We start from the raw sequence: 43,983 nt of genomic DNA on the forward strand, positions 1-43,983 counted from the left end.
CGACGACGAGTACGTGTGGATGCAGCTGGAACCGTCCTCGGGCAGGCCGGGCCGCCACGGAGTGCCGGGCCCACGGCACGACACGCTGTTGCCGTCACCCAGGCGCCAGTTCGTGGCCACAGGAGTGGCTCGCACCGTGGACGACACCCGGCCGGCGTTCGCGGTGGCCTCGTACGGCTGCCACCAACTCTGGTCGAGCCACAGCCAGGTCGATACCTGTACGTACAGTCGCCCGTGCTCGGATGGGCTCGTCCGGATCTCCGGCGGCGGGATCCGCACCGACGCGAGCGCATCGAGCGCCAACTGGTAGGGGTCGACAAGGTCGCCCTCGGGCCTCAGGAAGAACCCGAACAGTCCCCCGTCGCCGTCGCACCACCGCCCAAGCCAGCGGCCGGTCGTCGAGTGCTGCGGCTCGCCCGTGATCGGGTGGTACACCGTGAAGGCGAAGTCGTCGGCGACGACCACCCGCCAAGGGCACGGGTTCTCGCCTGAGGCGCCCCCGCTCGGTCCACCGCTACCACCGCCCGCCCCACCATCCCCGGCAACGGCAGTCGGGTCTCCACCAGGGTCGACGTATGCGCCGCCGCTGCCCCCGGGTCGGTCGTCAGCCGCCGCAGGCGACGCCGTCACCAGCGCAACCGCTGCGGTGATTGCCGCGATCAGGAATCGTGCGCGCACCCTGCGACCCCCTCCCAACGCTGGACGAGCTCGGCGGAAGCAACTCGCCACTGGCCTCGGACCCTCTGCATCTCGCCCCGGACGTTGTGGGTGCTCACCTGGTCGTTGACGATCTCGCCGGAGTCGCGTCGGACGATGACGCCGTCCGAGACGACGCACTCCTGCACGATGGCTCGGCGCCCACTCACCTCGACGACGGTGACCCGCTGGATCTCGGCGGGATTCGTTGACCGGCGAAACACCAATCCCGAATCGAGGTTCGTCTGCGTCTCTGCGACCACTGCGTCGAGTTGGTCCCCCGTGGCGAACTCGCGCAGTCTCGGGTCGTCGGGGTTCGGGGTGCCGCTGTTCGCAGCGAAGCGGGCATCCCAGAACCCGACGTAGCGGGCGATGATCTCGTCCTCGAGGCTCCGCTCGGTCGTCGGGGGAGCCGACGACGTCGTTGTGGTCAGCACCGAGTTGGGGGCCGTGCTGGTCGGCGTCTCGCGTGAGGCTTCGCGATCGACCGCTGGAGCCGAGTCGTTCTCGGAGCAGCCGACCGCGCCGACAACGAGGGCGAGTGGCACCACGAGGGTCCAGACGTGGAGGGCCCTCACCGTTCGGTCGGACCCATCGGGCTTGGCCATGACTTTGACTCCTTTGCCGGCTGCTTGCTCGTAGCCCCGCCCACCAATTACCTATTACCTAGAAGGTTCTATGTCAAATGTGGTTTCAAATCAACTGAAAGATTTGAAAAATACTGACAACTGTTGGTGAGACATGTCAAGACCTCACCTCTGCTGTGATACCAGTAGCTGCAGGGTGCCGTCAGCTCGCCACTGGCAGCTCGCGCAGCCGCGCCTCGCCCCGCCACCGGCGGTGCCAGAGCACCTTGAGCGACACGTGCTGCTCGGCAGCGAGGTCAGCCATCGATTCGCCGCCAACCCGGCTGCGGAGAATCGTGGCGAGCACGTCGTTCGATACGCCGCTCGCCTGGCTCGCCATGACCAGCTCCTCGAAGAAGACCCTGCTGAGAACTCGGTCCTCAGCCGACGGCTCGAGGACGGCGCCGGCGACACCAGTGGGGCACTGCTGCTCCGTGTCGTGCTCTTGGCGGTAGCGCTTGCGGACGTCCAACAAGACGTTGCCCGACACTGAGCCGGGTCGGTGGGCGGGATAGGTCCGGATGCGTTCCCAGGCGATCCGAACGACGTCGTCGACCGCGTCAGCATCACGGCCGACCCGGTGGGCGAGGTTGACCAAGCCGCCGAGGAGCTCCTGCAGCAAGGTGCGGGCGGCGAGGTGATCGGTCGGGGCGAGCGTGGCCAGCGCACGGCGGACCTCAGGACCGACGTCCGGTCGGTAGCCGAGATCGATGACCTCGTCGAGATCGGACGCCGGCAGTAGCACGGGGTGCACCGCTGTCCAGCGCATGAGCGCGCGACGGGCGGTAGGAGAGTCGGCGAGCGTCGACCACTCCTGGTTGAGGGATTGCAGGATCTGTGCCATCGGGAACCTCCGGGTGTCGTTGGGCAACAGGAGGCTCCGCGTGCCACCTCCCGACGGACCTCCCGCTCGACCTCCCGCCGCACGGATTTCTCGAAGCCGTGTCCTGGTTTCGGGCGCTCGACCTCCCGCGCGACCTCCCGGACGGCCCATCGCTGCGCGCTATGGCAGCGCTGACGGGCCTACGAAGGCATGGAACTGGATCGAATGCTGTCCTTCACCCCGGTCGACCACCCCGACGGGCGCGTCCAGCGGATCGGATTCGGCCTGACCGACCCCTACGTCGAGCAGTGCTGGTCGGCGGTCGTCGGACCCAGCTCGACGCTGCTCCTACGCCGGCTCCCTGCACTGTGGGCGACGCAGGTTCCCGCCGAGATCGGCGCCAGCGACCTGTCTCGATCGCTCGGCCTCGGTGTGGGCGTGGGCGAGCGAAGCCGGCTCGCGAACACGCTGAACCGGATGGTCCAGTACCGGCTGGCCAGGCCCTCACCTGACGGCGCTGGGCTCGATGTGTATCAGCAGGTCGGTCCGCTCAGCCCCCGCCAGCTCGCCCGGGTTCCAGAGTGGACGCAGGACACCCACGAGCGGCTCTTCGGCACCCACCTCGAGCAGATCGACGATCTCACCCAGCACCGGGCGAGCGTCGCATCGATGGGCGCTCGACTCGACCGCCTCCAGCACGGACCCCCGACAGTTGCACCCGAACCCCACCCACTCGGGCAGGCCCTCGGATGAAGGCCCTCAGTCGCCGCGCCGGCTCCCCTGAAGCACCGTCCTCCGCGGCGACTCACATCGCTCCAGAACGGCAGGTCCGGCGCGCACACATTTGCAGGTTCCCCTACGGGGAACCTGCTGGACCTCCCGCTGGCGGTCTGCGGTGAAGTTCACGGTCACCCCGCTGGGCGGCGGACGGGCCGAAACGGCCCGCGTCGTGGACGCCATCGTCCGCTACCTCCAGCCACCAGCGAAGGGCGCGCCATCGCGTCCCGATCCGTCTCCCGGCCCGGGTGGCCCGGAGCGGTACTACGCGGACAGCGGCGAGGAGCCAGGGCGTTGGCTCGGTCGGGCCGCCGAGGGGGCCGGGCTTGCCGGTGTCGTGCAGCGCTCGGACTTCGCAGCGGTTCTGGCTGGTCGAGACCCCCATACCGACGAGCGGCTCATCTCCGCCCAGGGCTCGGCCGGGCGGCGACCCACATTGGGCTCAGGCGCTCACACCAAGGTCGGAGCCGACGGGGAACAGCTCTACGACGTCGCCGACGCCGCTGCCGCTCTCGAGGTGTCGCATCGAGAGGTCGAGCAATTTCTCGATGCCGGCACGGCCGTCGCACTCAGCGCCCTCGCGACGGTCGCTCTACCCCACGCCGCGCCCACCGGTGACGCGGGAACTCCCGCTCGATCACCCGGCGCGATTCCCGGGCGCGACCGACCACCTGATGCACCTCCCGCGCGACCTCCCGTCGACCCTGTGACCAGGCAGTTCACCCAGCCGGGAGGCTCCTACCTCCTTCCCTGGGTGGAGAGTGACGGTTCACGCTGGGTTCGGGCCAGCGAGCTGACCCGTTGTGTGCACGCACGCGAGTCCGGCGCGAGGCCGGGGGAGATCCGGGGGCTGGGTGCGCCCGACGATCAACTGAGCCTGGCCGAAGCCGCGCGACTGGTCGGGGTTACGAACCGGTACCTGCGCGGCCTCGCCCGCTACCACGACGAGCACCGCCCCGAGATCAAAGGGGCTCTCGCCGCCGGGCGCCACCCACGGCGGGCCTACCTGGTCGCCCACCGAGGCACCAAGGGGCAGTGGCTGGTCACCCGCGAGAACCTGGCCGAGTTCCTAGAGCGCCGCCGCCCACCTTCGGTGCGGGTCGGCTATGACCTCACCTTGACCACCGAGAAGTCCCTCGGCGTCCTCGCCCTCCTCGGCGACGACACGACCCGTGACGCGGTGCTGGGGTCGATCCAGGCCGGGAACGATTGGGCGCTCCGCTGGCTCGAAGACCACGCTGCGATGGGCCGCGTCGAAGGTCGCCAGGTCGAGGGTGAGGGGTGGATGGTGGCGTCGTTCCGACACCTCACCTCCCGCGCCCTGGACCCGTTCCCGCACCATCACAATGTGATCGCCAACACCGTCCGGCTTACCGACGGCACCCACCGGGCTCTCGACGCCCGGCCCCTCTACCAACACGCCCAGGCAGCCTCCGCGCTCGCGACCGCCGAGATGCGCCGCAAGCTCACCGAACAGCTCGGCGTGCGGTGGCGGCCCGGCCGCAAGTCCGGATGGGAGGTCGACGGCATCACCAACCGCGTCGTCAGTGAGTTCTCCAAACGCCGCAACGAGATCGACGACGCCCTCCAAGAGCTCGAAGCAGAGATCGGCCGCGGCGCGCACCCCAACGAGATCGAACACATCGTGCTGCGCACCCGGCCGGCGAAGAACCACACCCCCGCCGATGACCTGATCGCGTCGTGGCGCGAACGCGCCGCCCGCCATGGCCTCACCCCCGAAGTCATCGAGTCGCTCACCGGACACGATCGCAGCGGTCAAGTGACCGACACCGAGGCGCTATTCATGTCACTCGCCGGGCCCACCGGAATCTGCGCGGGAGGGTCGGTGTTCTCCCGATCCGAAGCGCTGGCCGCTATGGCCAACCTTCCCGTTCCAGACACCGAGGGCGACAAGCCCCAGCCGCTGCTCTGCGGAGCGCGCCGACTGATCGAACTGACCGACGAGTTCCTCGCCTCCCCGCACGTCGTCGCGCTCACCGACGCCGACGACCCGCTGTTCACCACCGTCGAGATGCTCGATGTCCAAGACCGCGTCGCAGCCCGATTCACCAAGGGCATGCACCGTGCGTCACACCTCGTTCCCGACGAGCAGGTCGACGCCGCGATCGCGAGCCACCCGCACCTAACCGGTGAACAGCGACGGCTGGTGACCGAGTGGTGCCAGCGCGGACACCGGTTCCAAGCCGCCGTCGGACGCGCCGGAGCGGGCAAGACCACCACCGTCGCCGCGTGCGCCGAGGCGTGGGCCGCCGCGGGCTACCGAGTCGTTGGTGCAGCCGCGAAGGGCGAGGCGACCCGGACGCTCGCTACCGCCACAGGGATCGAGTGCGAGACCGTCGCCTGGTACCTCGCCCACACCGACCCCCACAACCTCCCGCTCGACTCGCGGACGATCCTCGTTGTCGACGAAGCGTCCACGCTGTCGGACCGCGACCTCGACTCCCTGATGGGGATGGCATCCGCGACCGGTGCCAGTCTTCGGCTCATCGGCGACCCCGCCCAGCACGGCGCCATCGCCGCCGGTGGCATGTTCCGGGTGCTCTGCGAGCGCCACCCGCAGCACACGCCGGAGTTGACCACCACCCATCGACTCCAGAACCCCCACGACCGGGCCGCCGCGCAGGCACTCCGTGAGGGCCGGATCGACGAGGCGTTCGACGAGCTGGCCAATGCCGGGCACCTGCACGTCGTGGGCGACGACCTCACCATCTACCGCCAGGTCCTCGGCCGCTGGTGGGATGCCCACCGAGACGGCCTGGATCACCCGATGGTCGACCGCCGCAACAGCACCCGCCTCCAACTCAACCGCCTGGCCCACGTCCTCCGCCAAGCGAACGGCGAACTCGGCGACGAGGAGATCCGAGCCAGCGGAGGTCGAGCCTTCGCCGCCGGCGACCGCATCACCGCCCGCGCCCCGAACCGCGATCTTCACGTCGAAGGCGACCGACGCGCCTACGTCCGAAACGGCGCCCTCGGCACCGTCGTCGCCGTCCACCAAGACCGCCGAGATCGCCGAGATCGCTCACTCGACACGCTCACCGTGGAATTCGACGGAATCGGCCCCATCGAAATCCCACGCAGCTTCTTCGACCTCCATCGGACGCCGGCAGGACGGCCCGAGGTCGGAATCGACCACGCATACGCGCTGACCAGCTACGCGGTGCAGGGCTCGACCCGTGATGTGTCAACAAGTCGAGTCGACGCCACCGCAACCCGCGCCGAGACCTACGTCGACATCACCCGCGGGCGACACGAGAACCACCTCTACCTCACCGCTACAACCGACCCGCTGGACGGCGAAGCCCTCCCCCGCATCCCACCAGCCCCCGCCGACCTGGCCGTCGCCGATCGCCTCCACCGCTCCACCGGCGAACTGACCGCGTGGGAGCTCGCGCACCCTGCGGAGAAGTCTGTGGCGAGGGAGCAGGCCGTCGGCATCTGACGCCGACGCGAAGTGGTGGCGCCCTCAGGGGCCTACGTAGGCACACCACCGCCTATCGAGGAGAACCCGATGTCCGCCGCCGAGACCGACACCTCGACCGAGGTGCTCACCGTCGACGAAGCCGCCGCCATCCTGCGCATCAGCCGCAACGCGGCCTACGCCGCCGCGCGCCAGTGGCGAGTGACGGGGGGCGAGCACGGCATCCCTTGCATCGAGATTGGCCGCACCATTCGCGTCCCTCGCGCCGACCTCGATCGTTTGCTTGGACGCTCCTTATGACCAGCCGTCGCCCAAGAAGCGCTATCGCCCGGCCGCCTTTCGGCCACAACGGAGCCCAGCACCGACGCCGTATTTGGTTGAGATCCCGTCGTCATAGTTCATCTCGTGCTGTACCATCTGTCGTATGCCAGCTGTCTCCGTCGACATGGAAGCGCTCGCCCGGGTCGGTCGTGCCTTAGCGGACGACACCCGCCGGCGCTTGCTCGTGGCCATTCTCGACGGGCACCACTACCCGGCAGAGCTGGTCGCCGAGTTGGGCTTGGCCAAGGCAAACGTCTCCAACCATCTGAGCTGCCTGCGTGGCTGCGGCCTTGTGGTAGGTACGCCTGAAGGCCGACGTGTCCGCTACGAGTTGTCTGATCCCCGTCTGGCCCACGCCCTTGCCGATCTGGCGGGTCTCGTGCTGCTCGTCGACAATCCCGACTGCCACCAGGACCGCGCCCGATGAACCGGTCCATGCCAGCAGGGGTGCAAGCGATCTTCGATGCCGAGCTCGCGGCGGCACAGGCCGCATGGGACAACGATGCCGCCTGGGCCGCGCTCGAACGTGCCCACATCCTGTCCCAGCCGTGGGCCGGGCCCCATGTGCGCTGCCACCTGAAGATGCTGGTGCTGGCGTGCCGCACCCGCGACATTCGAGAGGTCGCAGGTCAGCTCTTCCGGAGTGTTCTGGCGGGTCCGGGTTCGATGACCGGCCGGATCCCGCTCGGCAACACGGGCCGGGCCCGGGTGTCCGCCTTCAAGCCCATGCCAATCCCGGTCGACCTTGCCGCCGTTCTCGACGCCGACGAGATCGACCGTCGTGGGTGACGACCACGGCCACACACCGGTAAGGCAGCCGACGGCGATCGAGTCGAGTCTCGCGGGACAGGCGACGCTTCGTCGGCGGGGGCTGTGGCTGGCCTACGCCACCATCGGGTGGAATGTCATCGAATGCGTCATCGCGGTCGCTGCGGGTACCGCGGCCGGCTCGATCGCCCTCATCGGCTTCGGTCTCGACTCTGCAGTCGAGGTTGCCAGCGCGTCGGTGATCGTCTGGCAGTTCCGGGCCGAGCGGCGCCACGGCGTCGACGAGCGGCGCGAGCAGATCGCGCTCAGGCTCATCGCCCTCAGCTTCTTCGCCCTCGCCGCCTACGTGACCGTGCAGTCGGCGTTCGACCTGTTCGGTGCGGGCGAGGCGGGTACGTCCGCGGTCGGCATCGCCCTTGCTGCGATATCCCTCTTGGTGATGCCCGCGCTGGCAGTGATGAAGCGCCGCACCGGGCAGGCCCTGGGATCGCGCACCCTCATTGCCGACGCCGCCGAGACCTTCCTGTGCACCTACCTGTCGGCTGTCCTGCTCGTCGGGCTCCTCCTCAACGCCACAGTGGGATGGTGGTGGGCCGATCCTCTCGCTGCGCTCGTGATCGCGGGATTGGCGTTGAAGGAAGGGCGCGAGGCCTGGAGGGGTGAAGACTGCTGTTGAGCGATCTCGATCGTGAAGTGAGCGGCGTCCGCCGGTTGGCTGGGGTCTGCCTCGTGCTCACCGTCGGCGCCGTGACCCTGGTTGGCCTGGTGGCGCCGTCCCGAGCGGAAGCGCATGGCAGTTCCGGGGCCATCCAACTGGTGGATTCGAGCGTCAGCGGCGACCTGCAGCTGTTCATCCAGGTGTGCGTGGCGTACGCCGACGAGCACGAGGCTGATCCTGCTGCGGTCACCGTCTCTGCGCAGGGCCCAGATCTCATGGAGGTCGCAGTGCAGACCATGGACGTCGACTCCGACGAGGGTCTGCGCTCGGCCAACCTCGAGTTTCCGGCTGCGGGCTCGTGGACCGTCGTCGTGGAGTCCTCAGATCCTCCTGCGTCGTTGGCGGTGCCGGTGACGATCGGTGTGGGCGAGGCGGTCTCACCGGCCCAATCGGTCGCCATCGGAGCATCGACGGGGCTTGCGTGCCGGGCCCCGGGCAGCGACGCGCCGACATGGTTGATCGCCGTGGGCGCCACGCTGGCGGCGGTCCTGGTGTTCGGAGCGCTGTACCTCCGTCTGGGTCGCAGCGGGTCGGGCGCCGAGGGTGCGGCCTGAGGTGGCAGTAGGTTGACGTCGGTGCGCTGGCCTCGCTTGTGGACGCTGTTGCTCATCCCGGGAGGGATGGCGGCGGGTCACGTTGTCGGTTACGCACTGGCGGCGGCGATGGGCGCGGCGCCGGTCGTCGGCTCGCACCATGGCTATGTCGGCGACCTGTTCTTCGTCGCGGTGCCGCTCACCGTGGCGGTGCTGGTCCGGGCCTTCTTGAGCGGGCTGCGCGATGAGCTGCCCCCGGTCCGGTTCCCCCTCCTCGCACTCGCGCAGATCTGCCTGTTCCTCTCGGTCGAGCTGGTCGAGCACGGGTCTGTGGGGATCGGTGCGTGGGTCACGCTCACGGAACCAGCTGTGCTGTGTGGCCTCGCCGGTCAACTCCTCGTGGCCTGGCTCATAGTCATGGTCGTACGAGCCTCCTATCAGGTAGGCGTGATCGCCCGCTCGCCGAGGGCCACCCCGACGCGCTCCCATGTGCGTCAGCGCTGGGGTCGTTCCCTAGCTGGCCGGGGATCGCTCGGGGTCTCCGTCTGGTCGCTGTCGAGGCGAGGCCCACCGCTGGCGGCCTGAACCCGCCACGTTCGCCGTTCCGGCGACCTCATTCGACAGGAGCACCCGTGTCCAAATCTGGCGCGCCCGCCTTCCCGCGGGCTGCCTGCCTCACCCTGCTCGCCTGCGCAGCGGCGCTGATCGCCTTTATCGGCCCGATGGCTGCGCCCGTATCTGCCCACGCCACCCTCGTCTCCACCACGCCGCCCGGGGACGAGTTAATCGACCGCGTCCCGGCCGACGTCCAACTCGTGTTCGACGAGGCCGTCGAGGTCGTCGACGGCGGGGTCCGCGTCTTCGGCCCTTCCGGGGAACGGGTGGACCGCGGTCTCGCCGAAACGCGCGATGGGGGCCGCACGGTTCTGGCCGCCATCGACGATCCCGGGATCCAGGGCACCTACACCGTCTCCTGGCGGGTCCTCAGCGAGGACAGCCACAATCTCTCCGGCTCGTTCGTGTTCCACGTCGGCACCGAGACCGGCGCCGCCGACATCGGTGACGACGCGGACACCGTCACCGATCTGGCGGGCGGGATCGGTCGCTGGGTTTCGTACGCCGGTGCGCTGGTGGCTCTGGGAGCAGCGGTGCTTGCGTTCGCCAACCCGGGTGAGCCGACCGTCAGGCGCCGGCTCCGGCTGATCGTGATGATCGGGGCGGGCGCGGCCGCGGTCGCGACCATGGTGGTCCTCGTTGCCCAGACCGCCGATGTGTCGGGCCGGTCCCTGCTGGATTCGGTCGGCCTGACGGTGGACATCGCCATGGACACCCGGTCGGGTCGGCTCGCGGTGTTGCGGTTGTTCTTCCTGGTAGCCGCTGGGGGAGCAGCGTCGATCGGTGCCCTGTGGTCGAAACGCCCCTGGATCGCGGGTGGCCTCGTGGCAGCAGCAATGGTCACGTGGCCGCTCTCGGGTCACGCCTGGACCACGTCCCCCCGGTGGGCGGCGGTCGTCGTCGATCTGGTCCACCTGGTGGCCGTCGGCGTGTGGGTCGGTGGCCTGTTCGCGCTGGGGTGCACACTGCGGGCGGCCGGCGACCAGGCCGCTATGGCCCGCCGGTTCTCGAAGGTGGCGCTGGTGACCGTCGTTGCGGTGGCCATCAGCGGTTCGCTCTCGGCGTTCTGGCAACTGCGGTCGTTCGATGCCCTGCTCGACACCGGTTTCGGGCAACTTCTCACGGCCAAGATCGCCGGCTTCGCCGCGCTCGTCATCCTCGGATCGCTCAACCGTTCGCTGGTGGCCTCGTGGGCGGATCGCTCCGCAGCGCTCCTCGTCCGGTTCGTCAAGGCCGAGGTCGTCGTCGCCATCGTCGTGTTGGCGTTGACCGCAGCGATGGTGAACCAGCCGCCGGGGCGGGAGTCGGTGGGCGGCCCGTTCGAGATCTCCACCCAGGCGGTTGGAGGAGGGGGGCGACTCGACCTCACTGTGACACCCGCGCGCGTCGGGCAGAACGACATCCACCTCTACTTCTTCGACGAAGCCGGACAAGGCCTCGTCCCGGTCGACGCGGTCGAGGTGACCGCCGGCACCGATCAGATCAATCCGAGGCGACTCGACATCGAGGCTGTCACCCCGAGTCACTTCTCGAGCTACGGCGCGTCGCTCACTGCGCCGGGGACCTGGACCCTCACCGTCACCGCGGTCCAGCAAGGCCAGACATCCAACTACACGATCGAGGTACCTGTTCGATGACCAGACGCTCCCGCAACTGCTGGGTGGCCGCCGCCATCGTCGTCGCGTTCGTTGCGCTGGGGGGACCCGCGTCGCCTGCCTCGGCTCACGAAGGCGGCGGCACCATCGCGGTCGACACCGCAGAACCTACGGACGACGGGGCGATCCGGTACGTCGTGCGCCTGACCTGGAACAACGACGGTCACCCCGCCGCCGCCGGGCTCACGACGATCACCGCGGTGGCGGTAGGCGCCGACGGCTCCGCGCTCACTCCCGTGACCCTCGAACCGCTCGACGACGGTCGGTTTGCGGCCACCGTCGAGTTCCCCGACCCCGGCGACTGGACCGTCCGGTTCACGGCCGTCAGCCCGGAAGCCACCCTCGAGCGGCCACAGCAGGTCGACCCATCCCCCACCACGACCTTGTCTCCTGCACCGACTACGTCCGCAAGCGAAGCGCCGGCACCGACGACGACCGCCACACCTGACGGCGAGGACGAGGACGAGGACGGCGATGCGTCGAAGGCGGGGACCGTCGTGTTCGTGGTCGTACTGGTGATCTTCGTCGCGGGAGCGGTCCTTCTCGGCATCCGCATGCGTCGGCAGGGCCAGTCCGATGCCGGGCGTTCCGGCACGGCTGAGGGGCACGAGGAGTGACGCGCCTGTGGGTGGTCGTCGCGGTGGTGCTCGCCGCGGTCGTGGCGCTCGCCTCGCCGGCAGCGGCGCACGGCGGGCCGGGCGGGGACGATCCGGGAGGCACGAACTTCCGGACCCGCATCCTCGAGGTGACCCCCGATGTGGATGGCCTCGAGATCCGCGTGATCGAAGCCGGCGCGCGGGTCGAGCTGGTCAACGACACCGGCGAAGAGATCATCGTGCGGGGCTACGAGGACGAGCCGTTCCTGCGCGTCAACGACGACGGCGTGTTCGAGAACCTGCGCTCGCCCGCCACCTATCTGAACCGCTCCCGTCAGGCATCGTCGGAGATCCCACCGGAGGCGGACGCCGACGCCGCACCGGACTGGCAGCGCCTGGACTCCGGACAGGTAGCACGTTGGCACGATCACCGCGCGCACTGGATGGGCGGCGATCCCCCTGCCGTGGTCGAGGAGCCCGGGGCCGAACACGTCGTCATCCCCTCCTGGATGATCCCCATCGACGTCGGGCGCGACAGGGTCGAGGTGTCGGGCGATCTGGTCTGGGTCCCCGGCCCGCCGCCGTGGCCCCACTACCTGCTGGCGCTGGGACTGGCCGTCGGCCTCACGCTCGCCGGCCTCACCAGCCGCTGGCGTTGGGCGGTCACCGCCGGCGTGGTCCTGCTCATCGTCGCCGCCGGCATCGACGCAGTCGGGGTGTGGACAGAGACGTCAGAGCCAACGGTCGCCAAACTCGGCGGGCTCGGCGCTCCCCTGACGACGACGGCCATCGCCATCGTGTCGATCACGCAACTGCGGCGGGCGCCCCGCGAGGCCCTGATCTTCGCCGCGGCGAGCGCCACCAGCTTCGGGCTGCTCTTCGGCATCTCGAACCTGGACTGGCTGAGCCGCTCCCAGTTGCCGACCACGCTCTCTCCGACGTTGGCCCGGCTCACCGTCACCGTCTCACTCGGCGCCGCGGCCGGGATCCTCGGACTCACCGCCGTGCGCTTTCCGAAGCTCGAACGCCTGCCCAGACCGTCCCGACCGACACCTGCCCGCGCCACACCCCCCCACACCGGCGACGCCAAACGGCATCGGAAGGTCTTCCTCCTGGTGCTCGGCTCGGTGGTCGCCGCTTCGTTCGGAATCGCTGCACTCAGCTTCGACGGGGAGGAGCCTCCATCCACCGCCACGGCGAGCGCAGTTCACGAAGCCGTCTGTGACGCCTTGCGCGAGGCGCGCGCGGGTGATGCCGGAGCGGCGAGCCGGACGTTCACCAACGGGGCGCACGAGGGTCTCCACCAATTGGCCGCGGACACCTCCGATCAGGACCGCGCTGCGGCCGCCGAACTGCTCGAAGCCAAGCAGGCCGTCGAATCTGCATTGATCGGTCCGGCAGGGCAACTGGCAACTGATCTCGAGGAACTCGCGCCGACCGTGCGCCGTGCGCTGGACGTGACCGACGCCGATCCACCAACGGCCTGTGCCGAGGAAGCAGATACGCCATGACCACGACGACTCGCGCCCGATTCGGCGCGCTGCTGTGCGCGACCATCCTCGCCGCCTCGTGCTCTTCCGACTCGGGGAGCGACAACTCCGGCGCGGTCGCCGACGAGTCGACATCGCCGATCATCGCCCAGGTCGCCAGCTACGACCTGACGACCGAGTTGCCGCAGCGGGTGATCGTGGGCCTGCTGGACAACGACAACAACGTGGTGTCCTACGGTGACGTCGAGTTCGCGTTCTCCTATCTCGGCACGGCCGACGAGCCGCTCGACACGCCGGACCAAGGTCCCCGCGCCATCGCCGACTTCCGTCCGATCCCCGGCCAGGACATAGACCTCGACACGCCCGGGCCACGCATCGGTCAGCCCTCGGACGGCGCCGGCATCTACGCCGCCGACGACGTCGAGTTCGCCGACGCCGGCATCTGGGAGGTAGCGGTCACCGCCGATCTCCCCGACGGCGAGGCCACCGCAACCGCCAACTTCGAAGTCGTGGCCGAGAGCGACATCCCCAACATCGGCGATGCCGCACCTCGCACCGAGAACCTCCTGCCCGGTGACAGCGACGCGCCGGTGGACGCGATCGACTCACGCGCCGAACCCGACGGAACGGTTCCCGACCCCGACCTGCACACCGAGACCGTGGCCCAGGCCATCGCCACGGGGCGCCCGGCCCTCGTGGTGGTGTCGACCCCGACGTTCTGCGTCAGTCGCTTCTGCGGCCCGATCACAGACAGCGTCGCCGCGCTCGCCGCGGAGACCGGCGATGAGGTGGCGTTCATCCACATCGAGGTGTGGCGTGACTACGAGAACACGGTGCTCAATCAAGGCGCCGCCGACTGGATCTGGCCGAGCGAGGAGGGCGACGACATCCACGAGCCGTGGGTGTTCCTCGTCGGCGCCGACGGCACGATCATCGAGCGCTGGGACAACGTCGCCACCGATGCCGAGATGCAGGCGGCCATCGACCAGGTGCGTTCATGAACGAGACGGTTGCGCTCGACCTTCCGGTGCTGCTGCCGGATGCGCTCGACGGGAGGGATCGCTGCGTCGACCGGCTGTTGGCGACCCTCTCTGGCGCCCCCGGTCTCGACCAGGTCCATGTCGTCGAGGCCGCAGCGGGTGCACCGGCCAGACTCTGCCTGCACTACGACCCCGCGGTCACCAGCGTGGCCCGGATCCGCGCCCAGGCCACTGGCGCCGGCGCGTCGATCACCGACCAGTTCGGGCACGTCCTGTGGACCGTGACCGGCATCGGTCACGTTCGCAAGGCCCGATCGGTGAGGGAAGCGCTCGGGCGCGTCGACGGCGTGGTCGAGGCCGACGTGGCTCCCGGGCTGGTGATGGTCGAGTTCGACCGCCGACGCATCGACGACCAGTCGCTGCGTGACGCGCTGAAGGCACGGGGCGTCACCGTCCAGGCCCACGGCGAGGAACCTGGCGCTCACGACCACCCCGACGGCGAGCACGATCACGGTGGACCCTTCGGCGAGCGCAGCGAGTTGATCTTCGCGATCACCTCGGCCCTCTTGTGGGTGACGGGCTTCGTGCTCGAGCTGTCGACCGACCTCGACGAAGGGGTCCTGACCGCCCTCTTCATCGCCGCCGGGCTCTTCGGTGGCTACTTCACCTCACGTGAGGCGATCGAGAGCGTCCGCAACCGGCGGTTCGAGATCGACTTCCTGATGCTCGTGGCCGCGGCGGGCGCCGCCGCCCTCGGCAAGTGGGAGGAAGGCGCGCTGCTGCTGGCGCTGTTCAGCCTGGGCCACGCACTCGAGGGCTACGCCATGGGTCGGGCCCGTCGTGCCATCGAAGCACTGGGTGAGTTGGCTCCGAAGACGGCCACCGTGCGGTCCGAGGCCGGCGAGATCGAGATCCCCGTGGAACAGCTGCGCCTGGGTGACGTCGTGATCGTCAAGCCCAACGAGCGCATCCCCGCGGACGGGTTCGTGGTGGCCGGAACGAGCAGCGTCAACCAGGCACCGCTCACCGGCGAGAGCATCCCCGTCGACAAGCTGCCCGTCGGTGACCCGGCCTCGGCCGCGGCATCACCTGAGAAGGTGCCGGCGTCGTCTCGGTTGTTCGCCGGCACCATCAACGGCGCCGGCCAACTGGATGTCCAGGTCACCCGGCTCAGCGCGGACTCGACGCTCTCGAAGCTGGCCACGATGGTTCGAGAGGCCGAGACCCAGGCGTCGCCCACCCAGCAGTTCACCGATCGGTTCGAGCGCATCTTCGTGCCCGCCGTGCTGGCACTGGTGATGGGGGTGCTGCTCGTCGGCGCCGCGCTGGGTTCGTCGATGTCCGAGTCCTTCTACCGGGCCATGGCCGTGCTGGTCGCCGCCAGTCCATGCGCGCTGGCGATTGCCACCCCCAGCGCCGTGCTCGCCGCGGTCGCCCGGGCCGGCCAACTGGGTGTGTTGGTGAAGGGAGGTGGACCGCTCGAGCACCTCGGGACCCTCCGCGCCGTCGCCTTCGACAAGACCGGCACGCTCACCGAGGGTCGCCCCAAGCTCACCGACGTGGTAACCGCAGAGGGCGTCGACCGACTCGAGCTGCTGGCGGTGGCGGTGGCCGTCGAAGCACGTAGCGACCACCCACTGGCGGCCGCCATCGTCCGCGACGGTGGCGCGCGACTCGACGGGCAGTCGCCCTTGAGCGCACTGGAGGTCACGGCCATCACCGGCCGGGGGGTGCGGGCGACGATCGACACCTCGGCGGTCCTCATCGGCAACGTCGCGCTCTTCGAGGAGAACGGCGGCCTCCCACAGGCGGTGGCGGACGAGGTTCGCGCGCTCAATGCCAGCGGCCGCACGATCATGATCGTCAAGCGGGACGACCGGTTCCTCGGGGTCCTCGGCATGCGCGACACCCCTCGCCCCGAAGCTCGCGATGCGGTGCTCGCGCTGCAGTCCGTCGGCGTCCGGCGGGCGATCATGTTGTCCGGGGACAGCCAGCAGGTCGCCGACGCCATCGCCCGCGACGTCGGGTTGACCGACGCGTGGGGCGATCTGATGCCGGAGGACAAGGTCACGGCCATCGGGCGCCTGCGAGACGAGGAGGGCAAGGTGGCGATGATCGGCGACGGCGTGAACGACGCCCCCGCACTCGCCCATGCGACCGTCGGCATCGCCATGGGCGCCGCCGGCTCGGATGTCGCCCTCGAGACCGCCGACATCGCGCTGATGGGCGATGACCTCTCGAAGCTCCCGGTGGTGATCGGGCTCAGCCGCAAGGCGAGCGGCATCATCCGCCAGAACCTCTTCCTCAGCCTCGGCATGGTCGCGTTCCTGGTTCCGGCCACCCTCGTCGGGTTCGTCGGCATCGGACCTGCGGTCGTCTTTCACGAGGGGTCCACCCTCGTCGTGGTCGCCAACGCGCTTCGCCTGCTCGCCTATCGATCGACAGCATCCCCCCGCACGATCCCCTCACACAAGGAGCCCGTTGCATGACCAGAAACGTCAAGATCTCGCTCGGCCTCGTTCTCGCTGCGGGCCTCGTGGCTTTGTTCGTGGCGAACACGGGCGACGACGAGACGCCGCCGCCGTCGGTCGGCTCGGGTGGCGAGACGGCGCAGGTGGTGCGAGAAGACAGTCAGCGCCTGTCGGTCGCGGAGGACGGCGGGGTCACCTTCGTCGAGTTCCTCGACTTCGAGTGCGAGGCGTGCGGCGCGGCTTACCCGGCGATCGAGGAGCTGCGCCAGATCTACGACGGGCAGGTCACGTTCGTCGTCCGCAACTTCCCCTTGCACAACAACTCCGAGGCCGCCGCCCGCGCCGCCGAGGCCGCCGGTGAACAGGGCAAGTTCGAGGAGATGTACTCGATGCTCTTCGAGACCCAGGCCGCGTGGGGCGAGCAATCCGACTCGAAAGAAGAGCTGTTCTTCCAGTACGCCGAGGATCTTGGGTTGGACATGGACCGGTTCCGCGAGGTCTACGACGACCCCGCCACACTCGAGAAGATCGAGCAGGACCAGGCGGACGGCCAGGCCCTGGGCGTCACCGGCACGCCGTCGTTCTTCCTGAACGGCGAGATGCTCGAGATCTCCAGCTTCGAGGACCTCACCGCCCAGATCGACGAAGCGCTCGCCCAGTGAGGGCCGCGTGACTTCGACGTCCGCCGACGTCGACGGCACCGATCGGCGGATGGCCTGGCTGTACGTGGTCGGCGGGGCCATCGGCCTGCTCGCCGCCGCGGTGCTGGCGATCGAGAAGGTGGCATTGCTGGAAGACCCGACGTACGTCCCGAGCTGCAGCATCAACCCGATCCTCAGCTGCGGCTCGATCATGCAGACCAGTCAGGCCGAGGCGTTCGGTTTCCCCAACCCCCTGATCGGCATCGCCGCGTTCCCGATCGTCGCAACGACCGGCGTCGCGCTGCTGGCCGGCGCGACGCTCCGGCGCTGGTACTGGCGCGGGCTGCTCGCCGGCACGCTCGCGGGCCTCGCCTTCGTCCACTGGCTGATCTTCCAGAGCCTCTATCGGATCGGCGCGCTCTGCCCCTACTGCATGGTCGTGTGGGTCGTGACCATTCCCCTCTTCTGGTACACGGCGCTGCGCATGGCACGAACCTCACTGCTAGCTGATCGGAGCCCGTTCGGGGGCATCGTACGGTTCGCCAACGAGTACCACGGGGTCATCCTCACCGTCTGGTACCTGGTGATCGCAGGACTCATCGCCCGTCGCTTCTGGGACTACTGGTCGACGCTGTTGTCATGACCTCCATCAATGCAGAGGTAGACGCAGATGACCCGGGCGCGCCGCCTGGCGGGCACACGTTCTCGTTCGTCGATCTCGCCGGGTTCACCGCCGCCACCGAGGTCCACGGCGACTCGACCGCCGTTGGGATGGCGGAGCGCCTCGTCGAGGTCGCCACAGGTTCGCTCGGGCCCGGTGACCAGCTGGTGAAGTCGATCGGCGACGCCGTGATGCTCGTGTCGGACACACCGCTCGGTGCCGTGCGCCTCGTCGGTGCCATCTGTGACGCACTCGACCACGAACCGGCGTTCCCCGTGCTCCGGGCAGGCATGCACGAGGGCCCGGCAATCGCGCGCGGCGACGACTGGTTCGGAGGGGCGGTCAACCTGGCGGCCCGGGTGGCCGCGCACGCCGCAGGGGACCAGGTTCTCTCCACGGCGTCGGTGGCCACTGCCGCCGCCCAAGCGGGATTCGACACCCGCCCGCTGGGCGAGGTGCGCCTCCGCAACGTTCGTGAGCCGGTGCACCTGCTCGAAGTGGTCGCGTGCCCCACCCTGCCCGACCGGGTGATCGACCCGGTCTGCCACATGGCCGTCGACCGCCGATCGGCCACGGGTCGCCTCCGCCACGACGACCACGAGCACCTGTTCTGCTCCCTCGAGTGCGCCGGCGCCTTCGCCGCCGACCCCGGCCGCTACACCGTCCGATGAGATCGGACGAGACGTTCGACCCGTCGGCCGACCTCGAAGGTCAACAACCCCGCCGGTGGGGCATGGGGGATGCCGCCGCCGGACTGTTGCTCGCCAACGTCTGCGCGGTCGTCGCCGGAAGCCTGATCCTGGCGGCAACGGGCGACCGGTCGACGGCCTACGAAGAGTTGCCCCTGACCATGGTCGCCATCCTTCAGGTGCCCTTGTGGCTGGGATATCTCGGAGTTCCGCTCTGGGCCGCCCGCACCAAGGGCAACGGGATCGTGGCGGACTTCGGCCTGCGCATGCGCTGGATGGATGCCCCGATCGGGCTGGCGATCGGTGTCGCCACCCAGGTCGTCCTCATCCCGGTCCTCTACGTCCCCATCTTCTGGCTGACCGGCGAACGGGATCTGTCCGCTCCGGCGCGTGACCTGACCGACCGCGCCACGGACCCCGCCGGCGTGGTGTTGCTGGTTGCCATCGTCGTCATCGGCGCGCCGATCGTCGAGGAGCTCTTCTACCGCGGCCTGGTGCTGCGCAGCGTGGAGAAGCGGTGGGGAACCAGATGGGCCGTCGCCGCGACATCGATCCTCTTCGGAGCCATCCACCTGCAGTTCATGCAGTTTCCGGCCCTCGCCACCGCCGGCCTCGTGTTCGCACTCCTGACCGTGCGGACGGGAAGACTGGGTCCCGCCATCTGGGCCCACGTCGGCTTCAACGGCATCGCCGTGATCACCCTGCTGTCAGCAGGTTCCACCTGAAAACCCGCCCGACGGGTCGAAGATCAAGTGCACCGATCGTGGCTCACCGTTCTCTACGGATCGACCGGCACCAAGCGATGATCCCGAGTCACGAGCCGGCGAGCCACGCCCCGCCCCACGAGGACACACGTGATCGCCACCGAGCCGAGGATGAGGAACATCACCGCGGTCTGGGCGAGCACCGCGTCGATCGGGTCGACGCCGGCGAGGAGGAGACCGGTCATGGTTCCCGGGAGGGCGACGATGCCGACGATCTTGGTCTGCTCGACCTGCGGTGTGATGGAGGTGCGCAGTGCCTCGGTCAGGTGGGGCCTAAGCGCCACCGTGGCCGGTTCGCCGAGCGAGAGGCGGACCTCGACCTGGTCCCGGTGCTCGCTCACCTCCGTGAACGTCCGTCGTGCCGCCAACACGGTTGCACCGATGGCGTTGCCCATGATCATCCCGGCGCCGGGCACGAGGGTCCGGGGCTCGAGCGGCAGGATCCCGAAGGCAAAGATGACGAAGAGGCTGACGAACTGCGCAACCCCGAGCGATGCCAGGGCGATCACCAACGTGCCGGGCACCTCCTTGACCCGTGACGCCACGGTCACGGCCCCGATGAGGACCATCGCCACGACCCACAGCCAGGACAGCGCTATCGGCGCGCCGTCGGCGAGGACCAGTCCGAGGCCGGCGCCGATCACGAGCATCTGCGCCAGTGCCCGCGTCGAGGCCCACAGGATGGATCGCCCAAGGCCGAGGTGCTCTCGGAGCGACAACGCGACGGCAATCAGGATGAGGATCAGTGACGCCGCCACACCCGTGAACCCGACATCGGCGCCGTTCACGTCGCCAGCCCTGTCAGGAACCGGTCGACCGCCGGCTCGGGCTGGGCCAGCACCTCGTGTACGTCCCCCTGCTGGGCGATCTGGCCATCGATCACGATCACGGCGTGATGGGCCAGTCGTAGAAGCTGTGCCATGTCGTGGGTCACCCATGCGCTGGGAATTCCGACGCCAGCCAGTTGCAGCGCAAGTTCCTCGATGACTCCTGTCGACGCGGTGTCAAGGGCACTCGTGGGCTCGTCGAAGAGGACGAACCGCGGCTGGGTGAGCAACGTACGCGCCAAGCACATGCGCTGCGCCTCCCCACCCGAGAGCGCATCGGCCTGGCGGGCACCGAATCCGGCGAGACCGACCCTTGCGAGACCGACCTCGATCTCGTCGTCGGTCGCCGCGGGACGGCCGGTGCGCAAGTTGTCGGCCACGGTCCCCGGGAGCGGCGTGGGCCGCTGGAAGACCATGCCGACCTGCCGGCGGTGCTCGAGCACATCGAGCCTGTCGAGCGGGACGCCCATGAAGCTGACCGCACCTGCGCACGGCGCGTCGAGACGGTTGCACAAGCGCAGCAGAGTCGACTTCCCGGATCCGGAAGGTCCGGCGATGACGGTGATCTGGTGATCTGGGATGAAGCCGTTCAGCCGCTCGAGAACACGGCGCCCGGACTTCTCGACGACGACATCGTCGAAGTCGAAGAGTCGTCCGTCCATGGACCGGGAAGGTAACGCAACACCCCCTCATCTGCACAATCGTGTAGATGAGGTTGCGCGAGAGCGCTGCGCTCGGCCATCCTTGGGGTGATGCCCCTTCCGGCCGACCACGATCCGGCCGGAAGGCCGATGGGAGATGACGAGGCCGTCCGAATCGCCGAGGTGATGGCGGCCTTCAGCACCGGGAGCCGGATCAAGATCCTCTTCGGTCTCTTCGACGATCGGCGAACCGTCGAGGAGCTGGCCACTTCGATCGATCTCAGTGCGCGCCTGGTTTCACAGCAGTTGCGGGTGCTCCGCCTCTACCGCCTCGTCGCCGGCCATCGCGAGGGCCGTCATGTCCATTACCGGCTGGCGGACGACCATGTCCGTGAACTCCTCGTCGCCATCCGGGCCCACGGCGACCACGTACTCGAGGGGGAGCCGGCGAGCGCCCCCTCGGTCGGTTGACCACGTCGCGTCCGTGGGGCCGGGTCGGAGTACCCTCGGGGGGATGGGTCGCCGGCCGATGGGTGCCTTGGAAGGCGAAGTCCTCGCGGTGCTGTCTGCCTCGTCCGAAGCGATGACGCCGAGCATGGTCCAGGAGTCCTTGGGTGCGGAGGTTGCCTACACGACGGTCGCCACCGTGCTCGGACGCCTCCAAGCCAAAGGATTCGTCGTTCGTCAGCCACACGCCCGCACCTTCCGTTACGAGCTCGCCGTCGACGAGTCGCGCATCGTCGCCGATCGGATGCATGGTGACCTCCGCCGCAGCGCGGACCGTCGAGGTGTGCTCCAGCGTTTCATCGGGGAGCTCGACCCAGAGGAGGCCGCCGATCTTCGCTCGGTCCTCGACGAGACCGGTGGTTCGCGGTGATGGAACCCTGGTTGATCCTGTCGGCCGTGGTGCTCTCTGCCGCGGCCCTGGCCGGCCCACGGGCGACGGCGCAGCTTCACCCTGCGGTCACTGTCCGAGCGGTCACGATCCTGACCTCGGCGGCCGCTGTCGCATGGATGTCCTGGGGACTGTTGGTCATCGGGGCACTGGCCCTCGACATCACCCCGCTCAGTGAAGCTTCCCGGGTCGGGCAACTCATCTCCTTGCACGACCCTGCGCCGCGATGGCTCGCAGCAGCGGCGGGTGCCTGGGCGATCTGGTCTGCGTGCCGGGTGGGTGCCGACGAACGGCGGCGACGCAGTCTTCATACCTCTCTTCCTGGCACTGCTGGCATCGTCATGGTCGAAGCCGACGACTTCGTGGGCATCGCCGTACCGGGTCGTTCTGCACGCATCGTGCTGTCGAAATCGGCGATGGAGTCGTGCAATCCGTCTGAGCGGGCGGTCGTGATCGCCCACGAATGGGCGCACCTTCGCCACCACCATTCGCGATACGTGCGGATCGTCGTGGCCTCGGCAACGGTCTGTCCTTGGCTCCGCCCCGTCGAGCGCGCCGTCCGCTTCTGTGTCGAACGTTGGGCCGACGAGGACGCCGCGGAAGTCGTCCAGGACCGGCTACTCGTCGCCCGCACCATTGCCCGTCTGGCCCTGGACGTCGGCGGTGACCGCACGGCGCTCCCGTTCACCCACGGTGACACGTCAGCCCGTGCACGGGCGATGCTGGCGCCGGCACCGGTGACGCCTGACATCGCCGCACGCAGCATCGTGGCCGGCGCGGGTGCGACGGCAACCGGCATCGCCGGGTCAGGCTTGCAACTTCATCACGCCTTCGGAGTGCTCTGATCTGACTCCATGGGCCCGACGGGTGTCCGAAGTAACTACCACATCTGTAGTAGTATCCGGAGGTGAGCGACTTCGGCGTGCGTCCCCTCAGCTTGGACGACCTGGAGTGGACATCAGGTCTGCACCGGAGGGGCCTGCGTCCGAGCTTCTTCTCGGAACTCGGTCCCGGGTACCTGCGGGCGTACCATGCGTCGTTCGTCACGAGTCCGCACGCGTTCGGATTGGTCGCCCTGGTCGACGGCGAAGGCGCGGGGTTCGCCTTCGTGACCACGAACGGACCGGCGCACTACCGCACGGTCGTCCGCCGGTGCGGGGTCCGGCTCGCCATCCGTGGGGGAGCCGCGCTTGCCGTTCGCCCCAGGCTGCTCGTGCACTTCGTGACCACCCGTGGTCGTAGGTACGCGCGTGGTGCGCGCCGTCTCGGTCGGAGCGCGCCGAAGGCAGCGGTCGCACGGCTGCAACGACCGACAGCCGAAGTGGTGCACGTCGTCGTCGATGACCGCTGGCGCGGCGCTGGTCTGGGTTCTTGGCTCATCGCTCACGTCGAGCTCACCGTGCGCGGCCTCGGCAGCCAGGCGATCGAGGCCAAGACGTACGACGCAGCTTCCTTCTACGAAGCGAACGGTTGGCAGCGCGCTGGCGACGCGGCAGATCTCGAGGGCGGAACGCTGCAGATCCTGCGGCTTGCCCTCGACGCCGGCGAACAGCCATCGGACCAACGACACGCCGCCGACCTGAGCGCGAACGCCCGGCGGTGAGACGATGTGTGGTCGCACTCACACTCGCTGCGGCCGTCCTCTTGCCTGCACCCCCGACCCCGGTCGACCAAGGGCCGGGCACCATCGTGGTCGATGGCGGCGAGGCGGCCACCTTCGTGGTGTCGTCGCCTGACCCGAACGCCACGGCCGACACGGAGGACGCCGCTGAAGCTGGCTCGACGGTTGCGTTGGTGGGCTGGGCCATTGTCGTGCTCATCGGCGCATTCGGCGCCTACGCGTGGTGGCGCGGACGGAGAGCGGTCCGTTCGTCGGAGCTCACATGACGTCCTGCACGGCCGTGGTGCCTCGCCCACTGCTCACCGGGGGCTCTGATGCCAGAGGATGAATCCCTCCTCGCGGCGCGGGGGGTGCCCTCTCGCTACGGGGCGCTCCACTGGGCGCTGTGCGCGCCCAGCCCGACCGTCATCGAGCTCTCGTTCGCTGCCATCCACCGGCTTGGTAGCAACCTCCCGCACCGTGCTCGGACAGACGCAGGCTGGTGGTCGAACGACGAGGGTGGACATCCCCAGCGCATGACGTGGCTCGCCGCGGGCCGACGTGTCCAGGCGATCGATGTCGAGCGCAGCCGCGTCAGGTTCGCGCTGGTTGGCGAACCACGGTCCGAAACGCCGGCCCCACCGATTCCCGAGGAGTCCGGAGGTCCTACGGCTCGCGACGCCGGCTGACGGTTCGAGCCTCGCGGTCCTGCGAACCGACACAGGCAACCTGAGTGTCAGTAGGTACGGGTTATCACCGCTAGATCACTGAAGGGGGCCAGACGTGAGCCGCCGAGGTGGTGACGATCGACCGTCCACGCCGGGCTCCCCTCGAACACGGCCACATGCTTCGGGTTGTGATACAGCAACATCAGGGGGCTATCCCTTTGCGGCAGCGCCGCTATTCGCTCCCGCAACCGGTCCAACGTGTCGAGGTCGAACGGGTTGTAGAGGTAGAACAGCGAACCGTCCTCGGGCAGCAACTCGACGGCGTCACCGCAGACCACCGTGCAGCTCGAATGACGGTTCATGCGGGCGCTGGCGCGCGACGCCGTGCGAGGATCGATCTCGACCCCCACGATTCGGTGCTCGGGGTAGTGCACGGACCAATGTGCCAGGACCCGTCCCCGCCCACACCCGACATCGACGAGGACATCGCCTGGACGCACTCGCCCCGCAAAGATCCGGCGGAGGGCGACGTGGTCGCTGTTCTCGTGGTCGATGGACGATCGTCCTGGCCGCCGCCACGTGCCAACGACCGGTCGTCCAGAGCGAATGTCGACGAGTGCATTGCGCGCCCCTCGACCCAGGTAGACAGCCGACTGCAGCCAGGTTCTTCGGCTGGTACTCATCAACTACAAATGTAGTAGGGATGAACGGTAGTATCGAGCCGAAGGGCAAAGGGATCGGTTCCCGCGTGATCGCAGACGAAGGTGTTCGCGATCGGCAGGGCAGAAAGGGACCATTGTCCTGTTGCCCATCGAAGGTCCAGTCCTGGAGGCTCGGAGCTAGCTGTCGAAGGCCAGGTGCAGGTGATCCTGGTGGACGGTGTTGGTGAACGCCGCGCCGCCGGGGCCGTCGAGATCCCACGGCGAGCCCAACTCGGTCACGCCGAGGGCGAGCAGCTCGCCGGTGAGGGTATGGAGCGAGCCGGCAGGGTCGCGCTGGGAGAGGACCGGTTGGCCGTCCACCGCCCAGATGTCCACGCCGCGACCGCGGGTGTGGTTGCTGACCGACACGGAGTCGAAGACGTTCTGAGGATGGCCACTGGCGAGGACGGTGACCGAGACGGTGTGTTCAGCGGCCATGTCGAGGAGGAGGCCCAGCACGCGATCGTCGGTGCCCCCCCGCTGGATGTCCCACCGGGCCGAATCGGGAAGATCGATGGCGCTGTTGGCCAACACCTCGCTGGCGGTTGCCGACAGTGCGACGGGGGCGTTGGGCGGTGAACCACCGATCGACGCGACGCCCGTGACGTTCCAGGTCTGATCCGTGCGCTCCAAACGGACATCGACCGTTCGAGTAACCGACCGTTCCTCGCCCTCGCGAAGCAACCGCTGGCGCACCACGACCATGACCGAGGCCTGGGTGTCCGTGAGGCCCCCGAGTTGCGGGTAGACGATCTCGCCCACGGACGCCGAATCGCTGGCCTGGAGACCCGTGGCCGCGTCGGCGACCATCGGGTCGACGCCAATCGACTCGATGCCTGCGCGGACATCCGCCGGGGCCGTCCCGACCTCATAGGTGGTGATGGCTTGCACCGTGTCGGCCGCCAGTTGCTTCGCGTCAGCGGCAGGCTCCCCATCGAGGGGCGCGTATCGAACAGGCGCTGGCAGCGTGATTTCGGTCGTCGTCGTGGTGGACTCGACGGTCGGGGACACGAGGGTGTCCCCTGTCGCACTCAACGGAGCCCTCGTCCCGCTTGCGCACGCGGCCGTGACCAGCGCTACCACCGCTGCCGAGATCAGGGCCTTCACAGTGGTGGGGAGATTCGGACCCGTGCGCGCCCTTTGCGATCGACGCACCGGCAGCTCAACGACCCGACCCAACGTTGGTCAAGAGTCCGCTGGTCGTCCATCGCCCAAGTGCGAGAAGTCACGATCGCCACGGGTAGGTGAAGATCGCGATGGCGGCCAGCTCGAGGACGAGCAGGGCCACCATGAGGAGGTCCCAACGAAACGGGGGGCGATCGTCGTCCTTCCAGCTTGGCGAGGGATCGTCGACCCTTACGGTTTGCGCGCTGAGGTGATTGCGAACCATGAGGCTGCGACACTACTACCTTTGTCGTAGGTGGTTGAGGCACAGCGTTCGGCCGGGGTGCGTACGTCGCTGCTGTTCGGAGCCGTAGGTTTGGAGCATGGAGGTCGCTGTCCTGTACGTGCCCGCTTGCCCGAACCTGGACCGTGCTCGCCGACGCCTGCAGGAGGCTCTCGACGCCGCCCACATGGCGGCCACCATTACCGAGACCGAGATCTCGTCACCTGAGGACGCCAGTCGAATGAGGATGTCGGGCTCACCTACCATCCTCATCGACGGACACGATCCGTTCGCCGAGCCGGGTGACCGCGCATCCATGTCCTGTCGGCTCTACCGCGCGAGCGGAGCGATTGAAGGCGCCCCCTCGGTGGAGCAGCTCGTCGCGGTCCTGGAGCGATCGGCCTCGCCCTGACGCCAAAGGGGCTAGTGGTCGGCGCTTGTTATCGCCACCTTGACGGTGGGCGGGGCCACTGAGACCGGTCCGTCGACCTCCGCGTCGCCGCAGCTACCGCGCCGTCGGCGCCTGACGGTGAGCCAGGCCAAGGCCGCGACCGCAGCGGTTACCAGACCGGCAACCCCGATCACGACGGTGCTGGCCAGGCCAGCGATGGGCAGCCCGCCGAGCAACGCAAGGATCGGGCCCGCGCAACACGCGACACAGGCCACGACGCCCAACCCGACCAGGCCGAACCCGTCGCTCTTGGCCGATGGGCTGGTCATGCCGGCACCCCGAACAGGGAGTACACGATCTCTTGGGCATCGGCGGGCGCGGTCACCTCGAGGGCGGCGCCCCGGTCATCGACCGTGACTGCGAATCGGAAGAACATGCAACACGCCTGCTCGGCGACCACCAGGTCAGCGACCCGGGCCTAAGGCGTCCCAGGGGCAAAGGTGAGCCGCACCCCGCTGTCGATAGCGGTGCGGGCCACGACGGGAGCCAGTGCTTCTTGCCACTCGTCGAGCCGGCCCGGCATGTCAGCGGCGCGGACGAGGCAGGGTGCGTCGTGCAGCCGCAGTTGTCGTCGCAGGGCCCTTCGGGGGTGTGTTCGCTGAGGGCGGCGGCCGCCTCGCGGAGCTGGGCGCTGAACGCAACCATCTCGACAAGCCGCTCCTGAGTCTCGGTGAGCTTCGCCTCGACCAGGCCTCGGAGCCTGGCCTGGACCGGTTCGCACCGCTCGCCCTCCCAGGCGGTCACGAGATCGGTGATCTCCTCGAGGGTGCACCCGAGCTGCTTGGCCCGGGCGATGAACGCCAACCTGGCCAGCGACTGGTCGTCGTAGAGGCGGTAGCCCGCGTCGGTGCGCTCGGTGGGCGCCACCAGCCCGACATCTTCGTAGTAGCGCAGGGTGGTGGCCGGGAACCCGCTACGGCGGGCCACCTCGGCGATCTGATAGGTCGTCGTCATCCCGGCCAACGGTACGGCTTCGAGTCGACTCGAAGGTCAAGGGCGAATCTCGATTTGGTCTACCTGGGGGCGTACATGATGACAGCGACCCCGACCAGGCAGATCGACGCGCCGACGTAATCGAAGCGATCGGACCGGAACCCGTCAACGACCGTCCCCCAGACCAAGGACCCGGCCACGAAGATCCCGCCGTAGGCAGCCAGGATCCTCCCGAAGTCGTTTTCGTCCTGGAGGGTGGCGACGAACCCGTACGCGCCGAGCGCGGCGATGCCAGCACCGATCCAGACCAGGCCCCGATGCTCACGGACGCCCTGCCACACCAGCCACGCGCCGCCGATCTCCGCCAGGGCTGCAAGTCCGAACAGAAGGAGGGATCGGGCAACCGACATCTGCGAACGGTAGAGGCTCGAGTTGCTCGAAGGTCAAGCCGGAAGCACGTCGCCGTCGTCGCCGAACACGCAGTCGCCCGCCGCCCTCGACGAAGCCTGTTGCGCCTTCTTCAACTTCACCATCACCCGCTACGACGACGAGATCTGGTGGGACATGTCCGTCCCCGACGACGACATCGCCCGTGCGATCCTCGACGAGTACTACAACCTTCCCGACACCTTCGTCAGCCCAAACTGCCCACCGCCACATGCCGCCCATCCGTGGCCGGCAGCGAAAGCGACGCAGCCCACGAGCGAAACCCACCGGCGCGACGGCGTCACAATCAGCTTGCTCGTCCGGCGAGGTGGTCGAGGGCGACATCGCGGAGGATGCGGGAGATCTCGCCGCAGTCAGCGGCGGCGACGATCTCGTCGCGGGTGCCTGACTCGGGGAAGTCGGCGTAGGCGGTCTCGGCCCAGACCTCGTCGAGAATGTCACTCGGCCGATTGGGGTCGCGGCACCGGAATGCGGTCGGCGGGGCCAAGTCGACGACGGCAGCGACGAATGCTGCGTCGTCAATCTCGCCGGCGGCACGCCGATCGATGAGAATACGCAGGTCAGATCGCCCACCTTCAGGGCGAGTGCATGGGCTTCCTGATCGGTCAGCCTCCACCGTTGGTCAGCCTATTTGCAGCAACGATCAGGGCGGACTCCTCGCGAACGGGCCAGCGTCGGAACCTCCCGCCCTCACCAGCAGTCATCTCCATCAGACCCGGCCGCACAACGTCGACGGTGCCCACCGTTGAGCCGTCAAGGCAGCTTCCTCGTAGCCGACGGTCGCCACCGCCCCGGATGGCTCGAGGCGGCCTTCAGCGAGCGCGGCTCGCGCGGTTGGCGGGCCATCGACCAACAGGAGGTCACGGCCAAGAATTGAGATCGAGCTCACGCTCTCAGCAGGCATCGCAACCTCCTCGTCCGCCATATGTCATGCACTGCGACCTCGGCCGGGGCACATGGGTCGCGGTTCGGAATTGCCACCACGTCGACGGTCACCGCTCTGCCTCCTCGGTCGGCGCGTGTCCTGATCGCCGTCGTCAGGGCGGGCGTCGGGAATGGCCTGATTGCGCTCGTTCCGGACGAGCAGCGAAAAGGTGTCGGCCGCGGCGGCCTGCATGCCGGGGAGGACGTGCTGGTACACGTTCATGGTGAAGGCGACGTTGGCGTGGCCGAGGCGTTCGCTGACCACCTTCACGTTCACGCCGGCCTTGAGCAGCAGGGTGGCGTGGGTGTGGCGCAGGTCGTGTAGCGAGATCGCCGGCACGCCGATCTTGGCGACGGTGCGGTCGAACAGCTGGCTGAAGATGTCCGGGTGCATCGAGGTGCCATCGGCCTTCACGAAGACGAGATCGTCTGGACCGGGCTCGACACCGTCGCGTTCCTCGGTGCGGACCTTGTGCCAGTCCTTCAGCACCTGGACGACGTCGTCGTCGACGTCGATGGTGCGCCGGCTCGTGCCCGTCTTCACGTCCGAGATCGAGACCTCGTATGCCACCGACACCAGGGCCTGGCGCACCGACACCCGACCGGCGTCGAGGTCGAGGTCCCGCCAGCGCACCCCGAGCACCTCGCCTCGACGCATGCCGGTGTGTGCCGCGAAGAAGAAGGCCGGCGCCATGCGGTGCGGCGCGATCGCATCGAGGAACCGGACGAGCTGGTCGATCTCCCATGCCTTGATCTCGGGACGCTTGCGAGCCTGGAGCGACGGGGCGTCGGCGAGGGCGACGACGTTGCGGACGACGGTGCCCTTGCGCGCGGCGTCGCTCAGCGCCTTGTTCAACATCACGTGGATGTTGTGCACCGTCTTCGGCGCCAGCCCCTTCGCCGGGCCCTTCTCGCCCGGCCGCTTCTTGCGTCCACTCTTGAGCAGCGCCGCGTAGAACAGATCGATGTCCTCGGGGCTCAGCTGGTCGAGCGGGCGCTTGCCTAGCGCAGGGATCACGTGCAACTCGATGTTGCGCCGGTAGGCGTCGTGCGTGCTCTTGCGCAGCCGGGCCTCCTGGACCGGCAGCCACCGTTCGGTCAGGTACTGCCCGAGGGTGAGCTTCTCGCTGACCACGGTCTCGCCCCGGTGGCTGCGCTTCACGAGCTCGGCCAGCAGCTTCTCGGCGTCGCCGCGCCGTGTGCCCGCCTGGACCCAGCGTCGCCGGTACTGGCCGGTGGCCGGGTTCACGCCGTCGTAGACGACGGCGTACCACTTCTTGCCCTTCTTCTGGATGGTTCCGCGCATCATCGTCCCCTTCGGATCGAACCGGATGGGGACATCGAGCAGCGGACGAGGCCGGCGACCCCGCGACGTCCGGCGGGGATCTGGCGCTGCGCCTTCGACCATACGCCTCGAGAACCCGAAGGTCGACCCCCCAGCCCGCCGAGGCCCCTGCTTCGTCGTCGACGCGGGGCGCTCGGCGATGCCTTCACGAGGGGCTGAGATCCCGTCCCGTGGTGCTGCGTACCGTTGCCGCGTGGTCCATCCCAGACCACACAGTAGAAAAAACAGTAGAAATCTGGCTGCTGGGGCATGGGAGAGGCCCTCCTCGATGTCTCGAAAAGGGCCTCTGACCAGGTACTTCAGTTGGTGGCGGGGGCAGGATTTGAACCTGCGACCTTCGGGTTATGAGCCCGACGAGCTACCAGACTGCTCCACCCCGCATCGGGCAGGGTAGCGGCGGCGCCCCCGGGTCGCCAACCCGCTCGGTCAGCCCTTGTGCTGCGCCGCTGCCTCGGCCACGACCTCGGCCAGGACATCGAGGTCGAGGTGCTCGAGGCGCTTCACCCGGATGCACGACTTGCCCACCGACACCTTTCCGAGTCGGTCGGCGTTGGCCTCCGCGAGGTACTGGTCGCCCTTTGCACCCATCACGTAGATGCTGAGGGCCTGGGCCCCGTCCATCATCGAGACGACGAAGGTGTCGCCCTCTCGCCCGGACTCGTAGCGGTAGTGGAAGGGCCCGTACCCGAGGAACCGCCCGTCCCGACCCACCCCGAGGGCCGGCGCCGCCCGCCGGATGGTGGCGTCGACCGCGGCGATGAGCTCCGCCCGCCCTGATCGCGCCTCGGCGATGAACTCGTCCACCACCGCCGGCCGACTGCTCGATCCACTCCCGGGCATGGGTCCGGATGGTAGGTGGGTCAACACCCCGTCGCCGCGGCCAGCACCCGGCAGGCTTCGGCTCGTCGCGCGGGTGACAGCACCGCCACTCGGCGGCGGAACGCCTCGCGCGGCAGGGTGTGGACGTTGTCGAAGTTCACGACGCACTCGGTGGGCACACCGTCGGACACCGGATCGAGTGGTAGTTCGGACAACAGACCACGGACCGTCCGGGTGAGCGCGGCCACCACGACCGCGCCGATGCGATCAGCCACGGGATCGCGGGTCAGGACCAGCACCGGGCGATCGCCGCCTGGGGTCGCGGCGAACCAGACCTCACCCCGTTGCATCGGCCCAGTCGGCCCAGTCCTCCGCTGGCCCCCAGTCGGCGACCGCCGCCAAGGTCGACTCACCCGCATCGAGCGGGATCGTGACCCATGTCTCGGCGTCCCGCTCGCTGTCCAACCGGAGGAGGTGGAGACGCAGGGCCTCACGCAACAGCTCCGACCGGTCGATCTCCAGCCGGGCCGCCCAGGCCGCCGCCCGGGCGGCAGTCGCTTCGTCGAGCCGGAAGCTGAGCATCGTCATACAGTTTGACTCTAACGTATGACGCATCCTCGATGCCTCCTGAGGTGGGGTGTGGTGGGGTGGAAGGTCGCACGCCACATGGTGGCGAAGGGGTCTGACACCGACCGGGAGAGACCGGGACGCCGGATGGGGCAGGCTGGGGGGCATGGACGACGCGCTTCAGGCCCAGCAGACCAGTGCCCGCATCGCCGACCTCAACGGGCGGCTCGAGGCCATCGAGTGGAACATCGCCCGGCTGCTCACCCAGGCGGGGATGGCGTGGGAGCAGCCACCGGCGCCCACCGGGCCCGACGCCGAGGTGCTCGCGCTCGTGCGGGCGGGCAAGACGATCGAAGCCATCAAGCGCTACCGGGAGATCACCGGCGTCGGCCTGGCGGAGGCCAAGGCCGCGGTCGAGCAGATGGGCTGAGCCGGCCCGTCCGCTCACCTCCGCCACCGGGGTGGCGACGCCCTCCGACGACTCTGAACCTGGACAAACTTTATCCGGATAGTTAGCATCCGGATATGCGACTGGGCGAAGGCGTCGAGTGGGCCATCCACTGCTGCACCCTGCTGGCGATGCTCCCCGAGGGCGTCGCCCTCCCCGCCACCCGGCTGGCCGAGTACCACGAGGTCACCCCGAGCTACCTGGCCAAGCACCTCCAGGCCCTGCGCGAGGCGGGCATCGTCACGTCGAGCGCGGGACGCCACGGCGGCTACCGCCTCGCCCGGGACGCCGACGACATCACCCTGCTCGACGTCGTCCTCGCCGTGGAGGGCCGCCAGCGCGCCTTCCGCTGCACCGAGATCCGCCGCTGCGGCCCCGCCGCCGTCCCCGAGGCGACGTACCCGAAGCCCTGCGGCATCGCCGCCGCCATGCACCGGGCCGAGGACGCCTGGCGGGCGGAGCTGGCGGCCACCACCGTCGCCGACATGGTCGGCGAGGCGCTGCGCAACGCGCACCCGGCGTCAGTCGAGAAGGGCGGCACCTGGATCCGTTCCATCGCCAACGCCAGAGGAGGCACCCCATGACCACCGATCCCAAGCACGTGTTCGTCGCCGGCGCCACCGGGGTGGTGGGCCTGCCGGCCGTGCGTGCGCTCGTCGCCGACGGGCACCGCGTCACCGCCGTGGCCCGCTCCCCCGAGAAGGCCGCCGCCCTGCGGGCGCTGGGCGCCGATCCCGTCGCCGTGGACCTCTTCGACGCCGCCGCGGTCAAGGGCGCCACCGACGGCCACGACGTGATCGTCAACCTCACCACCAAGATCCCGCCGACGGCCAAGGCGTGGCGGGCCGCCGCCTGGGCCGAGAACGAGCGCATCCGCCACGAGGTGTCCAACCACCTCGCCGATGCCACCCTCGACCACGGCGCCGAGCGCTACGTGCAGGAGGCCCTCGCCTTCGCCTACGCCGACCATGGCGACGCGTGGATCGACGAGGACGAGCCCCTTGACCCGCCGCCCGGCCTCGAGGGGGTGCAGCACGCCGAGGCCAACACCGCCCGCGTCACGGCCGCCGGCGCCGTCGGCGTCGTCCTGCGCTTCGGCAACTTCTACGGCCCCGAGTCGTCCTACACCCACGACACCTTCCGAATGGCCCGTCGGCGCATCAGCACCGCACTCGGCCCCGGCGACGCCTACTGGTCCCCCGTGCACGCCGACGACGCCGCGACCGCCGTGGCCGCCGCGCTCCGCGCGCCGGCCGGCGCCTACAACGTGGTCGACGACGAGCCCCTCACCCGGAACGAGAACGACCGGGCCATCGCCAACGCCCTCGGGGTCGGCCCCCTGCGCCGCCCACCTCGCCCCGTCGCCCGCTTCGCCGAGGGTCGGGCGCCGATCATGACCCGCTCCGTCCGCGCCTCGAACTCGCGGTTCAAGGAAGCGACCGGCTGGGCGCCGGCGTTCCCCAGCGTGGTCGAGGGGTGGCCCGCCGTGGTCGCCGCCCTCGACGTCTGACGCACCCGCTCCATTCCGGGACCACCGGGACGTCACCGGCACCACCAGCGTGATCCCAGAACGAGGCCGCGGCGCGAAAGGGTCAAACACCGTCGAGGGCGCCGTGCCGGGTGACGCAGTGAGATCAGGTGTCCGCCGCCGTGGCGATGGTGCGGGCGAGGTCGGCGGCGCCGTGGAACGCGCCGACGAGGGCACCGGGGCCGGCGGCGTCGCCGAGGACGTGGACCCGGGTGGGCGCCACGATCCCGTCGGCCCATGCGGGCGTCGGCACCGGGACCGGGTCGGCGAGGATCACGGTGTCGACCGCGCGCTCCTGGAGCTCGCCGCCGCCGACATCGACCCGCAGCGTGGACCCGTCCCACGACGGCGCGGCCCGGGTGAGGAGCTCACCGCCGGCCGCCAGGTAGTCGGCCACCATCCGGGCCCGACCGGGCATGCCCAGCTGGGGCGCCACGTAGGCCTCGGCGCTCACCAGCACCACGGTCCGGCCCCGGTCGACCGCGGCGCGGGCGATGGCCAGCCCGGCCTTGCCCACGCCTACCACGGCCACCCGCGCGCCGACGGTCCCGTCGTCCTCGCGCAGCCAGGCACCCAGGTCGGCCACGCCGAGCGCGCCGGGCAGGGCCGGGTCGGCGGGCTGCCACGACGCGCCGGTGGCGACCACCACGTCGTCGAACCCCTCGGCGCCGGCCGGGTCGTCGAACGGACGGCCGCAGACGACTTCGACCCCTGCGGCCCGCACCTGGGCCTCCAGCCAGTCCCGCAGCTGGGCCAGCGGGCCGTCGAGCGCCCCGGCATCGGCCAGGCGCCCCCCGAGGGCACCGGCCGCCTCCTGCAGGCGCACGTCGGCCCCCGCCCCGGCCAGCAGCCGGGCGACCTCCATCCCCGCGGGCCCTCCCCCGACGACCAGGACCCGTCGCGACCCCCCGAGCGCGAGCGCGGGCTCGGACTCCCGGCCCAGGTCGGCGTTGATCGAGCACTCGGCGCGCTCGCGCAGGGCGATGTTGCCGATGCACCGGTACTGGTAGGCGCAGGGGCGGATGGCCTCGCGCTCGCCGCCGGCGAGCAGACGGGGCAGGTCGGGGTCGGCCAGGAGCCGCCGTCCGAAGGCGATCACGTCGGCGCCGCCGTCGGCGAGGATGCGCTCGGCCTCCTCCGGCTCGTAGCGGCCGTAGGTGATCACGGGCAGACCGGTGCGGCGTCGCACCTCGGCGGCGAAGCCCGGCAGGTCGCCGACGGTGTGGGGCGCGTAGGAGTCGGTGGCCGACGTGGCCACGTCGGTGTTGGCGTAGGCGGTGACGTGGACAGCGTCGATGCCCGCGGCCTGGGCGAGATCGATGACCGCGCACTGCTCCTCGAACACCTCGCCGACCTCTCGGTGGTACTCCCGGGCGTTGATGCGCATCCAGAGCGGGAACGTCGCCCCGATCCGCTCGCGGATCGCGCCGATGACCGTCAGCAGCAGCCGGGCGCGGCCCTCGAGGTCGCCACCCCAGCCGTCGGTCCGGGTGTTGCGGGGGGACAGGAACTGGTCGAGCAGGTAGCCGTGGCCGGCGTGCAGCTCGAGGCCGTCGTAGCCAGCCCGCACGCAGCGCTCGGCGGCCTCGGCGAAGCGGTCGACCACCCAGGCGATGTCGTCCTCGTCGGCCACCCGGAAGCCGAGCTCGGCGCCGGGGGCGAGGAACGGGGCGCTCATTGCGGCCATCTCCTCCCGGGGCGCCAGGAAGCTGAGCGCGTCCGGGGACGGCCGGGCGGGCTCGAAGGGCACGAGCCGCCCCCGGCCCTCGACGAGGTCGAGGAAGGCGTAGAAGCCCATGTGGTTGAGCTGCGCCGCGATGCGGCCCCCTTGGCGGTGCACGCCGGCGACCAGGCGCTCCATCCCGGGCAGGTAGCGGTCGTCGGAGACCGCGGGCATGCGCTCGTGGTTGGCGCCGTGCGGATAGGCCACGCACGCGGTGCCCTGGATCAGCAGGCCGGCGCCACCCCGAGCTCGGCGCTCGTAGAAGGCGGCCTCACGGTCGCCGACGCTTCCGTCCTCCTCGCCGAAGAGGATGCCCATCGGGCACATCGCGATGCGGTTCGGCAGCGTGAGGGTGCCGATGGCCCCGGGGCTGGTGAGGTGGGGGAAGTCCAAGGCGCCGGTCCGTGTCCCGCTCGCCGTCGCCCGCGGCACGGGCGGCGTGGAGGCCCGACCCTACGCCGCCCGACGCACGCGCCCGGACGACGGCGTCCCGGCGGTCCGCTCCGCGTCAGCGCCGGCGGTGGAAGGTGGCTCGCCAGAGCCCGGTGAGGGGCATCGGGGTGAGGGCGGCGAGCGCCGCGAACATCCACTCGAGCATCACGCTGGCGTCCACCGGGGCACCAGGGCGGGCCTCGATCACCAGGCCCCGCTTGGGGTGGTCCTGGAGCATGCGCCACCCCTCGGGGACGGGCAGGCCGGCATCGTTCAGCCGCCCGACGGCCCGACCGCCCGACGGATGGCGCAGCCCGACCGACAACGGGGTGACCCGGTCGCCCTTGCGCTCACCCGGCACCCAGCTGGCGTCGGGGAGCGCGGGCCCGCGGGCCGAGAACACGTCGAGCCACGAGCGCGAGACGGGCGGGAGGGCTTCTTCGTCGAAGAGGGGCTCGAAGGTCACCCAGCCGTCGAGCTCGTCGGAGACACGGACCATGGCCGCCTCGACCTCGGCCGCCGCCTCGCTGCCCAGACCGAAGTCGAGGACCTCGGGCCCGCTGCGACCCACCCGGGTCAGGCGCTGCCGTCAGGCGGCGTGGTCGTGGTGGTGGTCGTGTCCTCGCCACTGAGGTCGCCGGCGCCGAGGTCGATGGCCTGCTGCACGAGGTCGCGGGCCTCGTCGACCTTCGTCTGGTAGGTGCCCAGGTCGCCGTCGGCGAGGGCCTGGTCGGCCTCCCCGAACAGGTCCTCGGCCTGCAGCAGCAGGGCGGCGATCTGCTCCTCGGCGGTGCCGGTGGGCGCTTCGAGGTCCTCCCCGCCGGGATCCTCGACGTCGTCCCCACCGGGGGTCTCCTCGAGGGTGTCCGGGGCCTCACCGAAGATCGCCTCGAGTGCGCCCTTCAGCGTGGACCGCATCTCGACCTGGTCACCGAAGGCCACGATCACGTTCTTCAACTGGGGCACGGGCGTGTCGCCCTGCGCCACGACGTACAGGGGTCGCACATAGAGGAGCGACTCCTCGATGGGGATGAGCAGGAGGCTGCCCAGCTTCACCGACGAGCCCTGCTGGTTGAGCAGGCTGATGCGCTGGCTGATCTCCTCGCTCTGCAACATGTTGGCGTTGACGATGGCGGGGCCGTCCACCTCGAGGTTGGGCATCTCGTAGACGCGGAGCTGCCCGTAGTCCTCGGGGTCGGAGAGCCCCACCATGAACGACGTCAGCTGCTTGCGCTCGTCGTTGTCCGACACCGGCACGAACGACCGCAGGATGAGGAACTCCTCGTTCTCGCGGTCGGGCAGGCGCATCTGCAGGTAGTAGGGGTCGATGCGCCGCTCGCGGGTGCTGATGACCTGGCCCTGCTCGTTGCGGGTCTCGGTCTGCGCCGCCCCGGTCACGTCGGTGCCCGGATCCTGCGCGACCTCCCAGCCGTCGGTCTGCTCGTAGAAGTCCTGGGCGTCGCCGATGTGGTACTGCGCCCACATGTTGGTCTGGACCCGGAAGAGGTCCTCGGGGTAGCGCAGGTGCTCCTCGAGCCCCTCGGGCATGTCCTCGAAGTCGGCGAACAGCTCGGGGAAGGCCTCTCGGTAGGCCTCGACGATGGGGTCCTCGCCCGGCATCTCGTAGAGCACGACGGTGCCGTCGTAGGCGTCGACCACGGCCTTGACCGAGTTGCGCACGTAGTTGAACGCACCGTTGAGGCCGGACTGGGCGTCGAGTTGCTCGGTGTCGGCCGCCTCGGCGTAGGGGTACATGGCGCTCGTGGTGTATCCATCGAGCACGTAGTAGATCCGCCCGTCGAGGATCACCGGGTACGGGTCGGCGTCGTAGCGGAGGAACGGTGCCAGCGTCTCCACCCGCTGGCGGACGTCGCGCAGGAAGATCAGCCGCGAGTTGTCCTCGACGAAGTCGGAGATCAGGGGGTCGATGTCGCCGAAGCGGAGGGCGAACGCCGCCTGGCGCACGAAGGAGTTGAGCTCGACGCCGCCCTCGCCGTCGTACTCGAAGGGGACGGTCTGATCGTCGTCGCCGACGTAGTCGACCTCTTGACGGTTGGTGCCGACGATGGCGTAGCCGGTCTGGTCCTCGCCGATGTAGAGCTGCGGCTGGTCGACGGGCAGGTTCTCGGGCGACGTGACCGGCACCCCGGACACCACGAAGTCCGGCTGACCAGCGGAGTTCACGGCGTTGGCCGGGGCCATGGCCGCCCCGTAACCGTGGGTGAAGGCGAGCGTCTTGCCCTCCCAGGACTGCTGGGGCACGCCCGCCTCGTTGAGCTCACGGGCCCCGATGACCACCTGGGTGGTCTGCCCGTCGAGCTCGTAGCGGTCGACGTCGAGGTCGTTGAAGCGGTAGAAGCCCCGGTCGGCCTGGAGACGCTCGTAGGTGTCGGCCACGATGGCCGGGTCGAGCAACCGGATGTTGCGGACGGTCTCGGCGTTGTCGATGAGGTCCGACGCGCTGAGGTCCTCGTCGTACTCGAAGGTCTGGGTCTCGACCTCGGCCAGGTTCATCGCGGCCCGGGTGGCCTCGATGTTGTCCCGGATGTACGGGCGCTCCTTCGTGGACTCCGCCGGCTGCACCTGGAAGCGCTGGATGAAGGTGGGGTAGATCCCACCGGCCACGATGGCCACGAAGGCCCACAGGCCGACCGCCAGCACGGGCAGCACCCAGCCGCGCCGCCAGATGTTGGCGATGAACAAGAAGAACGACAGCAGGGCGATCAGTAGCAGCAGGTAGATGGCGGGCAGCTGCGCGTTGACGTCGGTGTAGGTGGCGCCCTCGACCACCCCACGGGTGGACGTGGTGAGCTCGTAGCGCTGGAGCCAGTAGTCGGCGGCCTTGATGAGGGCGAGGATGCCGAGCAGCACCGACAGGTGCGCCTTCACCTGCGGGGTGACCCGCTGGAGCGGGGCCTGCACCCGGATGCCGCCGTTCAGGTAGTGGGCCACCGCGGTGACGATGAAGATGATGATGAACGCGGCGAACAGCCAGTTGACCACGAAGCTGAGGAAGGGCAACTGGAAGACGTAGAAGCCGATGTCGGTGTCGAAGAGCGGGTCGGTGACCCCGAAGTCCACGCGGTGGGTGAACAGGATCCACGAGTTCCACTGGCTCGACACGCCGGAGCCGGCGATGACCGCGAAGAGCAGCGCGACCCCCACCCGGACGGCCCCGGAGCGCCGGCCCACGGCCTGGTGATAGCGCTCGAGGAGCTCCTCCTCGGGGCCGGCGGGCCGGAACTTGGGCGCCAGTCGGTCGGCGATGATGAGGTTGACCAGCAACAGGACGAAGAAGACGCCGGTGAAGATCAGCCCGAGGGCGATCCTGGCCCCGAGCACCCCGCTCCACACCTTCTGGAGCCCCAGCGAGTCGAAGAAGAGGTAATCGGTGTAGAAGCCGGCGATGCCGCGCAGCGAGGTGGCCAGGAGGAACAGGGCCACCGCGGCGACGACGAGGAGGATGCGGCCCCGACCGGCTCCGGGGCGCCGTTCCCGGCCCCCCGGTCCACGGGGCATGTCGGTGGGCGCTCGCATGACGCCGTGAGCCTATCGGGGGACCTGGGCACCTCTGGGGTCGGCCCCCGGTGGACCTCCGGCCACGAGGGCCGCCACGACGTCGATCGCCGCCTCGATCCCCGCCGCCGAGACGTCGAGGTGGGTGACCGCCCGCACCCGCCGGCCCACGGGCCCCATCCGCACGCCTTCGGCCTCGATGGCGGCGAGGAAGGCACCCAGCGACCACCCGTCGGGCGGGTCGAAGTACAACATGTTCGTCTCGGGCGCCTCGACGCCGATGCCCGCCGCCCGGAGGCCCGTGGCCAGGCGAGCGGCGTTGGCGTGGTCGTCGGCCAGACGGTCGACGTGGTGGTCGAGGGCGTGCAGGCACCCCGCCGCCGCGATCCCGGCCTGGCGCATGGCGGCCCCGAACATGTGCTTGAAGCGCCGGGCCCGGGCCATGACCTCGGCCGGGCCGGCGATCACCGCGCCGATGGGGGCGCCGAGGCCCTTGGTGAAGTCGATCCAGACGGTGTCCACGAGACCGCCCCACACGTCCGCGGCCACTCCGCTGGCGACGACCGCGTTCAGCAGCCGGGCGCCGTCGACGTGCACGGCGGCTCCCCGCTCGTGGGCGAGCTCCGCCACGTCCCGATAGCGGTCGAGGGGCCAGATGGCGCCGCCGGCCATGTTGTGGGTCTGCTCGAGGGCAACCAGCGTGGTGGCGGGGATGTGCACGGTGCCGGCGACGAGGACCTCGTCGAGCTGCGCCGCGGTGAACGTGCCCCGGTCGCCCGGCAGCTGCTCGAGCAGCACACCGCTCATGACCGCCGGGCCGCCCGTCTCGTAGCGCAGCAGGTGGGCGTCGCGCTCGATCACGACGACGTCGCCGGGCTGGGTCTGCGCCGCGACCGCCAGCCGGTTGCACATCGTGCCGGTGACGGCGAACAGCGCGTCCTCCTGACCGAGCAGCTCGGCCACCCGCCGTTGCAGCTCGTTGACCGTCGGATCCTCGCCCCGCTGCTCGTCGCCCACCTCGGCGCCGGCGATGGCCTGGCGCATGGCCGGGGTCGGGCGGGTGGCGGTGTCGCTCGACAGGTCGATCATGGACTGGGCTCCTCGGCCACCACCAACGTGCAACGACAGCCGTCGTGGGCCGGCGGGTGACGGTGGCCGGTCGGGAACCGGTGCCCGCGGCCGACCGGACCGGCCAGTGCGTTGTCGGCGCACTCGGGGCACGCCGCGTCCTCGTCGTCGAGGGCCCACACCAGCGCGGCGGACCGGCCCACCCCGGCCAGCAGGCCGGCGTGGAACGCGCCGCGGGCGGCGTCGGCCGACCCGGCGCCGACGCGACGGGTCTTCCACTCCCGGAAGGTGGCGCGTGCCCGGGCCGATGCCTCAGCTGTGTCGGTGCCCGCCTCGCCGAAGCTGCGGGTCAACCGCTCGTGCAACGGCTCGACCAGCTCGGTGGCGGCGGCCGTCGCCAAGGGCTCGACGGCCGGAAGCCGGGCCCGCTTGCCCGGTCCGGTCGAGGCCATGGCCGCTCCGGCCACCTCGGCGAGGGGAGCCTCCGCGGCCGACGCGAAGCGGGCCACCAGATCGGCCGGGTCCCCGAGCACGCCAGGCTCGTCGGCCCGCTGCCCGCGCCCCACCTGACGCAGGCGGTCGAGCAGCTCGTTCTGCTCGACCGCCAGCACCCGCTTGAGCGCGCTGGCCAGCCGCTCTCCGGCGGCGGCGATGGTGGCCTCGACGTCCAGCGGCGGTGACGGGTCGGCGACCGGCTCGTCGGGCGCGTCCTCGACGGACGCCGCGTCCGACCCCTGGACGAGCGGCTCGGAAAGCACGTCCTCGTCGGGGGTGGCGAGCTGGGGGTCGGGCTCGGGCTCGGGCGCCGGCGCGACCTCGGGCTGAGGCTCTGCGTCTGCCGACGCCGCTGCGGCCGGCTCGGCGGGAGCGGCCGGTTCGTCGTCGAGGGTGGCCTCCTCGAGGGCATCGGCATCGAGACCGTCGGTGTCGGGATCGGTGCCGGTGCCGGTGCCGGTGCCGGTGCCGGTGTCGGGATCGGCGTCGGTGTCGGGATCGGCGCCGGTCCGCTCGAGCACGGACCGGGCGTCGGACACCGCCTCGGCGCGGGCCGCCCGGAGGCTGGCGAAGAGATCGTCGAGGTGGCCGGGATCGACCGGCGACAGCCCGGGGGCCGCCTCGTCGGCGTCGGCGTCCTCATCGTCGGCATACTCGGTGGCGTCGTGCTCGGCGGTGACGGCGTCGTCGGCGTCCGCCGTGGTCGAGTCGTCCGCCGTCGCCGCCCCGTCCTCGTCGGCGCTGGCCGCCGCGTCCACCGCCGGCCCATCGTCGGCCGCGGGGTCCTCCGCCTCCGCTCCACCCCCGGGACCGTCGCCCTCGGCCTGGTCCGCCCCGTCGGTCGCGGAGGCGTCGAGCTCGTCGTCGCCTGTCTCGACCTCCCCGGTGTCGTGGGTGTCGTCGGCCTCGCTCGGCTTGGACCCGTCGTCCTCGACCTGACCGACACCGTCCGCACCGTCGGCGTCGGTGTCCGCGTCGATGGGGGCCTCGAGGGGCACGATGCGCACGTCCTCGAAGTCGGCACCCAGCTCGACCGGGGGCATCTCCCGCACGTCGCGCTCGCCCAGCAGCGAGCCCTCGGTGCGGCCGGGCTCCGGCTCCGGCGCCGCCGCTTCAGGCTCGGGGCCGGGGGCCACGAGAGGCAGGCCCACGAGACGGGCGGCCTCGATCTCGTCCTCGAGGGCAGCGACCGCCACCTCGTCGTCCTCGCCGGCCACGTCCTGGTCGAAGCGCCGACCGGCCGCCTCGGCCGCCAGGCGGGCCTCGGGCAGCGCGCCCCGCATGTCCTGGGTGGCGGCGTCGATGGTCTGGCGGGCGCTGTCGAAGGCCTCGAGCAGGCGTTCGCGCCCCGCCATCAGCTGCTCGACCTGTTGGCGGGCGTTGCGGCGACGGCGGGCCAGGTCGCCCAGCATCCGCTCGCGCACCCGCTGCGCCTCGGCCACCATCTCGCGACCCTCGCGGCGCGCGTCCTCGGCCGCCTCCTCGATCCGCGCCGCCGAGGTCTCCCGCAGCTCCCGGAGGTGGGCCTCGGCCCGGCCGAGCTGCTCACGGAGCTCGTGTTCGCGCTCGGCCGCCTCGCGCAGGGCCTCGCCCACCGAGTGCAGCAGCGCTCGCACCTCACCCGTGTCGTAGCCCCGGAACGCCGTGGAGAACTCGGTGGCCGCCAGTCGGTCGGGGTCGATCGGGCCGGAGGCGGACATCGCCTCCGATGGTACGACCGCTCAGCCGTCGGCGGACTGATCCACCTCGGGCGCCTCGAGGTCGAGGGCGTTGCCGCCCAGCGCGTCGAGGGCGCGGAGGGCGTCGTCGAGGGTCTCGACGCCGATGACCTCCACGTCGCCGGCCCGGGCCCGGGCCTGGTCGGCCTCGCTGGCAGGGACGAGGAACACGTCGGCGCCGGCCTCACGCACGGCGGCGGCCTTCTGGCCGATGCCGCCGATGGGCCCGACGTTGCCGTTCCCGTCGATGGTGCCCGTGACCGCGACCTGCGCCCCACCGGTGATCTCGCCCGGCGTGAGGACGTCCAGCACAGCAAGGGTGAAGGCGAGGCCCGCGGAGGGGCCGCCGACCTGGCCGGTGTCGATGGCCACCGGGAAGGGGAGGTCGAGCACCTGGTCGCGGGTGCCGAGGTTCACCCCGAGCAGGGGTCGATCGGGGTCGTCGGGCTGGGCGCCCAGCTCGACCACCTCGGTGCGCACGGGCAGCGGCTCGTCGGGTGACGCCGTGGCGCCCCCCTCGTCGTCGCCGCCCTCGTCCTCGCGCTCCTCGCCCTCGTCCTCACCCTCCGCACCCTCGTCGACCGGCTCGATCGAGCTCGGGTCCCGCTCGAGGCGGAGGCGCACCTCGTCGCCGGGCTCGTGCGCCTGGATGCGCTCGACCACCTCGTCCGAGGTGTCGGTGCGGTGGCCGTCGACGGCGACGATCACGTCGCCGGGCCGGGCGATCTCGGCCACGGGGAGATCCGGGGCCACCCCGAGGATCACGGCCCCGGTGCCCGACTCGACGTCGAAGCCCAGGTGCTCGAAGGCCACCTCGGCGGCGACGTCGACCGAGTTGTCCATCATCTGGAGGTTCACCTGGCGGTTCTCCTCGGCGCTGTGGTCCCCGAGGACCACCTCCTCGTCCACGACGTCGGTGTCGGGGTCGAGCCACCCGAGGAAAGCCGTGAGGGCCCGGGCCGGGCGGGTCGACACCGTGGTGAAGAAGATGGCGCCCTCCTCCGGCGGGTGCTCCGGCCCGCCTTCCACGGACACCAGCGGCTCGGTGGCCCGCACCGAGCCGGGCGCGATCAGGTAGTACGGCAGCCGGATGAACATCGACGCGACGAAGGCCACGAACAGCAGCGCGGCCACGATGACGAGCGCCCAGCGCAGGCGGTGGTAGCGGGGCCGGCCACCGGTCACGGCGTCGCTCCCGTCACCGGCGCCGCCGATCTCGCCCGACTCCCCCGGGCGAACGGGGTCGTCCGTGCCCGGGGCCGCTTGCGGGGCGGGAAGTACAGTGTCGTCTCTCGTGTCCACGTCGTTGATCAGCCTGCTGGTGGTGGGCGGGGCGCGTACCGCCTCGGGGTCCCCGTCGGCGTCGGCTGCCAGCCTGCCACGGGGAACGTAAAAATGGCGTACGGCCATCAGGGCGAGTCCGAGGTGTCCGACGCCGGCCCGGACGCGACACGGCCGGTCGGGGGCACGGTCCCACAAGCCGCACGTCCTCGACCGGCCGAACCTTCCGCCGTCGCTGCCCCGTCCCGTCGGCGCCGCACGGCGCCCCGGTTCCCGGGGTCCTACTCGTTCGACCCCGTCCCG

Annotated in this window: 45 protein-coding genes and 1 tRNA gene (1 of these 46 cut by a window edge); 25 read left to right on the plus strand and 21 right to left on the minus strand. The window is 70.1% G+C overall.

The genetic code is table 11. The annotated features are described in order from the left end of the window. The 3 genes from JNK12_20415 to JNK12_20425 all read right to left on the minus strand — a co-directional run. On the minus strand, positions 1-465 hold the 5' portion of the coding sequence (locus JNK12_20415) for a hypothetical protein (protein MBL8778314.1). Its footprint begins 174 nt before the window's first position; only the first 465 of its 639 coding nucleotides appear in the window; it begins with the start codon at positions 463-465; the stop codon falls past the left edge of the window. A 194-nt stretch (positions 466-659) separates the two neighbouring features. Next, a complete protein-coding gene (locus tag JNK12_20420) occupies positions 660-1,304 on the minus strand; it encodes a hypothetical protein (protein MBL8778315.1) in 645 nt (214 codons plus the stop codon). Positions 1,305-1,485: 181 nt separating this feature from the next. Further along, on the minus strand, positions 1,486-2,166 hold the full coding sequence (locus tag JNK12_20425; GenBank protein ID MBL8778316.1) for a hypothetical protein: 681 nt from the start codon (positions 2,164-2,166) through the stop codon (positions 1,486-1,488). A gap of 189 nt (positions 2,167-2,355) precedes the next feature. Here JNK12_20425 and JNK12_20430 point away from each other — a divergent pair, with 189 nt between their 5' ends. The 17 genes from JNK12_20430 to JNK12_20510 all read left to right on the plus strand — a co-directional run bounded on the left by JNK12_20430 (position 2,356) and on the right by JNK12_20510 (position 19,227). Continuing rightward, positions 2,356-2,898 (plus strand): hypothetical protein, encoded by a 543-nt coding sequence (locus tag JNK12_20430; protein MBL8778317.1) that lies wholly within the window; start codon positions 2,356-2,358, stop codon positions 2,896-2,898. Between the two features lie 142 nt (positions 2,899-3,040). Beyond that, positions 3,041-6,385, plus strand: coding sequence for a relaxase domain-containing protein (locus JNK12_20435; protein MBL8778318.1), 3,345 nt, complete (start codon positions 3,041-3,043; stop codon positions 6,383-6,385). 69 nt (positions 6,386-6,454) lie between these two features. Next, positions 6,455-6,664, plus strand: a complete 210-nt coding sequence (locus tag JNK12_20440; protein ID MBL8778319.1) for a helix-turn-helix domain-containing protein — start codon at positions 6,455-6,457, stop codon at positions 6,662-6,664. A 124-nt stretch (positions 6,665-6,788) separates the two neighbouring features. Then, positions 6,789-7,112, plus strand: coding sequence for a winged helix-turn-helix transcriptional regulator (locus JNK12_20445; protein ID MBL8778320.1), 324 nt, complete (start codon positions 6,789-6,791; stop codon positions 7,110-7,112). Continuing rightward, entirely contained in the window at positions 7,109-7,474 is a 366-nt protein-coding gene (locus JNK12_20450) for a DUF3703 domain-containing protein (GenBank protein MBL8778321.1), read from the plus strand. The genes JNK12_20445 and JNK12_20450 overlap by 4 nt, the downstream gene beginning before the upstream one ends. Beyond that, entirely contained in the window at positions 7,467-8,129 is a 663-nt protein-coding gene (locus tag JNK12_20455; protein MBL8778322.1) for a cation transporter, read from the plus strand. The genes JNK12_20450 and JNK12_20455 overlap by 8 nt, the downstream gene beginning before the upstream one ends. After that, on the plus strand, positions 8,126-8,725 hold the full coding sequence (locus tag JNK12_20460; protein MBL8778323.1) for a hypothetical protein: 600 nt from the start codon (positions 8,126-8,128) through the stop codon (positions 8,723-8,725). Before JNK12_20455 ends, JNK12_20460 begins: the two co-directional genes overlap by 4 nt. Positions 8,726-8,737: 12 nt before the next feature. Continuing rightward, complete coding sequence (locus tag JNK12_20465) at positions 8,738-9,289, plus strand: hypothetical protein (protein ID MBL8778324.1); 552 nt, start codon at positions 8,738-8,740, stop codon at positions 9,287-9,289. 47 nt (positions 9,290-9,336) lie between these two features. Next, the gene (locus tag JNK12_20470; protein ID MBL8778325.1) at positions 9,337-10,956 is read left to right on the plus strand and encodes a copper resistance protein CopC/CopD; all 1,620 of its coding nucleotides are present in this window, start codon (positions 9,337-9,339) and stop codon (positions 10,954-10,956) included. Next, positions 10,953-11,591, plus strand: a complete 639-nt coding sequence (locus tag JNK12_20475) for a hypothetical protein (protein MBL8778326.1) — start codon at positions 10,953-10,955, stop codon at positions 11,589-11,591. Before JNK12_20470 ends, JNK12_20475 begins: the two co-directional genes overlap by 4 nt. After that, positions 11,588-13,081 (plus strand): hypothetical protein, encoded by a 1,494-nt coding sequence (locus JNK12_20480; protein ID MBL8778327.1) that lies wholly within the window; start codon positions 11,588-11,590, stop codon positions 13,079-13,081. Before JNK12_20475 ends, JNK12_20480 begins: the two co-directional genes overlap by 4 nt. Beyond that, positions 13,078-14,061 (plus strand): hypothetical protein, encoded by a 984-nt coding sequence (locus tag JNK12_20485; GenBank protein MBL8778328.1) that lies wholly within the window; start codon positions 13,078-13,080, stop codon positions 14,059-14,061. Before JNK12_20480 ends, JNK12_20485 begins: the two co-directional genes overlap by 4 nt. Next, positions 14,058-16,529, plus strand: coding sequence for a heavy metal translocating P-type ATPase (locus tag JNK12_20490; GenBank protein MBL8778329.1), 2,472 nt, complete (start codon positions 14,058-14,060; stop codon positions 16,527-16,529). The genes JNK12_20485 and JNK12_20490 overlap by 4 nt, the downstream gene beginning before the upstream one ends. Beyond that, positions 16,526-17,173, plus strand: a complete 648-nt coding sequence (locus JNK12_20495) for a thioredoxin domain-containing protein (GenBank protein MBL8778330.1) — start codon at positions 16,526-16,528, stop codon at positions 17,171-17,173. The genes JNK12_20490 and JNK12_20495 overlap by 4 nt, the downstream gene beginning before the upstream one ends. 7 nt (positions 17,174-17,180) lie before the next feature. Beyond that, positions 17,181-17,795, plus strand: coding sequence for a vitamin K epoxide reductase family protein (locus JNK12_20500; protein MBL8778331.1), 615 nt, complete (start codon positions 17,181-17,183; stop codon positions 17,793-17,795). After that, positions 17,792-18,484: a YHS domain-containing protein gene (locus JNK12_20505; protein ID MBL8778332.1), complete on the plus strand. Its 693-nt coding sequence runs from the start codon at positions 17,792-17,794 to the stop codon at positions 18,482-18,484. Before JNK12_20500 ends, JNK12_20505 begins: the two co-directional genes overlap by 4 nt. Next, positions 18,481-19,227, plus strand: coding sequence for a CPBP family intramembrane metalloprotease (locus JNK12_20510; GenBank protein ID MBL8778333.1), 747 nt, complete (start codon positions 18,481-18,483; stop codon positions 19,225-19,227). The genes JNK12_20505 and JNK12_20510 overlap by 4 nt, the downstream gene beginning before the upstream one ends. 53 nt (positions 19,228-19,280) lie before the next feature. Here the strand turns inward: JNK12_20510 and fetB are convergent, their stop codons facing one another. Then, on the minus strand, positions 19,281-20,204 hold the full coding sequence (fetB, locus tag JNK12_20515) for an iron export ABC transporter permease subunit FetB (protein ID MBL8778334.1): 924 nt from the start codon (positions 20,202-20,204) through the stop codon (positions 19,281-19,283). Positions 20,205-20,845: 641 nt separating this feature from the next. Between fetB and JNK12_20520 the strand changes: the two genes are divergently transcribed. From JNK12_20520 to JNK12_20535, 4 genes are all read left to right on the plus strand, one after another. After that, the gene (locus JNK12_20520) at positions 20,846-21,205 is read left to right on the plus strand and encodes a helix-turn-helix transcriptional regulator (GenBank protein ID MBL8778335.1); all 360 of its coding nucleotides are present in this window, start codon (positions 20,846-20,848) and stop codon (positions 21,203-21,205) included. A gap of 43 nt (positions 21,206-21,248) precedes the next feature. Then, complete coding sequence (locus tag JNK12_20525) at positions 21,249-21,611, plus strand: BlaI/MecI/CopY family transcriptional regulator (GenBank protein ID MBL8778336.1); 363 nt, start codon at positions 21,249-21,251, stop codon at positions 21,609-21,611. Further along, a complete protein-coding gene (locus JNK12_20530; protein MBL8778337.1) occupies positions 21,611-22,474 on the plus strand; it encodes a M56 family metallopeptidase in 864 nt (287 codons plus the stop codon). The genes JNK12_20525 and JNK12_20530 overlap by 1 nt, the downstream gene beginning before the upstream one ends. A 62-nt stretch (positions 22,475-22,536) precedes the next feature. After that, a complete protein-coding gene (locus JNK12_20535; protein ID MBL8778338.1) occupies positions 22,537-23,232 on the plus strand; it encodes a GNAT family N-acetyltransferase in 696 nt (231 codons plus the stop codon). A gap of 733 nt (positions 23,233-23,965) precedes the next feature. Here the strand turns inward: JNK12_20535 and JNK12_20540 are convergent. The 3 genes from JNK12_20540 to JNK12_20550 all read right to left on the minus strand — a co-directional run bounded on the left by JNK12_20540 (position 23,966) and on the right by JNK12_20550 (position 25,988). Further along, on the minus strand, positions 23,966-24,580 hold the full coding sequence (locus JNK12_20540) for a class I SAM-dependent methyltransferase (protein MBL8778339.1): 615 nt from the start codon (positions 24,578-24,580) through the stop codon (positions 23,966-23,968). Positions 24,581-24,736: 156 nt separating this feature from the next. Then, entirely contained in the window at positions 24,737-25,705 is a 969-nt protein-coding gene (locus tag JNK12_20545) for a hypothetical protein (protein MBL8778340.1), read from the minus strand. A gap of 118 nt (positions 25,706-25,823) precedes the next feature. Beyond that, complete coding sequence (locus JNK12_20550; GenBank protein ID MBL8778341.1) at positions 25,824-25,988, minus strand: hypothetical protein; 165 nt, start codon at positions 25,986-25,988, stop codon at positions 25,824-25,826. Positions 25,989-26,085: 97 nt separating this feature from the next. Between JNK12_20550 and JNK12_20555 the strand changes: the two genes are divergently transcribed. Beyond that, positions 26,086-26,397 (plus strand): hypothetical protein, encoded by a 312-nt coding sequence (locus JNK12_20555; protein MBL8778342.1) that lies wholly within the window; start codon positions 26,086-26,088, stop codon positions 26,395-26,397. Between the two features lie 360 nt (positions 26,398-26,757). On the opposite strand, the gene JNK12_20560 is transcribed toward JNK12_20555, so the two are convergent. From JNK12_20560 to JNK12_20595, 8 genes are all read right to left on the minus strand, one after another. Next, positions 26,758-27,390 carry a MerR family transcriptional regulator gene (locus tag JNK12_20560; GenBank protein ID MBL8778343.1) on the minus strand — a complete coding sequence of 211 codons (633 nt, stop codon included), beginning with the start codon at positions 27,388-27,390 and terminating at the stop codon, positions 26,758-26,760. 59 nt (positions 27,391-27,449) lie between these two features. After that, entirely contained in the window at positions 27,450-27,779 is a 330-nt protein-coding gene (locus JNK12_20565; protein ID MBL8778344.1) for a YnfA family protein, read from the minus strand. Between the two features lie 323 nt (positions 27,780-28,102). After that, positions 28,103-28,432: a hypothetical protein gene (locus JNK12_20570; GenBank protein MBL8778345.1), complete on the minus strand. Its 330-nt coding sequence runs from the start codon at positions 28,430-28,432 to the stop codon at positions 28,103-28,105. 312 nt (positions 28,433-28,744) lie between these two features. Beyond that, a complete protein-coding gene (locus JNK12_20575; GenBank protein MBL8778346.1) occupies positions 28,745-30,046 on the minus strand; it encodes a site-specific integrase in 1,302 nt (433 codons plus the stop codon). Positions 30,047-30,389: 343 nt separating this feature from the next. Further along, a tRNA-Met gene (locus JNK12_20580) sits at positions 30,390-30,466 on the minus strand. Between the two features lie 45 nt (positions 30,467-30,511). Beyond that, positions 30,512-30,925 (minus strand): DUF1801 domain-containing protein, encoded by a 414-nt coding sequence (locus JNK12_20585; GenBank protein ID MBL8778347.1) that lies wholly within the window; start codon positions 30,923-30,925, stop codon positions 30,512-30,514. 20 nt (positions 30,926-30,945) lie between these two features. After that, positions 30,946-31,254: a type II toxin-antitoxin system PemK/MazF family toxin gene (locus JNK12_20590; GenBank protein ID MBL8778348.1), complete on the minus strand. Its 309-nt coding sequence runs from the start codon at positions 31,252-31,254 to the stop codon at positions 30,946-30,948. Further along, positions 31,241-31,492: a ribbon-helix-helix protein, CopG family gene (locus tag JNK12_20595; protein MBL8778349.1), complete on the minus strand. Its 252-nt coding sequence runs from the start codon at positions 31,490-31,492 to the stop codon at positions 31,241-31,243. Before JNK12_20595 ends, JNK12_20590 begins: the two co-directional genes overlap by 14 nt. A gap of 145 nt (positions 31,493-31,637) precedes the next feature. Here JNK12_20595 and JNK12_20600 point away from each other — a divergent pair, with 145 nt between their 5' ends. The 3 genes from JNK12_20600 to JNK12_20610 all read left to right on the plus strand — a co-directional run bounded on the left by JNK12_20600 (position 31,638) and on the right by JNK12_20610 (position 33,429). After that, positions 31,638-31,901, plus strand: coding sequence for a ribosomal protein L7/L12 (locus JNK12_20600; protein MBL8778350.1), 264 nt, complete (start codon positions 31,638-31,640; stop codon positions 31,899-31,901). A gap of 95 nt (positions 31,902-31,996) precedes the next feature. Next, a complete protein-coding gene (locus JNK12_20605; protein ID MBL8778351.1) occupies positions 31,997-32,503 on the plus strand; it encodes an Rrf2 family transcriptional regulator in 507 nt (168 codons plus the stop codon). Next, positions 32,500-33,429 carry an NAD(P)H-binding protein gene (locus JNK12_20610; GenBank protein MBL8778352.1) on the plus strand — a complete coding sequence of 310 codons (930 nt, stop codon included), beginning with the start codon at positions 32,500-32,502 and terminating at the stop codon, positions 33,427-33,429. Before JNK12_20605 ends, JNK12_20610 begins: the two co-directional genes overlap by 4 nt. Before the next feature lie 124 nt (positions 33,430-33,553). On the opposite strand, the gene JNK12_20615 is transcribed toward JNK12_20610, so the two are convergent. The 6 genes from JNK12_20615 to JNK12_20640 form a co-directional block, all read right to left on the minus strand. Then, positions 33,554-35,563, minus strand: coding sequence for a hypothetical protein (locus JNK12_20615; protein ID MBL8778353.1), 2,010 nt, complete (start codon positions 35,561-35,563; stop codon positions 33,554-33,556). A gap of 115 nt (positions 35,564-35,678) precedes the next feature. After that, the gene (locus JNK12_20620; GenBank protein MBL8778354.1) at positions 35,679-36,173 is read right to left on the minus strand and encodes a hypothetical protein; all 495 of its coding nucleotides are present in this window, start codon (positions 36,171-36,173) and stop codon (positions 35,679-35,681) included. Positions 36,174-36,178: 5 nt separating this feature from the next. Continuing rightward, positions 36,179-39,139: a UPF0182 family protein gene (locus JNK12_20625; protein MBL8778355.1), complete on the minus strand. Its 2,961-nt coding sequence runs from the start codon at positions 39,137-39,139 to the stop codon at positions 36,179-36,181. Positions 39,140-39,151: 12 nt separating this feature from the next. Beyond that, positions 39,152-40,207 (minus strand): aminotransferase class I/II-fold pyridoxal phosphate-dependent enzyme, encoded by a 1,056-nt coding sequence (locus tag JNK12_20630; protein ID MBL8778356.1) that lies wholly within the window; start codon positions 40,205-40,207, stop codon positions 39,152-39,154. Further along, positions 40,204-42,381, minus strand: a complete 2,178-nt coding sequence (locus JNK12_20635) for a DivIVA domain-containing protein (GenBank protein MBL8778357.1) — start codon at positions 42,379-42,381, stop codon at positions 40,204-40,206. The genes JNK12_20630 and JNK12_20635 overlap by 4 nt, the downstream gene beginning before the upstream one ends. Positions 42,382-42,402: 21 nt before the next feature. Then, positions 42,403-43,701 carry a PDZ domain-containing protein gene (locus JNK12_20640; protein MBL8778358.1) on the minus strand — a complete coding sequence of 433 codons (1,299 nt, stop codon included), beginning with the start codon at positions 43,699-43,701 and terminating at the stop codon, positions 42,403-42,405. Between the last annotated feature and the right edge of the window lie 282 nt (positions 43,702-43,983).

This window comes from Acidimicrobiales bacterium, assembly GCA_016794585.1.
GTDB lineage: Bacteria > Actinomycetota > Acidimicrobiia > Acidimicrobiales > DATDAH01 > JAEUJM01.

What these genes read in the sequence shown, in the direction of transcription:
- JNK12_20420 (MBL8778315.1), bottom strand. Translation starts at nt 1,304, where the DNA reads ATGGCCAAGCCCGATGGGTCCGACCGAACGGTGAGGGCCCTCCACGTC.
- JNK12_20425 (MBL8778316.1), bottom strand. Translation starts at nt 2,166, where the DNA reads ATGGCACAGATCCTGCAATCCCTCAACCAGGAGTGGTCGACGCTCGCC.
- JNK12_20430 (MBL8778317.1), top strand. Translation starts at nt 2,356, where the DNA reads ATGGAACTGGATCGAATGCTGTCCTTCACCCCGGTCGACCACCCCGAC.
- JNK12_20440 (MBL8778319.1), top strand. Translation starts at nt 6,455, where the DNA reads ATGTCCGCCGCCGAGACCGACACCTCGACCGAGGTGCTCACCGTCGAC.
- JNK12_20445 (MBL8778320.1), top strand. Translation starts at nt 6,789, where the DNA reads ATGCCAGCTGTCTCCGTCGACATGGAAGCGCTCGCCCGGGTCGGTCGT.
- JNK12_20450 (MBL8778321.1), top strand. Translation starts at nt 7,109, where the DNA reads ATGAACCGGTCCATGCCAGCAGGGGTGCAAGCGATCTTCGATGCCGAG.
- JNK12_20475 (MBL8778326.1), top strand. Translation starts at nt 10,953, where the DNA reads ATGACCAGACGCTCCCGCAACTGCTGGGTGGCCGCCGCCATCGTCGTC.
- JNK12_20485 (MBL8778328.1), top strand. Translation starts at nt 13,078, where the DNA reads ATGACCACGACGACTCGCGCCCGATTCGGCGCGCTGCTGTGCGCGACC.
- JNK12_20490 (MBL8778329.1), top strand. Translation starts at nt 14,058, where the DNA reads ATGAACGAGACGGTTGCGCTCGACCTTCCGGTGCTGCTGCCGGATGCG.
- JNK12_20495 (MBL8778330.1), top strand. Translation starts at nt 16,526, where the DNA reads ATGACCAGAAACGTCAAGATCTCGCTCGGCCTCGTTCTCGCTGCGGGC.
- JNK12_20505 (MBL8778332.1), top strand. Translation starts at nt 17,792, where the DNA reads ATGACCTCCATCAATGCAGAGGTAGACGCAGATGACCCGGGCGCGCCG.
- JNK12_20510 (MBL8778333.1), top strand. Translation starts at nt 18,481, where the DNA reads ATGAGATCGGACGAGACGTTCGACCCGTCGGCCGACCTCGAAGGTCAA.
- fetB (MBL8778334.1), bottom strand. Translation starts at nt 20,204, where the DNA reads ATGGGTGACCCACGACATGGCACAGCTTCTACGACTGGCCCATCACGC.
- JNK12_20520 (MBL8778335.1), top strand. Translation starts at nt 20,846, where the DNA reads ATGCCCCTTCCGGCCGACCACGATCCGGCCGGAAGGCCGATGGGAGAT.
- JNK12_20525 (MBL8778336.1), top strand. Translation starts at nt 21,249, where the DNA reads ATGGGTCGCCGGCCGATGGGTGCCTTGGAAGGCGAAGTCCTCGCGGTG.
- JNK12_20530 (MBL8778337.1), top strand. Translation starts at nt 21,611, where the DNA reads ATGGAACCCTGGTTGATCCTGTCGGCCGTGGTGCTCTCTGCCGCGGCC.
- JNK12_20540 (MBL8778339.1), bottom strand. Translation starts at nt 24,580, where the DNA reads ATGAGTACCAGCCGAAGAACCTGGCTGCAGTCGGCTGTCTACCTGGGT.
- JNK12_20550 (MBL8778341.1), bottom strand. Translation starts at nt 25,988, where the DNA reads ATGGTTCGCAATCACCTCAGCGCGCAAACCGTAAGGGTCGACGATCCC.
- JNK12_20555 (MBL8778342.1), top strand. Translation starts at nt 26,086, where the DNA reads ATGGAGGTCGCTGTCCTGTACGTGCCCGCTTGCCCGAACCTGGACCGT.
- JNK12_20560 (MBL8778343.1), bottom strand. Translation starts at nt 27,390, where the DNA reads ATGACGACGACCTATCAGATCGCCGAGGTGGCCCGCCGTAGCGGGTTC.
- JNK12_20565 (MBL8778344.1), bottom strand. Translation starts at nt 27,779, where the DNA reads ATGTCGGTTGCCCGATCCCTCCTTCTGTTCGGACTTGCAGCCCTGGCG.
- JNK12_20575 (MBL8778346.1), bottom strand. Translation starts at nt 30,046, where the DNA reads ATGCGCGGAACCATCCAGAAGAAGGGCAAGAAGTGGTACGCCGTCGTC.
- JNK12_20585 (MBL8778347.1), bottom strand. Translation starts at nt 30,925, where the DNA reads ATGCCCGGGAGTGGATCGAGCAGTCGGCCGGCGGTGGTGGACGAGTTC.
- JNK12_20590 (MBL8778348.1), bottom strand. Translation starts at nt 31,254, where the DNA reads ATGCAACGGGGTGAGGTCTGGTTCGCCGCGACCCCAGGCGGCGATCGC.
- JNK12_20595 (MBL8778349.1), bottom strand. Translation starts at nt 31,492, where the DNA reads ATGACGATGCTCAGCTTCCGGCTCGACGAAGCGACTGCCGCCCGGGCG.
- JNK12_20600 (MBL8778350.1), top strand. Translation starts at nt 31,638, where the DNA reads ATGGACGACGCGCTTCAGGCCCAGCAGACCAGTGCCCGCATCGCCGAC.
- JNK12_20605 (MBL8778351.1), top strand. Translation starts at nt 31,997, where the DNA reads ATGCGACTGGGCGAAGGCGTCGAGTGGGCCATCCACTGCTGCACCCTG.
- JNK12_20610 (MBL8778352.1), top strand. Translation starts at nt 32,500, where the DNA reads ATGACCACCGATCCCAAGCACGTGTTCGTCGCCGGCGCCACCGGGGTG.
- JNK12_20625 (MBL8778355.1), bottom strand. Translation starts at nt 39,139, where the DNA reads ATGCGAGCGCCCACCGACATGCCCCGTGGACCGGGGGGCCGGGAACGG.
- JNK12_20630 (MBL8778356.1), bottom strand. Translation starts at nt 40,207, where the DNA reads ATGATCGACCTGTCGAGCGACACCGCCACCCGCCCGACCCCGGCCATG.
- JNK12_20635 (MBL8778357.1), bottom strand. Translation starts at nt 42,381, where the DNA reads ATGTCCGCCTCCGGCCCGATCGACCCCGACCGACTGGCGGCCACCGAG.